The sequence below is a fragment of the Streptomyces curacoi genome (assembly GCF_001513975.1).
Taxonomy (GTDB): domain Bacteria; phylum Actinomycetota; class Actinomycetes; order Streptomycetales; family Streptomycetaceae; genus Streptomyces; species Streptomyces curacoi.
In genome coordinates, this window is the sequence record NZ_KQ947991.1 from 188,526 (window position 1) to 244,798 (window position 56,273).

At 71.5% G+C, this 56,273-nt stretch carries 53 protein-coding genes and 2 pseudogenes (2 of these 55 cut by a window edge); 17 read left to right on the top strand and 38 right to left on the bottom strand.

All coding sequences use genetic code 11. From position 1 onward, the window contains the following. From AQI70_RS26750 to AQI70_RS26760, 3 genes are all read right to left on the bottom strand, one after another. Positions 1-328, bottom strand: partial view of a phosphotransferase family protein gene (locus AQI70_RS26750; protein ID WP_062154450.1) — the beginning only. It extends 623 nt beyond the left edge of the window; 328 of the gene's 951 nt are visible here — the first part of the coding sequence; it begins with the start codon at positions 326-328; its stop codon lies off the left edge, out of view. Positions 329-869: 541 nt separating this feature from the next. Then, the gene (locus AQI70_RS26755) at positions 870-1,067 is read right to left on the bottom strand and encodes a hypothetical protein (protein WP_062154452.1); all 198 of its coding nucleotides are present in this window, start codon (positions 1,065-1,067) and stop codon (positions 870-872) included. Positions 1,068-1,265: 198 nt separating this feature from the next. Continuing rightward, the gene (locus AQI70_RS26760) at positions 1,266-1,553 is read right to left on the bottom strand and encodes a hypothetical protein (protein ID WP_062154453.1); all 288 of its coding nucleotides are present in this window, start codon (positions 1,551-1,553) and stop codon (positions 1,266-1,268) included. 196 nt (positions 1,554-1,749) lie between these two features. Between AQI70_RS26760 and AQI70_RS26765 the strand changes: the two genes are divergently transcribed. Then, on the top strand, positions 1,750-3,180 hold the full coding sequence (locus AQI70_RS26765; RefSeq protein WP_079051497.1) for a serine/threonine-protein kinase: 1,431 nt from the start codon (positions 1,750-1,752) through the stop codon (positions 3,178-3,180). A gap of 19 nt (positions 3,181-3,199) precedes the next feature. Here AQI70_RS26765 and AQI70_RS26770 read toward each other — a convergent pair whose 3' ends face one another. The 10 genes from AQI70_RS26770 to AQI70_RS26815 all read right to left on the bottom strand — a co-directional run bounded on the left by AQI70_RS26770 (position 3,200) and on the right by AQI70_RS26815 (position 16,364). After that, complete coding sequence (locus tag AQI70_RS26770) at positions 3,200-3,592, bottom strand: NUDIX domain-containing protein (RefSeq protein WP_062154455.1); 393 nt, start codon at positions 3,590-3,592, stop codon at positions 3,200-3,202. Between the two features lie 4 nt (positions 3,593-3,596). Then, a complete protein-coding gene (locus tag AQI70_RS26775; protein ID WP_062154457.1) occupies positions 3,597-4,415 on the bottom strand; it encodes a TrmH family RNA methyltransferase in 819 nt (272 codons plus the stop codon). A 64-nt stretch (positions 4,416-4,479) separates the two neighbouring features. Next, positions 4,480-5,721 carry a uroporphyrinogen-III C-methyltransferase gene (gene cobA, locus AQI70_RS26780; protein ID WP_062154459.1) on the bottom strand — a complete coding sequence of 414 codons (1,242 nt, stop codon included), beginning with the start codon at positions 5,719-5,721 and terminating at the stop codon, positions 4,480-4,482. A 196-nt stretch (positions 5,722-5,917) separates the two neighbouring features. Continuing rightward, positions 5,918-10,186 (bottom strand): nicotinate-nucleotide--dimethylbenzimidazole phosphoribosyltransferase, encoded by a 4,269-nt coding sequence (gene cobT / locus AQI70_RS26785; protein WP_062154461.1) that lies wholly within the window; start codon positions 10,184-10,186, stop codon positions 5,918-5,920. 368 nt (positions 10,187-10,554) lie between these two features. After that, positions 10,555-11,775, bottom strand: a complete 1,221-nt coding sequence (cbiE, locus tag AQI70_RS26790; RefSeq protein ID WP_062154463.1) for a precorrin-6y C5,15-methyltransferase (decarboxylating) subunit CbiE — start codon at positions 11,773-11,775, stop codon at positions 10,555-10,557. 114 nt (positions 11,776-11,889) lie between these two features. Continuing rightward, positions 11,890-12,522 carry a GNAT family N-acetyltransferase gene (locus AQI70_RS26795; protein WP_062154465.1) on the bottom strand — a complete coding sequence of 211 codons (633 nt, stop codon included), beginning with the start codon at positions 12,520-12,522 and terminating at the stop codon, positions 11,890-11,892. A gap of 192 nt (positions 12,523-12,714) precedes the next feature. Further along, a complete protein-coding gene (locus AQI70_RS26800) occupies positions 12,715-13,548 on the bottom strand; it encodes a MetQ/NlpA family ABC transporter substrate-binding protein (RefSeq protein WP_062154467.1) in 834 nt (277 codons plus the stop codon). Between the two features lie 71 nt (positions 13,549-13,619). Further along, positions 13,620-14,330, bottom strand: coding sequence for a methionine ABC transporter permease (locus tag AQI70_RS26805; protein ID WP_062154939.1), 711 nt, complete (start codon positions 14,328-14,330; stop codon positions 13,620-13,622). 20 nt (positions 14,331-14,350) lie between these two features. After that, positions 14,351-15,388: a methionine ABC transporter ATP-binding protein gene (locus tag AQI70_RS26810; protein ID WP_062154469.1), complete on the bottom strand. Its 1,038-nt coding sequence runs from the start codon at positions 15,386-15,388 to the stop codon at positions 14,351-14,353. Between the two features lie 328 nt (positions 15,389-15,716). Then, positions 15,717-16,364, bottom strand: a complete 648-nt coding sequence (locus AQI70_RS26815; protein ID WP_062154471.1) for an HAD family hydrolase — start codon at positions 16,362-16,364, stop codon at positions 15,717-15,719. A gap of 113 nt (positions 16,365-16,477) precedes the next feature. Here AQI70_RS26815 and AQI70_RS26820 point away from each other — a divergent pair, with 113 nt between their 5' ends. Both AQI70_RS26820 and AQI70_RS26825 read left to right on the top strand, forming a co-directional pair. After that, the gene (locus AQI70_RS26820) at positions 16,478-16,837 is read left to right on the top strand and encodes a hypothetical protein (RefSeq protein ID WP_062154473.1); all 360 of its coding nucleotides are present in this window, start codon (positions 16,478-16,480) and stop codon (positions 16,835-16,837) included. A 1-nt stretch (position 16,838) separates the two neighbouring features. Beyond that, on the top strand, positions 16,839-17,255 hold the full coding sequence (locus AQI70_RS26825) for a hypothetical protein (protein WP_107117090.1): 417 nt from the start codon (positions 16,839-16,841) through the stop codon (positions 17,253-17,255). On the opposite strand, the gene AQI70_RS26830 is transcribed toward AQI70_RS26825, so the two are convergent. The 3 genes from AQI70_RS26830 to AQI70_RS26840 form a co-directional block, all read right to left on the bottom strand. Beyond that, a complete protein-coding gene (locus tag AQI70_RS26830) occupies positions 17,245-17,742 on the bottom strand; it encodes a GNAT family N-acetyltransferase (protein WP_062154477.1) in 498 nt (165 codons plus the stop codon). The two genes, AQI70_RS26825 and AQI70_RS26830, sit on opposite strands and share 11 nt — an antisense overlap. 45 nt (positions 17,743-17,787) lie before the next feature. Further along, on the bottom strand, positions 17,788-18,297 hold the full coding sequence (locus tag AQI70_RS26835; protein WP_004002615.1) for a sigma-70 family RNA polymerase sigma factor: 510 nt from the start codon (positions 18,295-18,297) through the stop codon (positions 17,788-17,790). Between the two features lie 74 nt (positions 18,298-18,371). Next, entirely contained in the window at positions 18,372-19,535 is a 1,164-nt protein-coding gene (locus AQI70_RS26840; RefSeq protein ID WP_062154479.1) for a glycerophosphodiester phosphodiesterase, read from the bottom strand. A 368-nt stretch (positions 19,536-19,903) separates the two neighbouring features. On the opposite strand from AQI70_RS26840, the gene AQI70_RS26845 reads away from it, so the two are divergent. After that, the gene (locus AQI70_RS26845) at positions 19,904-20,578 is read left to right on the top strand and encodes a lysophospholipid acyltransferase family protein (RefSeq protein WP_037890327.1); all 675 of its coding nucleotides are present in this window, start codon (positions 19,904-19,906) and stop codon (positions 20,576-20,578) included. 94 nt (positions 20,579-20,672) lie between these two features. Here the strand turns inward: AQI70_RS26845 and AQI70_RS26850 are convergent, their stop codons facing one another. From AQI70_RS26850 to AQI70_RS26875, 6 genes are all read right to left on the bottom strand, one after another. After that, positions 20,673-22,196 carry an MFS transporter gene (locus tag AQI70_RS26850; RefSeq protein WP_062154481.1) on the bottom strand — a complete coding sequence of 508 codons (1,524 nt, stop codon included), beginning with the start codon at positions 22,194-22,196 and terminating at the stop codon, positions 20,673-20,675. Then, complete coding sequence (locus AQI70_RS26855; RefSeq protein WP_062154483.1) at positions 22,193-22,759, bottom strand: TetR/AcrR family transcriptional regulator; 567 nt, start codon at positions 22,757-22,759, stop codon at positions 22,193-22,195. Before AQI70_RS26855 ends, AQI70_RS26850 begins: the two co-directional genes overlap by 4 nt. 91 nt (positions 22,760-22,850) lie before the next feature. Continuing rightward, a complete protein-coding gene (locus AQI70_RS26860; protein ID WP_062154485.1) occupies positions 22,851-23,822 on the bottom strand; it encodes an aldo/keto reductase in 972 nt (323 codons plus the stop codon). A gap of 87 nt (positions 23,823-23,909) precedes the next feature. Further along, entirely contained in the window at positions 23,910-24,737 is an 828-nt protein-coding gene (locus AQI70_RS26865) for an alpha/beta fold hydrolase (RefSeq protein WP_244181858.1), read from the bottom strand. 190 nt (positions 24,738-24,927) lie between these two features. Then, positions 24,928-26,358, bottom strand: coding sequence for an argininosuccinate lyase (gene argH / locus AQI70_RS26870; protein ID WP_062154489.1), 1,431 nt, complete (start codon positions 26,356-26,358; stop codon positions 24,928-24,930). A gap of 107 nt (positions 26,359-26,465) precedes the next feature. Then, positions 26,466-27,659 carry an argininosuccinate synthase gene (locus AQI70_RS26875; RefSeq protein ID WP_062154491.1) on the bottom strand — a complete coding sequence of 398 codons (1,194 nt, stop codon included), beginning with the start codon at positions 27,657-27,659 and terminating at the stop codon, positions 26,466-26,468. A gap of 208 nt (positions 27,660-27,867) precedes the next feature. Between AQI70_RS26875 and AQI70_RS26880 the strand changes: the two genes are divergently transcribed. The 6 genes from AQI70_RS26880 (at position 27,868) to AQI70_RS26905 (ending at position 33,267) form a co-directional block, all read left to right on the top strand. Further along, on the top strand, positions 27,868-28,731 hold the full coding sequence (locus tag AQI70_RS26880; protein WP_062154493.1) for a hypothetical protein: 864 nt from the start codon (positions 27,868-27,870) through the stop codon (positions 28,729-28,731). Between the two features lie 134 nt (positions 28,732-28,865). Then, entirely contained in the window at positions 28,866-29,453 is a 588-nt protein-coding gene (locus tag AQI70_RS26885) for a pyridoxamine 5'-phosphate oxidase family protein (protein WP_062154941.1), read from the top strand. 3 nt (positions 29,454-29,456) lie between these two features. Then, complete coding sequence (locus AQI70_RS26890; RefSeq protein ID WP_062154495.1) at positions 29,457-30,158, top strand: L,D-transpeptidase family protein; 702 nt, start codon at positions 29,457-29,459, stop codon at positions 30,156-30,158. 110 nt (positions 30,159-30,268) lie between these two features. Continuing rightward, positions 30,269-31,651: a ferredoxin reductase family protein gene (locus tag AQI70_RS26895; RefSeq protein WP_062154497.1), complete on the top strand. Its 1,383-nt coding sequence runs from the start codon at positions 30,269-30,271 to the stop codon at positions 31,649-31,651. A 49-nt stretch (positions 31,652-31,700) separates the two neighbouring features. Beyond that, on the top strand, positions 31,701-32,471 hold the full coding sequence (locus AQI70_RS26900) for an FMN-binding protein (protein WP_062154499.1): 771 nt from the start codon (positions 31,701-31,703) through the stop codon (positions 32,469-32,471). Next, positions 32,464-33,267, top strand: coding sequence for an FAD:protein FMN transferase (locus AQI70_RS26905; RefSeq protein WP_244181859.1), 804 nt, complete (start codon positions 32,464-32,466; stop codon positions 33,265-33,267). The genes AQI70_RS26900 and AQI70_RS26905 overlap by 8 nt, the downstream gene beginning before the upstream one ends. 108 nt (positions 33,268-33,375) lie before the next feature. On the opposite strand, the gene AQI70_RS26910 is transcribed toward AQI70_RS26905, so the two are convergent. The 6 genes and pseudogenes from AQI70_RS26910 to AQI70_RS40380 form a co-directional block, all read right to left on the bottom strand. Further along, positions 33,376-33,930, bottom strand: coding sequence for an arginine repressor (locus AQI70_RS26910; protein WP_062154500.1), 555 nt, complete (start codon positions 33,928-33,930; stop codon positions 33,376-33,378). 19 nt (positions 33,931-33,949) lie between these two features. Further along, positions 33,950-35,146: an acetylornithine transaminase gene (locus tag AQI70_RS26915; RefSeq protein WP_062154503.1), complete on the bottom strand. Its 1,197-nt coding sequence runs from the start codon at positions 35,144-35,146 to the stop codon at positions 33,950-33,952. Continuing rightward, the gene (gene argB, locus AQI70_RS26920) at positions 35,143-36,051 is read right to left on the bottom strand and encodes an acetylglutamate kinase (protein WP_062154505.1); all 909 of its coding nucleotides are present in this window, start codon (positions 36,049-36,051) and stop codon (positions 35,143-35,145) included. Before argB ends, AQI70_RS26915 begins: the two co-directional genes overlap by 4 nt. Continuing rightward, positions 36,048-37,199, bottom strand: a complete 1,152-nt coding sequence (gene argJ, locus AQI70_RS26925; protein WP_062154507.1) for a bifunctional glutamate N-acetyltransferase/amino-acid acetyltransferase ArgJ — start codon at positions 37,197-37,199, stop codon at positions 36,048-36,050. Before argJ ends, argB begins: the two co-directional genes overlap by 4 nt. Next, positions 37,196-38,224, bottom strand: coding sequence for an N-acetyl-gamma-glutamyl-phosphate reductase (gene argC, locus AQI70_RS26930; protein ID WP_062154509.1), 1,029 nt, complete (start codon positions 38,222-38,224; stop codon positions 37,196-37,198). The genes argJ and argC overlap by 4 nt, the downstream gene beginning before the upstream one ends. 77 nt (positions 38,225-38,301) lie before the next feature. After that, positions 38,302-38,514: pseudogene (locus AQI70_RS40380) on the bottom strand (aminoglycoside phosphotransferase); the annotation flags it as partial. On the opposite strand from AQI70_RS40380, the pseudogene AQI70_RS26935 reads away from it, so the two are divergent. After that, positions 38,453-39,063 (top strand): annotated as a pseudogene (locus tag AQI70_RS26935) (phosphotransferase); the annotation flags it as partial. The pseudogenes AQI70_RS40380 and AQI70_RS26935 overlap by 62 nt on opposite strands. A gap of 139 nt (positions 39,064-39,202) precedes the next feature. Next, positions 39,203-39,886, top strand: coding sequence for a DUF6215 domain-containing protein (locus AQI70_RS26940; protein ID WP_062154511.1), 684 nt, complete (start codon positions 39,203-39,205; stop codon positions 39,884-39,886). Positions 39,887-39,958: 72 nt separating this feature from the next. Here the strand turns inward: AQI70_RS26940 and AQI70_RS26945 are convergent, their stop codons facing one another. Beyond that, complete coding sequence (locus AQI70_RS26945) at positions 39,959-42,442, bottom strand: alpha-L-arabinofuranosidase C-terminal domain-containing protein (protein ID WP_062154512.1); 2,484 nt, start codon at positions 42,440-42,442, stop codon at positions 39,959-39,961. A gap of 136 nt (positions 42,443-42,578) precedes the next feature. Between AQI70_RS26945 and AQI70_RS26950 the strand changes: the two genes are divergently transcribed. Beyond that, positions 42,579-43,049: a DUF6314 family protein gene (locus tag AQI70_RS26950; protein ID WP_062154514.1), complete on the top strand. Its 471-nt coding sequence runs from the start codon at positions 42,579-42,581 to the stop codon at positions 43,047-43,049. Here the strand turns inward: AQI70_RS26950 and AQI70_RS26955 are convergent. The 3 genes from AQI70_RS26955 to AQI70_RS26965 all read right to left on the bottom strand — a co-directional run bounded on the left by AQI70_RS26955 (position 43,031) and on the right by AQI70_RS26965 (position 45,773). Continuing rightward, positions 43,031-43,624, bottom strand: coding sequence for a histidine phosphatase family protein (locus tag AQI70_RS26955; RefSeq protein ID WP_062154516.1), 594 nt, complete (start codon positions 43,622-43,624; stop codon positions 43,031-43,033). The two genes, AQI70_RS26950 and AQI70_RS26955, sit on opposite strands and share 19 nt — an antisense overlap. A 162-nt stretch (positions 43,625-43,786) precedes the next feature. Continuing rightward, on the bottom strand, positions 43,787-44,221 hold the full coding sequence (locus AQI70_RS26960; RefSeq protein ID WP_062154519.1) for a GNAT family N-acetyltransferase: 435 nt from the start codon (positions 44,219-44,221) through the stop codon (positions 43,787-43,789). 118 nt (positions 44,222-44,339) lie between these two features. Further along, complete coding sequence (locus AQI70_RS26965) at positions 44,340-45,773, bottom strand: aminotransferase-like domain-containing protein (protein ID WP_062154521.1); 1,434 nt, start codon at positions 45,771-45,773, stop codon at positions 44,340-44,342. On the opposite strand from AQI70_RS26965, the gene AQI70_RS26970 reads away from it, so the two are divergent. Together AQI70_RS26970 and AQI70_RS26975 are read left to right on the top strand one after the other, a co-directional pair. Beyond that, positions 45,772-46,695 carry a DMT family transporter gene (locus AQI70_RS26970; RefSeq protein WP_062154523.1) on the top strand — a complete coding sequence of 308 codons (924 nt, stop codon included), beginning with the start codon at positions 45,772-45,774 and terminating at the stop codon, positions 46,693-46,695. The genes AQI70_RS26965 and AQI70_RS26970 overlap by 2 nt on opposite strands. Positions 46,696-46,789: 94 nt before the next feature. Continuing rightward, the gene (locus AQI70_RS26975) at positions 46,790-46,987 is read left to right on the top strand and encodes a DUF1918 domain-containing protein (RefSeq protein WP_037890307.1); all 198 of its coding nucleotides are present in this window, start codon (positions 46,790-46,792) and stop codon (positions 46,985-46,987) included. A gap of 25 nt (positions 46,988-47,012) precedes the next feature. On the opposite strand, the gene AQI70_RS26980 is transcribed toward AQI70_RS26975, so the two are convergent. Continuing rightward, entirely contained in the window at positions 47,013-48,254 is a 1,242-nt protein-coding gene (locus tag AQI70_RS26980; protein WP_062154945.1) for a glycoside hydrolase family 10-like protein, read from the bottom strand. Between the two features lie 218 nt (positions 48,255-48,472). Between AQI70_RS26980 and AQI70_RS26985 the strand changes: the two genes are divergently transcribed. Continuing rightward, entirely contained in the window at positions 48,473-49,345 is an 873-nt protein-coding gene (locus tag AQI70_RS26985) for a 3-hydroxybutyryl-CoA dehydrogenase (protein WP_079051498.1), read from the top strand. A 193-nt stretch (positions 49,346-49,538) separates the two neighbouring features. Continuing rightward, positions 49,539-49,796 carry a hypothetical protein gene (locus tag AQI70_RS26990; RefSeq protein WP_062154525.1) on the top strand — a complete coding sequence of 86 codons (258 nt, stop codon included), beginning with the start codon at positions 49,539-49,541 and terminating at the stop codon, positions 49,794-49,796. Positions 49,797-49,831: 35 nt separating this feature from the next. On the opposite strand, the gene AQI70_RS26995 is transcribed toward AQI70_RS26990, so the two are convergent. The 5 genes from AQI70_RS26995 to pheS form a co-directional block, all read right to left on the bottom strand. Beyond that, positions 49,832-50,377, bottom strand: coding sequence for an NUDIX hydrolase (locus tag AQI70_RS26995; protein WP_037890305.1), 546 nt, complete (start codon positions 50,375-50,377; stop codon positions 49,832-49,834). Positions 50,378-50,452: 75 nt separating this feature from the next. Continuing rightward, complete coding sequence (locus AQI70_RS27000; RefSeq protein ID WP_062154533.1) at positions 50,453-51,793, bottom strand: NsdA family TPR-like regulatory protein; 1,341 nt, start codon at positions 51,791-51,793, stop codon at positions 50,453-50,455. 285 nt (positions 51,794-52,078) lie between these two features. After that, positions 52,079-53,176, bottom strand: a complete 1,098-nt coding sequence (locus AQI70_RS27005; protein WP_062154535.1) for a PP2C family protein-serine/threonine phosphatase — start codon at positions 53,174-53,176, stop codon at positions 52,079-52,081. Between the two features lie 151 nt (positions 53,177-53,327). Then, positions 53,328-55,841 (bottom strand): phenylalanine--tRNA ligase subunit beta, encoded by a 2,514-nt coding sequence (gene pheT, locus AQI70_RS27010; RefSeq protein ID WP_062154537.1) that lies wholly within the window; start codon positions 55,839-55,841, stop codon positions 53,328-53,330. Continuing rightward, on the bottom strand, positions 55,841-56,273 hold the final stretch of the coding sequence (pheS, locus tag AQI70_RS27015; protein ID WP_062154539.1) for a phenylalanine--tRNA ligase subunit alpha. It continues 689 nt past the right edge of the window; only the last 433 of its 1,122 coding nucleotides appear in the window; the start codon falls outside the window, past its right edge — the gene reads right to left on this strand; the stop codon is at positions 55,841-55,843. The genes pheT and pheS overlap by 1 nt, the downstream gene beginning before the upstream one ends.

The window sequence follows — 56,273 nt, forward strand, 5'->3', positions numbered from 1 at the left end:
AGGGCGCCGCGTCAGGATCCGTGGGGTCCACAGGTGTGCCGTGCGGCCAGAAACTCACCAGTCGGCCGTGCAGATCGACGGGCGTGGGGCTGAGCGGGGGCAGCAGGAGGCCGGGGAGGCGAGCGGCGGCGGTGAGGCGGGGGGACAGATCGGCAGGGGTGAGGTCCGGGGCGTGCGCCTTGGCCACGGTGTCCGCGTGCCGGACGACGGTGGCGTCGGGCCGGTCGGCGAGGGTGACTGTCGCTCCGCAGGGACAGCCGGAGGTACGTGCGTGTGCCGCGGCCCGGGCTCGTGCGGTGAGGGCGGGCAGGAGTGGGTTCGGCGTCACGGGGGTCCCTTGTGTGCGGATGGGCTGGGGCCGAGGGTACGGCGTGATTCCGGTGGCGGTTCGCTGGATGGGTGCGCGGCGTCGGGGGCGCGCAGCCCGGGGCCATTGGGGTGGGGGCGAGGGGTCGCGTACGGCGCGAAGGGGACGTGTCGGGGGGTGCCCGCCCGCAGCGGCTGGCGCGTCAACGCCGGGCGTCCCACTGAGCGACCGAGTCGCGCCAGCCCGAGGACGGATACCCCCGGCGCGGCCCCGACCCACGACGAACCGTAGGCGCAAGGCGCGCCCCCACAATCCGCGCGGGCCGCCGCAGGCACCGCGCGCGCCCGCCACTCAGCCGCACCGGACCACCGCAGCCACCCGTCGAAACCCACGCACCCGCCCCCGGCATGCACACCGGCTCCACCACCAGGAGGGAAAAGCAATGCCGGCGCAGCTCCCCAGCTGCGCCGGCATTTGTGCCGTCCGCCGCACCCCCGTCCCCACGGGGTTTCATGGGTGGATGTCCCCGCCCGGACCGCTCTTCCGGGCCTGGGGTCGCCGCTCAGCGCCCCAGCATCACGCCCACGGACGACGCCTGTGTGGCCACTGTCTCCCAGCCGTCGAAGACGAGGAGGAGCAGGGCCGCCAGGGGAAGGGCCATGAGCGTCGCCACCAGGGGGTGGCGGCGGCCCTGACGGCGGGGGCGCAGCGCCGTGCGCTCCTGCATGCGGAGCAGTGTCCGCGGTGCCGTCTGGGCCATGGTCCCTCTCCTGACCTGTGTCAGTTGTCGTTGGCAGCGGCGGGTGTCTGACCTCGGGGGACGAGTGCTGCACCCGCCGCTTGACTTCAAATCTAGGCGCGGGGCCACCCCCGCACGTCATGCCCTCGTACCGATTGCCGGGCCTCCCGGAGGATGAGCCATGACCTGCGGAGTACTCCCCTGGGTGGAGACGAGGACCTAGGTCTCGGGGTCTTCCCCGAGGGGACGCCCGACCTGTCCCGGTTTGTCCGTACTCTTCTCCGAGCTGTCCTCCCTGGGGACCGGCTGCTCGACCAGCGCCAGGACCCGGTTCGCCATGAAGCGGGCCGTACGCACCACGGAACCGCTTCGGGTGACTTCGCTCACTTCCACGACACCGCGGCGCACCGCCGTCTCCACCCGGCGGCCCGCCCTGCTCGCCACCACCTCGTATGTACGTGTCGTGTCCCCTGCGTCCACGACTATCTCCACGCGATCACCCTTCACGGGCTCAATCCCCCTTCTGTGATGGGCGGTTGGTTGAGAGACCAGGCCGAAGTCGCCCTGCTCACCAGCCCCCTGACCACCCTTCAAGTCTCCCACCCACCACTGACAATCCATCGCCCCGAGAGGGCGCGGCCTCTGCGCACGGCGGCCCGTGGAAACGTAAGCTGTGGCTCGTCACACGGACCGGGCAGCGGGGATGAACATGGCGATGATGCGCCTGAGGCGCGAGGACCCGCGCGTTGTCGGCTCGTTCAGGCTTCACAGACGGCTCGGCGCGGGCGGGATGGGCGTCGTCTACCTGGGCTCCGACAAGAAGGGGCAGCGGGTCGCGCTCAAGGTGATCCGGCCCGACCTGGCGGAGGACCAGGAGTTCCGCTCGCGGTTCGCGCGCGAGGTCTCGGCGGCCCGGCGGATCCGCGGGGGCTGTACGGCACGGCTCGTCGCCGCCGATCTGGAGGCGGACCGCCCCTGGTTCGCCACACAGTACGTACCCGGCCCCTCCCTGCACGACAAGGTCGCCGACGAGGGCCCGCTCGGCGCGGCGGAGGTCGCCGCCGTGGGCGCCGCCCTGTCCGAGGGACTGGTCGCCGTGCACGAGGCCGGGGTCGTGCACCGGGATCTGAAGCCCTCCAACATCCTGCTGTCCCCCAAGGGCCCGCGGATCATCGACTTCGGTATCGCCTGGGCGACGGGAGCCTCGACGCTCACCCACGTCGGCACGGCGGTCGGCTCCCCCGGCTTCCTCGCCCCGGAGCAGGTACGCGGCGCCGCGGTCACCCCGGCCACGGACGTCTTCTCGCTCGGCGCCACGCTCGCGTACGCCTCGATGGGTGACTCGCCCTTCGGGCATGGCAGTTCAGAAGTGATGCTGTACCGCGTCGTACACGAGGAGCCGCAGCTGTACGGCGTACCGGACGCGCTCGCCCCGCTGGTGCGGGCGTGTCTGGCGAAGGACCCGGAGGAGCGGCCGAGCACGCTCCAGCTGTCGCTGCGCCTCAAGGAGATCGCGGCCCGGGAGGCGCAGGGGCTGTCGGACGTACGCCCGCCCGCGCCGCGCAGCGGTGAGGCGGACCGGCCGACCGGGCGGCTCGCCGACAGCTACCCGGCGGAGCAGCAGCGCGCCCAGCGGCGCCCACAGGGCGCTTCCCCGCCGCGCGGCACCGCCATGCCGCGCGGCAACGGCGCCTCCCGCGGGCCCGGCACCGCACGGGACGGGGCCCCGTCGAGGGGCGGCAGCTCCTCGCACAGCGGTATCGGGCCGCCCAGGTCCGGGGGCCGTCAGACGCCCGCCGCCCGCAACACCTCACGGTCGGGCAGCGGCAACCGGCCCGCGCCGCGCAGTGGCACCGGCCGTCCGGCGCCGCGGAACACGGGGACGGGGCGGCGGCCCGCCAATCCGCAGCTGCTGCGGCAGCGGCTGTTCGTGTTCGTCGTGGTGACGCTGCTCGTGGCGCTCGGCATCGCGGCGGCGCAGGGCTGCCAGGGGCCGGACCGTGGGCTCGGCGACGACGGGGACGTCGTACGGCAGGAGCACCTGGAGCCGGGCTACGAGCCGCTGGACGGGGACCTGATGTCCGAGCGGTACGAGTCGACGTTCGAGTTCAACGGCTCCGAGTACTCCGAATAGGAGACGCCCCGAGCACGCGTCACAGGCCGGGCAGGATGCGTTCGAAGAACTCGCGGTCGCCCTCGAAGACCGGGTCGAGCAAGAGGAACTCCTCCGGTGTGACCCAGCGGGCCTCGCCGACCTCGCCCGGCTCTGGGACCACGTCGCCCGACTCGGCCCGGGCCGTCCACCAGTGGAGGCGGAAGCGGCCGTCGTCCGTCTCCGACTCCCAGACCTTCGCCAGGGGTACGACGGTGAGGCCGACCTCCTCGCGCACCTCCCGGACGACCGCCTCCCGCTGGGTCTCCCCCGGCTCGATCTTGCCGCTGAGGGGCTGCCAGTAGCCGGGGCGCGGGACGGCCGGGCCACGGCGGATGGCGAGGAAGCGGTCGGCGCGGAGCAGGACCGCGACGATCGCCTGGCGCTGGACCATCGCCTCAGAGTCCTGGACGGCCCGTGGCCACCGCGTAGAAGGCGACCGCTGCCGCCGCGCCGACGTTGAGGGAGTCGACGCCGTGGGCCATCGGGATGCGCACCCATTCGTCGGCGGCGACCAGGGCCTGGGTGGACAGGCCGTCGCCCTCGGCGCCGAGCATCAGCGCGACCCGGTCCATCCGGTGCGGGGCCGCCTCGTCGAGGGTTTTGGCCTTCTCGTCGGGGGTGAGGGCGAGCAAAGCGAACCCCGCTTCGCGCACCGACTCCAGGCCCTTGGGCCAGGTGTCCAGGCGGGCGTAGGGGACGGAGAAGACCGCGCCCATGGAGACCTTGACGCTGCGGCGGTACAGGGGGTCGGCGCAGTCCGGGGAGAGCAGGACCGCGTCCATGCCGAGGGCGGCCGCCGAGCGGAAGATGGCGCCGATGTTGGTGTGGTCGTTGACCGACTCCATGATCACGACCCGGCGGGCGGTCTGGAGGAGTTCGGTGGCCGTCGGGAGCGGCTTGCGCTGCATGGAGGCGAGCGCGCCACGGTGCACGTGATAGCCGGTGACCTGCTCGGCGAGCTCCGGGCTGACCGCGTACACCGGGGCCGGGAGCTCGTCGATGACGTCGCGCATGACGTCGACCCACTTGGCGGAGAGCAGCATCGAGCGCATCTCGTAGCCGGCTTCCTTGGCCCGTCTGATGACCTTCTCGCCCTCGGCGATGAACAGGCCCTCGGCCGGCTCGCGCTTGCGGCGCAGTTCGACGTCGGTCAGGCCCGTGTAGTCGCGCAGGCGCGGGTCGTCGGGGTCCTCGACGGTGATGAGATCGGCCACAGGGTGATACTGCCTTGTCCTGGGTGCGGTGCCAACGGCTTGGAACGGGTTGGGTTACCCCGGGTTACTCGCCCGGTGCGGAGGCCGTGGGGCCGACCTTCACGACCTCGCCGATGACGATGACCGCCGGGGGCTTCACGTCCTCGGTCCGTACGGTCTCCGCGACCGTCGCCAGGGTCGCGTCGACGCGGCGCTGGGCGGCCGTCGTGCCCTCCTGGACCAGGGCGACCGGGGTGTCCGCGGACTTGCCGTGCGCCACGAGCGTCTCGGCGATCTTGCCGATCTTGTCGACGCCCATGAGGATCACCAGGGTCCCGGTCAGCTTCGCCAGCGACGGCCAGTCGACCAGCGAGCGCTCGTCGTCGGGGGCCACATGGCCGCTGACCACCGTGAACTCGTGGGCCACGCCCCGGTGGGTGACCGGGATGCCGGCCGCGCCCGGCACCGAGATCGAGCTGGAGATACCGGGGACGACCGTGCAGGGGATGCCTGCCTCGGCGAGGGCCTGGAGCTCCTCCATGCCGCGGCCGAAGACATACGGGTCCCCGCCCTTGAGGCGTACGACCGACTTGCCCTGCTTGGCGTGCTCGATCAGGGCGTTGTTGATGGCCTCCTGGGCCATGAAACGGCCGTACGGGATCTTCGCCGCGTCGATCACCTCGACGTGCGGCGGGAGTTCCGCGAGCAGGTCGCGCGGGCCGAGGCGGTCGGCGATGACGACATCGGCCTCGGCAAGGAGGCGACGGCCGCGGACCGTGATCAGGTCCGGGTCGCCGGGGCCGCCGCCGACGAGGGCGACGCCGGGAGTGCGGGTGCGGTGGTGGGGGGCGACGAGGGTGCCGTCGCGCAGGCCCTCGACGACCGCGTCGCGGATGGCGGCGGTGTGGCGGGGGTCCCGGCCGCTCGCGCTGGTGGTGAGGACCGCGACCGTGACGCCCTCGCTGTGGCCGGTGGCCGGGGTCCAGGCGGTGGCGGCGTCGGCGTCGTCGGAGCGCACGCACCAGACGCGGTTTCGCTCCGCTTCGGCGGAGGCTCGGGTGTTGGCTTCCTTGTCGCCGGTGGCGATGAGGGCGTACCAGGCGTCGGCCAGGTCGCCCTCCTCGTAGGGGCGCTTCTGCCAGGTGAGCTCCCCCGCGTCCGCCATCGCCTCGACCGAGGGGGTCGCCTCGGGGGACACGAGGAGGATGTCCGCGCCTGCTGCGATCAGTGCCGGGAGGCGGCGCTGGGCGACCTGGCCGCCGCCGAGGACGACCACTTTGCGGCCGGTGAGGCGGAGGCCTACGGGGTAGGCGGGGTTTTCGGCCATGAGGGTGCGGCTCCTCTGTACGGCGGTGCAGTGGCCCTGACGTGCGGATTTTACGGGGCGGGCGGGGAGGGCGGCTCAGGTGTCCGGTGGCTGAGCGTCGTTGCCGGGTGCACGGCTGTGGGTGGTTGTGCCCACCCTCCCCACTCTCGGGACGTCGGCAGGGCATCCGGTGCTGTCGTACCGAATGCCCCTGCGCCTACTTCTCGGTCACTCCCGCCGAATCGAACGTCGCCACCTCGTGCATCGCCCGCGCCGTGCTCTGCACCAGCGGCAGGGCCAGCAGCGCGCCCGTGCCCTCGCCCAGCCTCAGGTCCAGGTCGACCAGGGGGCGCAGGCCCAGCTTGTTGAGGGCGGCCACGTGGCCGGGCTCGGCGCTGCGGTGGCCCGCGATGCAGGCCGCCAGGACCTCGGGGGCGATCGCGCGGGCGACCAGGGCCGCCGCGCCGGCGCTGACGCCGTCCAGGATCACCGGTGTGCGCAGGGACGCGCCGCCCAGCAGGAGGCCGACCAGCGCGGCGTGTTCGAAGCCGCCGATCGCCGCGAGGACACCGACGGGGTCGGCCGGGTCCGGCTGGTGGAGTTCGATGGCGCGGCGGACGACCTCGGTCTTGCGGGCGAGGGTCTCGTCGTTGATTCCGGTGCCACGGCCCGTCACCTCGGCCGGGTCGGTGCCCGTGAAGACGGAGATCAGGGCCGCCGACGCGGTGGTGTTGGCGATGCCCATCTCGCCGGTCAGCAGGGCCTTGTTGCCGGCGGCCACCAGGTCACGGGCCGTCTCGATGCCCACCTCGATGGCCTGCTTGGCCTCCTCGCGGGTCATCGCCGGGCCGGTCGTCATGTCCGAGGTGCCCGCGCGGACCTTGCGGGGCAGCAGACCGGGCGTGGCGGGCAGGTCGGCGGCCACGCCGACGTCCACCACGCACACCTCCGCGCCCACCTGGCCGGCGAAGGCGTTGCAGACCGCGCCGCCGCCGAGGAAGTTGGCGACCATCTGGGCCGTCACCTCCTGCGGCCAGGGGGTGACGCCCTGGGCATGCACGCCGTGGTCGCCGGCGAAGATCGCGACGGCCGCGGGCTCCGGGATCGGCGGCGGGCATTGCCGGGACAGACCGGACAGCTGCGCGGAGATGATCTCCAGCATGCCGAGCGCGCCGGCCGGCTTGGTCATGCGCTTCTGCCGTTCCCAGGCCTCACCGAGCGCCTTGGCGTCCAGCGGGCGGATCTGGGCGACGGTCTCGGCGAGCAGGTCGTGCGGCTCCTCGCCGGGCAGCGCGCGGCGGCCGTACGTCTCCTCGTGCACGACCCACGACAGCGGGCGGCGCTTGGACCAGCCGGCCTGCATCAGCTCGGGCTCGTCCGGGAACTCGTCGACGTACCCGACGCACAGGTAGGCGATGACCTCCAGGTGCTCGGGCAGGCCGAGGGCGCGGACCATCTCGCGCTCGTCGAAGAAGCTGACCCAGCCGACGCCGAGGCCCTCGGCGCGGGCGGCGAGCCAGAGGTTCTCCACCGCGAGCGCGGCGGAGTACGGCGCCATCTGGGGCTGCGTGTGGCGGCCGAGGGTGTGCCGGCCGCCGCGGGTCGGGTCGGCGGTGACGACGATGTTCACCGGGGTGTCGAGGATGGCCTCGATCTTCAGTTCCTTGAACTGCTTCGCCCGGCCCTTGGGGAGGGACTTGGCGTACGCCTCGCGCTGACGCATGGCCAGCTCGTGCATGGTGCGCCGGGTGTCGGCCGAGCGGATGACGACGAAGTCCCAGGGCTGCGAGTGGCCCACGGAGGGCGCGGTGTGGGCGGCCTCCAGAACGCGGAGCAGCACCTCGTGCGGGATGGGGTCGCTGCGGAAGCCGTTGCGGATGTCCCGACGCTCACGCATGACCTTGAGGACGGCCTCGCGCTCGGCGTCGTCGTAGGCGGGCGCGGCGGGGCCCGTGGACTGTCGTGCTTCTTCCACCGGGGCCGTGCTCTCTTCTGCGGGAACTTCTTGGTCTTCTTGGTCTTCCTGGTCGGCGGCCCGGGTGTCCAGGTCCTCCGCGTGCTGTACGGCTTCGGGGTCGCCGTCACGAGGTGCTGGGACCGTGGCGACGGCAGCCGGTGCCTCCGCTGCGGGGAGGACCGTCGGCTGCGGCGGGGTCGGGGCGAGATGCGGGGCGGCCGGCACCGAGCCCTCGACCGGGACGAACTGACCCAGGGGCTGGCCGGGCGCGGCCTCCTGGGGGATGCGGGACGGGATGACGGCCGGGGCCTCGCCCTGGCCGGACTCCGCGGCCTCGACCGGCGGCTGCGCCACGTCTTCGGTGACCTGCGCGGACTGGGCTGCGGGCTGGAGTTGCGGGCCGGCGGGCTCGGCGACGAACGGCTCGGGCGCCTCGGGCATCCCGGTCGGCGCGACATCCGCCGGGGGGACATCCGCCGGGGCCGGCTGGGCGTCGGCGGAGTCCGGGGCGACGGCGTCGGGGGCGGGGGCGTCGGGGGCGGGGGCTGCGGCGAGCGGCTGAGGAGCCTCGGCCTGCTCGGCGGGCACCTCCGGGGTCTGCTCGGCGTCCGGGGTGTCCGCAAGAGGAGCGGCTCCCTCGGGGGCGGTCGCGGCCACGGCCTGCGCCTCGGCGTCGGCGTCCGTCGGGGCGCCGTCCGGCGTGGGGTGCGGCGCGGGCGCGCCGTTCGGGTCCGTGACGGCTTCGGGGGCCTGCACCGGCTGCGGGTCCTGCGCGGGCTGCGCGGCCGGGGCGGGCGGCTCGCTCTGCTGCTGGGCGGCCTGCTCCGCCTCCGCGGGCTGGGGGGCCTGTGCCGTGTCGGGTTCGGTCGGAACCGGGACGGCTTCCGGAGCCGGCTGGACGGCCGGGGCGACGCCCTCGGGTGCAGCCGGGGCGGCCTCGGCAGCGGGGACGGCCTCGGGGGCCGGGGCAACCTCGGCGGCAGGAGCCGCTTCGGGAGCGGGCTCCTCGGAGACCTGAGCGGGGCCCGTGGGGGCGGCGGCGTCGGCCACGTCGGTGACCTCGGCGGCCGGAGCACCAGGGGCCTGCACCGCATCGGGGGCGGGCGTCTCGGAGGCCTGTACGGCCTCAGGCGCGGGCGTCTCGGAAGCCTCCACGGCGTCAGCCGCGGGCGTCTCGGAGGCGTCCGCAACCGCAGGGGCCTCGGCAGCCTCCGGCGCGGCGACCTCGGGCACCTCCGGGGCGACCTCAGGCGCAGCTTCGGCGGAAACCGCAGGGGCCTCGACCACCGGCTCCCCGGCGACCGGCGCGCCCTCAGCGGCCACCGCGCCCTCCGAAGCCTGCTCGGCACCAGTGGCCTGCCCGGCATCCGGGCCGGCCTCGCCCACCGGGACATCGCCGCCGTCAGCATCGACCGGAGCCGCCGCTTCCGCACCGGCCTCGGCCTCGGGCCCGGCCACAGCCGCCGGGTCGGCGCCGGGCCCCGCCGCAGGCACGGCCTCCACGGGCTCGCCCGCGGTCGGCTCGCCCGCGGCCACCGGCATCTGACCGGCGTCCTGGCCAGGCACCGTCTCGGCACCCGGAACCTGCGCGGCGTCCGGCGCCTCCCCGCCACTCGCGGCAGGCACCGCGTCCGCAGCCTGACCGGCCTCGGGGCCCGGCACCACGGCGTCGACCGGCGCGGCGTCACCCGCCGACGGCATCTGACCGTCGTACGCGCCCTCGTGCGGCACGTCCACTCCTGCCGCGGCACCCTGCGGAGCGTCCGGAGCGACGGCCTGCGCTGCCTCCGGCGCACCCTGGGGCACGGCCGCAGCCGCCTGCGCTGCCTCCGGCGCGCCCTGCGGAGCAGCCCCCGAGGCCACGGCCTCCGTAGCCACGCGGGCCACCACGGCCTGCGCCGCGCCCACGGGCTCGCCGCCGGGCTGCCCGGTCGGGACAACCGTTTCGGCAGCCGGGGCCTCGGCGCTCACCGGCGCGGGGGCCGGCGCCTGAGCCGGTACGGCCTGGGCGGGGGCGGCAGCGGCCCAGGGAGTCGCGGGCTGGGGGGCCGGCGCCTCGCGGTGCTGCGGAACGTCCAGGTACTCGGGGCCGGCCGGAACCGGGCCGGGCTGGCGCACGGGTGCCCCTACGGCGCCGCGGTCGGCCAGGGAGCGGACCGGGCTGGCGGAGGCGTCGGGGATGGGTGGGCCGAGGTGCAGCGGGCGCCGCGGCGTGATCGGCGGGATCGGCGTCGAAGGCGCCGTCGGAGCCGGCGTGCGGACGGCACTGAGGTCGACCGAGCCGCTGTCGCGGCCGGAGATCTCGTGCGGGCCCGGCTCGTGCACGGCCTCGACGACCGGCTCCGGCGCGGGCGGGGCGACCTCGTTGCCCCAGGCGCCGTGGGAGCCGGGCAGCAGCAGGTCTTCGTCCTCGGCGGTGGTCTCGGAGAGGTAGGCGTACGCACCCTGCGCCGCGTGGGCGCCCGGCTGCTCCACCATGCCTGCGCTCTCCGGCAGCCCCTCGCCCGGGACCTGGCCGGTGTCGGTCATGCCTACCCCTCGCCCATCGGTTAGTGCTTCTACGACCAGCTCACCGGGAACGGCGCACCGACCGCCCCCGCAGTGAAGAACGAGCGTGCGTGCCCAGCGGCACGAACGACCCGCCCAAAAAAGGCGACAAAGCCATTGAGTGGCATTGTCCTGGCCGTTCGACCGTCGCGACAGGTTGATCCGCGACAGGCCGCTGTGGACTGCGCCACGTTGCGCGTCCTCCGGTTCTGCCGTACCACACCCACCCCAAACGGGGCGTGTTTTTCCGGACATTGACCGACGAAGTGCCGGGCGACCGAGTGCGGTACAACGATCGGCCAGCCTACCGCGCGCGGTACGACAACAGGATCACGGGGACGGGTGCGCGGTCACGCCGTGCGGTCGGGCAGTACCCCGCTGAGCAGGAACGCGACACTGCGCTCCTTCTCCGTCCAGGCCCGCGTGTCGAGTTCGACGGACTGCAGGAGCGCGCACTCCACGTCGTAACCGTGCTCGGTGAGGTCCCGTCCGACGAGTTCGGCGGCGTCGCGGGTCGCGGCGTGCGTGACGATGCGCTGGGGGCGCCGGTCGGCGACGGCGGAGACGACGGCCGCTCCCCCGCCGCCGACGCGCACGACGTCCGGTTCGGGGAGGTTCTCCAGGACGTGCGGGGCGGTGCCGTGCACGATCTGCAGCTGGACGCCGAAGGCGCGCGCGTTGGCCCCGGTGCGCTCGCAGGCCCGTGGGTCGCGGTCGACGGCGATGACGGCGGCGCCGGCCCGGGCGGCCTCGGTGGCGAAGGCGCCGCTGCCGCAGCCGATGTCCCACACCAGGTCGCCGACGCGCGGGCCGAGCCGGGCGAGTTGTGCGGCGCGCAGCGGTTCCAGTTCGCCTTCGCCCATGAGACCGCCGTAGGACTCGGCGGGCAGGGTCCAGCCGCGCGGCGCGGCGGACGGGTCGCGGCCGGCGATCCAGCCGCCGCCGTCCGTGACGACCCCTGTTCCGGGGTGTCCGCCGATGACGATGACGACGTTCGGGTCGCGCCAGGTGTGGTCGGGTGCCCGCTCGGAGGTGACGACGGTGACCTGCTCGCGTTCCGTGCCCAGTTCCTCGCAGATGACGAAGGTGCGGTGGACGCCTTCGAGGAGCAGGCCGAGTTCGGCGGGCCCGGCACCGGGTGAGGTGAGGACGGCGACCTTCGTGTGAGCGCGGCACACATTCACCGCGCGTCGCAGGGTGCGCGGATGTGCGACGACCACTTGGGCGTCGTCCCAGGGCATGCCGGCCCGCGCGAAGGCCGTGGCGACCGAGGAGACGGCGGGGACGACCTCGACCTCCAGGCCGAACTCGGGCGCGCGCAGGGTCCGTACGACTCCGAAGAAGCCCGGGTCGCCGTCGGCGAGCACCACCGCGGTGCCCCGGTGGGCGGCGATCCGGCGGGCGGCGAGGGCGACGCTGCCGAGGCGGATGCGCTCGGCGGTGGGCGGCACCTCGGGGAGCGCCAGGTGGTGGGCGGCACCGGCCACCAGCGTGGCGGCGCCGAGGGCGGAGCGCGCCGCCACGGTCAGCGGCGAGCCGTCCCAGCCGATCACCGTGACGCGGTCGGCCATCGTCGTCAGTCTCCAGGGGTTGTGCAGGTCGTCATGGGGCGGCCCCGAGGGGCAGGCTCCGTGAGGGTATCCGGTCACCGCGGCGGCGCGGCTGCTGCCCGGGGTCGTTTCCCGTCAGTTCCAGTCGTCGAACGAGGTGAAGCCGCCGTCCGGCTGGTCGCCGACGCCTTCGAGGTCCTCGGGCAAGAGGCTCCAGACGATGAGGTCGGTGCGGACGTCGGTCCACTCGCCCCCGTCGGTTCTGGTGCGCGCTATCCAGGCGCCCCGCAGCACGCCCTCGCTGATACAGCCGATCTTCTGCGCCACCTGCTGGGAGGCGGTGTTGTCGGCGGCGGTGCGCAGCTCCAGCCGTTCGAACTTCTGGTCGTGGAAGAGCCACTGCGCGGTGGCGAGGGCCGCCTCGCAGGCGTAGCCCTCGCCGCGCGCCCAGGGCGCGATGACGTAGGAGATCTCGCTGGAGCGGACACGCCAGTTCGTGTTCTGCAGGTGCACGATGCCGACGAGGCGCTGGGTGAGGAACTCGGTGACGGCGAAGACGATGCCGCGCCCCTCGGTCCGTTCGGTGGGGGCGAGTTCGGTGATCCAGGCGCGGGCGTCGGCCTCGGTGTAGGGCTGCGGCACGGAGGTCCAGGCGGTGACGAGCTCGTCGTTCATCATCTCGGCGAACGCCTCGATGTCCGGTTCTTCGAAGGGACGCAGCACCAACCGCTCCGTGCTGATGGAGATGTTGGGGAAGGTGCTAGTCATGCGCCGCTCCGTAACCTTCGGAAACCTTCAGGGCCTGCTGAACTGCCCAGCATGCAGCATGAAAGCACTGAACTGCACCACGGGGCCCTCCCCCACTGCCCTAAAGGCGTGGGGGTGCCCCCACCTGGTGAAGGAGTGGACCCCGTGCGTGGCGATACGCGGTAAACGCACCGTCACACGGAGGTTGACCTCTCAGAACGCCGCGACGACGGCACCGTCGTACTTGTCCTCGATGAACTTCTTCACCTCGGGCGAGGTGAGCAGCTTCGCGAGCTTGCGCACACGCGGGTCGTCCTCGTTGCCCTTCTTCACGGCGAGGAAGTTGCCGTACGGATTGTCCTTGGGCGACTCGGCGGCGATGGCGTTCTTCGCCGGGCTGAGGTCGGCCTCCAGCGCGTAGTTGCCGTTGATGACGGCGGCGTCGACGTCGCCGAGGGAGCGCGGCAGCTGGGCCGCCTCAAGCTCCTTGAACTGGAGGTTCTTGGGGTTGGCGGCGATGTCCTTGGGGGTCGCGTCGTAGCCGACGCCCGCCTTGAGCTTGATGACGCCGCCCGCCTCCAGCAGCTTCAGGGCGCGGGCCTCGTTGGTGGTGTCGTTCGGCAGGGCGACCGTGGCGCCCTTCTTGAGGTCCGAGAGCTTCTTGACGCCCTGGGAGTACACGCCGAGCGGCTCCAGGTGCACCGTGGCGTTCGGCACGGCGACGATGTCGGTGCCGTTCTTCTTGTTGAAGTCGTCCAGGTACGGCTGGTGCTGGAAGTAGTTGGCGTCGACCTCACCCTGCTGGACGGCCGTGTTCGGCGTCACGTAGTCGGTGAACTCCTTGACCTCGAGTTCGAGGCCCGCCTTCTTCGCCAGCTTGTCCTTGACGTAGGCGAGGATCTCGCCCTGCGGGGTGGGCGTGGCGGCGACCTTCAGCGGGGCGCTCGCGTCGGAGCCGGAGTCCTGGTCCGAGCCGCAGGCGGTGAGCCCGAGGGTGAGGGCTCCGGCGGCGAGGACGGCAGTGGTGATCTTGGCGGTGTTACGCACGAAAAGTGCCTTTCCTTATGGGTGGTGCGACCCCGACATGGGTGTGCGGGGAGATCGGGGGAGCGAGAGACCTAGACGGTCTTGCTCGTGGCGGTGGACGCCTTCAGCAGGCGCAGCTTCGGCGCCGCGCCCGTGTGGCCGCCGCGGCGGTGCAGGGAGCGGGCCGCGTAGTCGCCGGCGAACTGGATGAGGGAGATGACGACGGCGAGGATCGCGACGGTGAGCCACATCAGCTCGGTCTCGAAGCGCTGGTAGCCGTAGCGGATGGCGATGTCGCCGAGGCCGCCCGCGCCGACGGTGCCGGCCATGGCCGAGTAGCCGATGAGGGCGACGACCGTGGTCGTGGTGCTGGCGACGAGGGACGGCAGGGACTCGGGGACGAGCACCTTCCGTACGACCGTCCAGGTGTTGCCGCCCATCGACTGCACGGCCTCGACCAGCCCGCCGTCCACTTCGCGGACAGCCGTCTCAACCAGGCGCGCGAAGAAGGGGATCGCGCCGATGGCGAGCGGCACGATGGCGGCCTCACGGCCGATCGTCGTCCCGGTGACCCAGCGGGTGAAGCCCATCAGCGCGACCATCAGGATGATGAACGGCATCGAGCGGGCCACGTTCACGATCTGCCCGATGACCTTGTTGGCGAGGACGTTCTGGAGCAGGCCGCCCTTGTCGGTGAGGACGAGGAGGATGCCGAGCGGAAGGCCGCCGACGACGGCGATGAGGGTGGACCAGCCGACCATGTAGAGGGTGTCCCAACACGCCTGCTCCAGCAGGGGCTGCATCGCAGACCAGTCAGTCCAGGTCACAGCTGGGCACCTTCCTTCAGCAGAACGGGCTCCTGGCCCAGTACGTCGATGTGCAGGCCCTGTTCGCGCAGGAAGCCGATCGGCACGACGTTGTCCTCGTAGCGGCCGGGCAGTTCGATGCGCATCCGGCCGACCTGGAGGCCGCCGACGGTGTCGATGGCGGCGCCGAGGATCGAGATGTCGATGTTGTAGGTGCGCGAGAGCCGGGAGATGACCGGCTGGGTGGCGGCCTCGCCCTGGAAGGTGACGTCGACGACGGTGCGGTCGTCGGCGGAGGTCTCACCGCTCACCGGGAAGAGCGCGGAGGCCAGTTCGGAGCCGGGGGTGGCGAGCAGCTCGCTCACGGTCCCGGACTCGACGATGCGGCCCTGCTCCATGAGCGCGGCCGAGTCGCAGATCGACTTCACGACGTCCATCTCGTGGGTGATGAGCAGGACGGTCAGGCCCAGCTGCCGGTTGAGGTCGCGCAGCAGCTGGAGGATGGAGCGGGTGGTCTCCGGGTCGAGGGCGCTGGTGGCCTCGTCGGAGAGCAGCACCTTCGGGTCACCGGCGAGGGCGCGGGCGATGCCGACGCGCTGCTTCTGGCCGCCGGAGAGCTGGGCGGGGTAGGCCTTGGCCTTGTCCGCCAGCCCCACCAGGTCGAGCAGTTCGAGCGCCTTGCGGGAGCGCTCCTTGCCCGACGTGCCGAGGATCTCCAGCGGAAGCTCGACGTTGTCCTGGACCGTCCGGGAGGACAGCAGGTTGAAGTGCTGGAACACCATGCCGATACGGCTGCGCGCCCGGCGCAGTTCGCGGCCCGCGCGCGGCCCGCGCCCGGCGAGGGCGGTGAGGTCCTGTCCGGCGACGGTCACCGTCCCGGAGGTGGGGCGCTCCAGCAGGTTGATGCAGCGGATGAGCGAGGACTTGCCGGCGCCGGACTGGCCGATGACGCCGTACACCTCGCCTTCGCGGACGTGCAGGTCGACGCCGTCGAGGGCGGTGACCTCGCGGCCGCGCGAGCGGTAGACCTTGGTCAGGCCCGATGTGGTGATCACTGGGTTTCCGTCACTGTCGAGTGCGTGGGCGTGGGTGTGCCCTGGTACGGGAGAAGGGGGTGCGCGGGGCAACAGGGTCACGTACGGCAAGGGGCGTACGGACATGCCACGGCGGCTCGCTTCGGGGCGCGAGGCTCAGGAGGTGGTGCGGGGGCCCTCTAGAAGGCGCACATTCGACACATACAACGAGCACCGGGCGTCATGGTCGCCTCGGTCGCAGCAGTGCGGCAGCTCGTCGTGGTCATGCGATCAGTAAACCAGACGTACGGTCCTTACCGGCCGCCGCTGTCCGCATTCTGGACAGCGGTGGACAGCCGGCGGACGGCTTTCAGCCGTGGACGGAGATCTCCACGCCCCCGTCGATGACCAGCGCGGACAGGGCCGACAGGTCCCGCACGACGAGATCGGCGTCGAGTTCGTGGGCCTGGTGCGTTGTGGTCAACGCCACGGTGGTCATCCCGGCGGCGCGACCGGCCGCCAGACCGGCGGGGGCGTCCTCGAAGACCACGCAGTGGGCCGGGTCGACGCCCAGTTCGCGGGCGGCGCGGAGGTAGGGCTCGGGGTCGGGCTTGCCGCGGGTGATGTCGTCGGCGGTGACCATCGTCTTGGGCAGGATGCCGACGGCGTCGAGCCGGGCCTCGGCCAGCCGGCGGGTGGCGGAGGTGACGACGGCCCAGCGGTCGGCGGGCAGCGAGTCGAGGAACGCCTTCGTGCCGGGCAGCAGGTGCACTCCCCCGTTCGGTACGTCCTCCACCTCCAGCGTCTCGATCCGTGCGAGAGCCTCCGGTACGGCGTCGGCGGGCAGCAGGTCGGCGACTATCTCGACGGCCGGGCGCCCGTGCAGCTCGACCCGGCCGAACGCCTCCGTGACGCCGTACTCCTCGGCCCAGCGCGTCCAGCAGCGGTCCACGGAGGCGAGGGAGGAGACGAGGGTGCCGTCGTTGTCGAACAGGAGAGCGCGTGCATGGATCGTCATGGTCTAGACCCTACGGGGCCGCAGATGTTTGCCGGACTCGTCGCCGACGAACCGGCCGGCTGACCACCGGGGTCGGCCGCATCAGGTCTTTTGGCCCGTAATAGGCTCGCCGCATGCTTGATGCCCTGACGCTGGCGACCGGTGTCGCCGCGCTGTTGCTCGCCGCCTGGTGCGGCTGGGCGGCCTACCGTGACCAGCCGACGAAGGACTGGCACTTCATCGGGATGGCCGTGGTGACGGTGCTGGCCCTGGTGCAGCTGGTGGTCGGGATCGTGCAGCTGGCGCGGGGCGAGAAGCCGGAGCAGGGCACGACGATCTTCGTGGCCTATCTGCTGGGCGCGTTCGCGTGCGTTCCGGCCGCGGGGTTCATGTCGCTGGCCGAGCGCAGCAAGTGGGGTTCGGTGACGGTCGCCGCGGGCGGTGTGGTGCTGGCCGTGCTTCAGGTACGGCTCTATGACATCTGGGGAGGCTGAGGTGGCCGTGACGCAGGAGAAGCCGACGCGGCTGATCAGCGGGCCGGGGATGCTGCTCGTCTGGCTCTACGGCGTGATGGTCGTCGGGGCCGTGTCGCGCTCGGCGTACCAGATCGCGACGGAGTTCGACCGGGCGCCGCTCGCCTATTCACTGTCGGCGGTGGCGGGGCTGGTGTACGGGTTCATCACGTACACCCTCGTCAGGGGCGGCGAAAAGGCCCGCAGGGCGGCGCTGGTGTGCTGCGCCGCCGAACTCGCGGGCGTTCTGATCGTCGGCACCTGGACCTTGGTGGAGCCTTCGGCGTTCCCCGACGCGACGGTCTGGTCCGACTACGGCATGGGGTATCTCTTCATCCCCGTACTGCTGCCCCTGTCGGCCATGTACTGGCTCCGCAAGGCCCGAGGCGTCAGGCAGTAGCGGCGTACGCCTCCGCCTGCTTCTCCAGGACGATCATCGGTACCCCGTCCGCGCCCTTCGACGTGCCGACCGCCTCGTAGCCCACCTTGCGGTAAAGGCGCAGGTTGCCCTCGCTGCGGTGGCCCGCCTCAAGGCGGAACTTCTTGGCGCCGCGCTGCTCCGTGAGGGCGGCTTCCGCCGCGCGCAGCAGCCGCGCGCCGATGCCGTGCCCCTGGAGACGGGGGTGGACGCAGAGCTTGCCGATGGCGGCGGCGCCGTCCGCGGTGATGCTGCCCCGGACCGAGCCGACGACCTCCTCGCCGAGCCGTGCCACGAAGACGCAGTCCGCGGCGACCTCCGCGCGGACCGAGTCCAGGGTTTGGACGAGCGGGCCGATGCGGTAGTTGCCGTACAGCGCCGCCTCGCTCTGGAAGCACAGGTACTGCAGCCTGAAGATCTGCTCCGCGTCCTGCTCGGTCGCCGCCGAGATGGTCACGCTCATGCCCATGTGCGCACGCCTCCCGCTCACCTGATCACCTGTCGTCCCTCACTCCTATCCCCGCGCTCCACGGGCCGCAACCTCCGGTGTGAGCAATCGGCGCAGACATCCCAGGCATCTGGAACGTTCCGGGCCGAGACTGCCCTGTGAGATACCCAACTCCCCCGCGATTTCCCGGTATGTCGGGTCGGCCGGCGAGAGGAGGGCCTCCACGAGGCGCGGGCAGCGCCCCGGCAGGCGGCGTACCGCCTCGCGCAGGGCGCGGTGGCGGGCGGCGGCGAGGACGAGGCGCTCGGGGTCGTGGAGATCGGTGTCGGCGGCGGGTTCGTTCTCGTACGGCCGTTCCCGGCGCGTCGTACGACGGCTGCGGCGCGCCTCGGCGCGGACGGCCCGGCGCAGCCAGCCTTGCGGGTCCACGGGTGGGCCGTCCGAGTCGAGGCGTTCCAGGAGGCGGAGCCAGACCGCCTGTTCCAGGTCGCCCGGCTCCGCGCCGCAGGCGTGCGCCTCGGCGGAGGCCTCGGCGGTGAGCAGGGGGCGCAGGGCGGCAACGAGGTCGTCCGTCATATGCGGCACGACGCGGCCGCCCGGGCGCGGGGTTGCCCGGGCGGCCGACAGTCACCCCAAGCGGGGCCGGGGGTTCAGCCGTTGACGAAGTCCTCGCGGGCCAGCACACCGGTGTCGGGCTGGTCGGTGAAGACGCCGTCGATGCCGGTCGCGAAGTAGGCCTTGTAGGCGCCGAACACGTCGCCGTAGGCGTCGGCGCCGGTGCCCTTGCGGAAGTTCGCGGGGAGGAAGGGGTTCTCGTTGCGCAGGGTCCAGGGGTGCAGGACCAGGCCGACCTTGTGCGCGTCGGCCACCAGCGTGGTGGGCGTGGTGAGGTTGCCCTTCGCGTCCTTCGGGATGATCAGGTCCAGGGTGGGGCCGATGCCCTGGGCGTAGGAGGCGATCTCCCGCAGGCCGGATGGCTTGACCAGGTCGGCGACCGTGCGCGGGTCGCCCGTCTCGACGAAGTCCCAGGGGCGGTCGTTCGCGGCGGAGAGCAGGACGACCAGCGGGTTGTCGACCAGCTTGTTCAGGCGCTGGATGCTGGTCGGCTCGAAGGACTGGAGGATGACCGGCGAGTTCCGCCGGTCCTTGCCGTGCTTGTGCAGCACCTTGGCGACGCGCTCCTCCAGACCGAGGCCCAGCTTGCGGAAGTAGGTGGGGTGCTTGAGCTCGGGGTAGATCCAGACCTGCTTGCCGCGCCTGCGGGTCTGCTCGTCCTGCCACTTCAGGACCTCTTCGAAGGTCGGGATCTCCCAGCGGCCGTTGTAGAGGGTGTTGTGCGGGCGGTTGGCCGGGATGCGCTCGATCGCGCGCAGGGTCTTCAGCTCGGCGAGGGTGAAGTCCTCGGTGAACCAGCCGGTGGTGGAGACGCCGTCCAGGAGCTTGGTCTTCTTGCGGCCGGCGAACTCCGGGTGGTCGGCGACATCGGTCGTGCCGCCGATCTCCGGCTCGTGCCGGCAGACGAGGTGGCCGTCCTTGGTGGGCACCAGGTCGCCCGCCTCGACGATGTCGGCGCCCATGTCGAGGGCCAGCTGGTAGGCGGCGAGGGTGTGCTCGGGCCGGTAGCCGCTGGCGCCGCGGTGGCCGATGATCGTCGGCTTGGGCAGGCTCCTCAGGCCGCCGCCACCGTGCCGGGCCTCGCCCGCCCTGGCCGTACCGGACAGCCCGAGGACCGCTCCGCCCGCGCCGAGCACGGCCGCGCCGAGAAGCATCCGCCGTCCGGTCACGCCCGTCTGCTCGTTCTCCTGGGTTCCCATGAGCACCCTCTCTGCCCGTTCGATCGTCAGTGCGGCCCGATCGTAGGTGCGTGTACATGACGCGCGGGAGACCTGTGGCAGAACTCGCGGGTGACGCTGGATGTCGTATGGGGCCGGAGTGATGACGGCCCGTCGGATTCGGTCCGGCGGTACGGGGAAGCCGCTCTGTACGGCCTCGGGGCGATGTCCGTCACATCATGGCGGGCTCGTTGCACACCGGCCACGGCACGCCACCGCAGGTAAACCTGCGTCAACAGTGCGTAAGACATCGGTGAAGTCGGCCCACCCGATGTGCGGGACCCCGGGAACCGCGAGTATCGTCCTCACCTGCACAGACATATACGACTCCCGTGACACCGGAGGGCCCGTTGTCCCGCTTCGCGCTCATCAAGGCAGTGCTCGGACCGATCATGCGCCTGATGTTCCGCCCACAGGTGGAAGGCGCCGAGCACATCCCGGGCGACGGTCCGGTCATCCTGGCCGGCAACCATCTGACGTTCATCGACTCGATGATCCTTCCGCTGGTCTGCGACCGTCAGGTCTTCTTCATCGGCAAGGACGAGTACGTCACCGGCAAGGGCCTCAAGGGCCGCCTCATGGCGTGGTTCTTCACCGGTGTCGGCATGATCCCGGTCGACCGGGACGGCGGCCGGGGCGGCGTGGCGGCCCTGATGACCGGTCGCCGGGTGCTGGAGGAGGGCAAGGTCTTCGGCATCTACCCCGAGGGCACGCGGTCGCCCGACGGGCGGCTGTACCGGGGGCGCACCGGTATCGCGCGGCTGACGCTGATGACCGGTGCGCCGGTGGTTCCGTTCGCCATGATCGGCACGGACAAGATCCAGCCGGGCGGGGCGGGGATGCCCCGGCCCCGGAAGGTGACCGTGCGGTTCGGTGAGGCGATGGAGTTCTCCCGGTACGAGGGGATGGACCGGGATCGGTACGTGCTGCGGGCTGTTACCGACTCCGTGATGGCTGAGGTCATGCGGCTGTCGGGGCAGGAGTACGTGGACATGTACGCGAGCAAGGCCAAAGAGGCTGCCTAGCGCCGTTGGGGGTCTCAGGTACGGCGACTGCGGGTGGTTTGTGGTTGCTCGCGCCCGCGCGGCGGAGCCGCAGATCGATACAGCCCCGCGCCCCTTAAGCGGCACTGTCCAACCGTTGGCCACGGAGTAGGAACCACGCTGCGACTGCCGCAGTGAGCAGGACCGCCGCACCTGCCCCGGAAGCCAGTGCGAGGCCGTCCACGAAGGACTGGCGGGCCGCTTCCAGCAGGGCCTCGGACGTGTCGGCAGGCAACCCCGCCGCCGCCTCCACCGCGCCGCCCAGTGACTCATGGGCCTCGGCCGGAGTACCCGCCGGGCCCGTGAAGTCCCGGTAGACACCCGTCACGATCGAACCCAGTACGGCGATTCCGAGGGCCGCGCCCAGTTCGTACGCCGTCTCGGACACGGCGGACGCCGCGCCCGCCTGCTCCTTCGGTACGGAGCCGAGGATCACGTCGGACGTCACCGTGAAGGAGAAGCCCGCGCCGACGCCGACCACCAGCAGGGCGGCCCCGAGCAGCGGGTAACCCGTCGAGCGGTCGATCACCGTGAGCGCGGCCAGGGCGAGGCCGATCGCCGCGAGGCCGCCGGAGACGACGGCCCGTACCGAGAAGCGGCGGGCCGCGCGCCCGGCGATCAGGCCGGCGACCACCGCGCCGACCGCGGCGGGCAGTTCGGCCAGGCCCGCCTCGAACGGGCCCCTGCCCTGTACGAGTTGCAGGAACTGGGAGAGGAAGAACACCAGGCCGGACAGGCCGAGGATGGTCAGCAGGTCGGCCAGCACCGCGCCGCTGAAGCCGCGGTTACGGAACAGCCGCATGTCCAGCAGCGGGGAGGGCAGCGTGAGTTGGCGGCGTACGAAGCCGTACAGCGCGGCGGCGCCCAGCAGGCCCGCGGCGAGGGTGGTCCAGGTGAAGCCGTGTGCGGCGGCCTCCTTGACGGCGTACACGAGGCCGATCATGCCGACGAGCGACAGGGTGACGCTGACCAGGTCCCAGGGGCCGGGACTCGGGTTGCGCGATTCGGGCAGCAGCTTGCTGCCGAGGAGGACGAGGACCGCCATCAACGGCAGGTTGATCAGGAAGACCGAGCCCCACCAGAAGTGTTCGAGCAGGAAGCCACCGGCGATGGGGCCGACGGCCGTACCGGCGGAGGCGGTCGCGCCCCAGATGCCGACAGCGAGGCTGCGTTCGCGCGGGTCGTGGAAGAGGTTGCGGATCAGGGCGAGGGTCGCCGGCATCAGGGTGGCGCCCGCGACCCCGAGCAGGGCCCGGGCCAGGATCATCAGTTCAGGCGTCGTCGCGTAGGCGTTGAGGACCGATATCGCGCCGAACGCCGTGGCGCCGACGAGCAGGATCCGCTTGCGGCCGATGCGGTCGCCGAGGCTGCCCATCGACACCAGCAGACCGGCGATCACGAACGAGTAGACGTCGCCGATCCACAGCAGCTGGGTGCCGGAGGGCTTCAGGTCCTCGCTGATGTACGGGGTCGCGAGGCCGAGGACGGTCGCGTCGACGGCCACCAGCAGCACGGCGAGCACGAGGACGGACAGCGCGAGCCAGCGGCCCGGGCGCTTCACCGCCTCGGTCGTGGTCGCCGGCTGCAGGGTGCTGGTCATGGTTCCTCTCTCCGTGGTGCGTGATGTCGTAGTGCGCCGCCGAGCAACAGCTCGACGATCATGTGCTGGAAGTCCTTGGGGGCGCCCTTGCCGCTCTGCACCAGCCAGGCGCCGGAGGCCAGCAGGCCGTAGAGCGCCTCGGTGAGCCAGGCCGGTGTGAGGTCGATGCGGAACTCGCCGCTCGACTGGCCACGCCGGAACAGGGCGGCGATCCGGTCGTCGATCCGGGTCCAGCCCGCGTTCTGCTCCTCGCCCTCGAACAGCTGGTTCTCGGTGTAGAGGAAGGCGAGCAGCCCGGCTGCGGGCTCGATCTCGCGGACGAGACGGCGTACGGCGTCGGTCGCGGTGCCGTCGTCCAGCCCGGCCGCGTCCAGTGCGGCCTCGCACTCCGCGATGCCGAGCGCCTCCAGCGCCCGGACGAGGGCGTCGCGTCCGGCGAAGTGGCGGTGCAGCGTGGCCCTGCTGATCCCGGCGGCCTTGGCGACCTCGTCCATGGTCGCGGTGGATTTCCGGGTCAGCAGGGCGGCGGCGCTGCGGAGTACGTGGTCACGGTCGACAGCCATGAGACAAGAGTAGCGCATCTGAGACATCAATGTCTCATCCTGGGCGTGCGTGACTCACACCTGCTTGATCGAGCCGATCAAGAGAGGTACGTCAGTGCCAGGGCAGCTGCCCGCGCCGCTCCCAGTACGCGCCCGGCTCCTCCACCAACGCGGCGAGCCGCTCCAGCTGGTCCTCGTCGAGGTCGACGACGGCGGCGTGCAGATTGGACGCGAGCTGTACGGTCGTCGCGGCGCCGGAGAGGACCACCCCGGCCCAGGGCCGGCGCAGGATCAGCGCGAGGGCGACGGCGTCGCACCCCAGAGACGTTTCCGCCGCCACGGCCTTCAGCGCGTCCGGCGCGTACGGGTCCGCGAGCCGGCCGTTGGCCATGCCCTCCTTGACGATCACCGTGAGCCCGGCGTCCTGGGCTTCGGCGAGGGCGGGACCGGCCGACGTCTCCAGGGCGTTGTACGTCGACTGGACGGTACGGAAGAGGGGCTCGCCGTCGACCGTCACGGCGAGGGCGGCACGGATCGCGTCGGCCTGGGCGGGGCCGCTGGTGGAGAAGCCGATGGTGAGGCCCTGGGCCGCGGCCTCGGCCAGCCGGGCGTGGAGGTCCTTGTCGGTGAGGGCGGGGCTGTCCGGGGTCACGGAGTGGATCTGGTAGAGGTCGAGCCGGTCGCCGAGCAGGGCGTCGGTCTCGGCGCGCTGACGCTCGTACGTCTGGAGACTGTGGTCCTTGACCTCGTGCTTCTCGGCGTCGGTGGTCCAGCCGGCGGTGTAGGTGTAGCCCCATTTGCTGCCGACGACGATGTCGTCGATGTCGGGGCGGGCGTTCAGCCAGTCGGCGAGGAACTCCTCCGAGCGGCCGTAGGAGCGGGCGGCGTCGAAGTAGCGGACGCCCTGGGCGTAGGCGGCGTCGAGTAGTTCGTGGGTGCGGGCGCGCAGGGCTTCGACGGTGCGCTCGGCCGGGAGGTCGTTCTCCCGGCCGAGGTTGATGTACCCCGGGCGGCCCACCGCGGCCAGGCCGAGCCCCAGGTGGGCGGTGGGCGTGGTCGCGGCGGCCAGACGGCTGAACGGCATGGCGGGCTCCGTGCACGGTCGGCGGACGGGTAACCCGCACCAATCTACCGACGCCCGGCCGCCTGGGCCCGGGCGGGCGCGACCGGCTCAGCCCACACTCAGGCAGCGCGGCACGAAGGCCGGGTCGGCGGGCCCGCCGCGCCCGAGGGCGTTGAGCACCCACTGCCGCACCAGCGGGGACTTGGGCGCCTGGTCGTGCTCGGTGAGGTCGAGCGGGCAGCGGTCCTGCAGCGTCACATTGGTGACGTAGGAGGCGGGCCCGTCCAGGAAGGAGCTGGTGTACGGCAGCACGACCTCGTCGTACTCGGTGGCGATCGCCGTGTAGTCGGGGCCGACCGGGGCCTCCGGGGCGGAGTTGAGCTGCTGGAGGAAGTCCGAGCCGGCGGTCTGGTCGACGCAGGAGGGGCAGAGGGTGGCGCCGGCCACGAGGGCGAGCGGGTGGGTGGTGCCGTGGTTGGAGGGCACGATGCCGACGAGGTCGTCGACCTTGGTCGCGCCGCCCAGGAACTTGACGTAGTAGCGGGGCATCATGCCGCCCTGGCTGTGGCCGACGATGTCGGCCTTCCTGGCGCCGGTCGCGCCGAGTACGGCGTTCACGAAGTCGCGCAGTTCGGCGGCGGAGTCCGCGACCGGCGCGGTCGCCAGGTCGCCGTAGTCGAAGGAGAAGACGCAGTAACCGGCGTCCGCGAGGGCGGGCGAGAGGGTCAGCCAGTTCTCGTACGAGGTCTTGAAGGTGCCGTTCACCAGGACCACGGGCTGAGGGTGGGCCGAATCCGGCTTGCAGGACCAGTCGTTGGCGCCGGGCGGCGGAGTACCGGCGGCACTCGCGGGGGCCGGGAGACCGAGGGCGCACAGGGCGGCCGTCGCGGCGACGGCGAGGAGGCGGGCGGTTCGTCTTGTGCGTCTCGCGCGCATGATGTCCCTTTCATGCTCGACCATGATCGACCGGTGTTCGGCAATGTCGACCGGGAATCGGAATGGTTACTTCCGAGTAAGAAGAAGTCAAGGATCCGGCCAGTGGCCGAATCCTTACCGTTACCGGAGACCCGGGACAGCACGAAGGGCCCGGACGCGAGGTCCGGGCCCTTCTGACGACTGGGGAACGCTAGGCGCGCGTGGCCGTGGCCCACTCGTGCTGCGCCGCCACGTCCGCCTTCACCTCGGCCAGCTGTACGGCGACCGCGCTCGGCGCCGTACCCCCGCGGCCGTTGCGGGAGGCCAGGGCACCCGGCACGTTCAGCACCGAGCGCACCTCCGGCGTGAGGTGGGCGGAGATCTTCGCGAACTGCTCGTCCGTCAGGTCGTCGAGCTCCTTGCCCTCGGCCTCGGCGACCTTGACGCACTCGCCGGCGACCTCGTGCGCGCCCCGGAACGGAACGCCCTGCTTGACCAGCCACTCGGCGATGTCGGTGGCGAGCGAGAAGCCGGCCGGGGCCAGCTCCTCCATGCGCGCGCGGTTGACGGTGAGGGTGGCCATCATGCCGGTGAAGGCGGGGAGCAGGACCTCCAGTTGGTCGCAGGAGTCGAAGACCGGCTCCTTGTCCTCCTGGAGGTCGCGGTTGTACGCCAGCGGGAGGGCCTTGAGGGTCGCCATCAGGCCGGTCAGGTTGCCGATCAGGCGGCCCGACTTGCCGCGCGCCAGCTCCGCGATGTCCGGGTTCTTCTTCTGCGGCATGATCGATGAGCCGGTGGAGAACGCGTCGTGCAGGGTCACGAAGGAGAACTCCTTCGTGTTCCAGATGATGACCTCCTCGGCGATCCGGGAGAGGTTCACGCCGATCATCGCGGTGATGAAGGCGAACTCGGCGACGAAGTCACGGGAGGCCGTGCCGTCGATGGAGTTGGCGGCGGACCCGTGCTCGAAGCCGAGGTCCTTCGCCACCGCCTCCGGGTCCAGGCCGAGGGAGGAGCCCGCCAGGGCGCCCGAGCCGTACGGCGACACGGCCGTCCGCTCGTCCCACTGGCGCAGCCGCTCGGCGTCCCGGGAGAGGGACTGGACGTGGGCCAGGACGTGGTGGGCGAAGAGGACCGGCTGGGCGTGCTGGAGGTGGGTGCGGCCGGGCATCGCCACGTCCGGGTGGGCCTCGGCCAGGCCGATCAGCGCGTCCTGGAGGTCGGCGATCAGGCCGCCGATGATCCGGGCGTGGTCCCGCAGGTACATCCGGAAGAGGGTCGCGACCTGGTCGTTGCGGGAGCGGCCGGCGCGCAGCTTGCCGCCGAGGTCGGGCCCGAGGCGCTCCAGCAGGCCGCGCTCCAGGGCGGTGTGGACGTCCTCGTCGGCGATCGTGCCGACGAAGGAGCCGTCCGCCACGTCCGCTTCGAGCTGGTCGAGCCCGGCGATCATCCGCGTCAGCTCGTCCTGCGTGAGCAGTCCCGCCTTGTGCAGCACGCGCGCGTGGGCACGCGAACCGGCGATGTCGTACGGCGCCAGCCGCCAGTCGAAGTGGACGGATGCGGACAGCTTGGCCAGGGCCTCGGCGGGACCGTCGGCGAAACGGCCGCCCCAGAGCCGTACGTCACCGCTGTTGCTGCTCACTTGCTGTGCTCCTCGGGAGGTCTGGGTGTGGCACCGCCTCCCCGTGGCGTGAACGGGGAGGCGGTCGTCAGGTTAGTGCGTTGCGGGCCCGTCGACCGGTACGGGCGCTACGCGAGGTCCCGCTTGGCGGCGATCTTCGACGACAGGCTGTAGATGTCGATGAAGCCCTTGGCGGCGGACTGGTCGAAGGTGTCGCCCGTGTCGTAGGTCGCGAGGTCGAAGTCGTACAGCGACTGCGCGGACCGCCGGCCGGTGACGACCGCGCGGCCGCCGTGCAGGGTCATGCGGATGTCGCCGGAGACGTGCCGGCCGGCCTCGTCGACGAAGCCGTCCAGGGCGCGCTTGAGCGGGGAGAACCACTGGCCGTCGTAGACGAGTTCGCCCCAGCGCTGCTCGACCTGGCGCTTGTAGCGGGCGAGTTCACGCTCGACGGTGACGTTCTCCAGCTCCTGGTGGGCGGTGATCAGGGCGATCGCGCCGGGAGCCTCGTACACCTCGCGGGACTTGATGCCGACGAGCCGGTCCTCGACCATGTCGATCCGGCCGACGCCCTGGGCGCCGGCGCGCTCGTTGAGCCGCTGGATGGCCTGCAGGGCGGTGACGGGCTCGCCGTCGACGGCGACCGGGACGCCCTCCTCGAAGGTGATGATCACCTCGTCGGGCTCGCGCGGCGTGGCCGGGTTCTGGGTGTACTCGTAGAGGTCCTCGACCGGCGCGTTCCAGATGTCCTCCAGGAAGCCGGTCTCGACGGCGCGGCCGAAGACGTTCTGGTCGATGGAGTACGGGGACTTCTTGGTGGTCGCGACGGGGAGGTTCCTGTCCTCGCAGAACGCGATCGCCTTGTCCCTCGTCATCGCGTAGTCGCGGACCGGGGCGATGCACTTCAGGTCGGGGGCGAGGGCGACGATGCCGGCCTCGAAGCGGACCTGGTCGTTGCCCTTGCCGGTGCAGCCGTGGGCGACGGTGGTGGCGCCGTGTTTGCGGGCGGCGGCGACGAGGTGCTTGACGATCACCGGCCGGGAGAGCGCGGAGACCAGCGGGTAGCGGTCCATGTAGAGGGCGTTGGCCTTGATCGCCGGGAGGCAGTACTCCTCGGCGAACTCGTCCCTGGCGTCGGCCACTTCGGCCTCCACCGCGCCGCACGCGAGGGCGCGCTTGCGGATGCCGTCCAGGTCCTCGCCGCCCTGACCGACGTCCACCGCGACCGCGATGACCTCGGCGCCCGTCTCCTCGGCGATCCAGCCGATGGCGACGGAGGTGTCCAGACCGCCCGAGTAGGCGAGTACGACGCGCTCGGTCACGGGTCTCTCCTCAGCACTGCATTGCCCTGTCATGCATGAGTATGCAGAGTTATGCATGATTCGTCAATCTCGGCCGAAGGAGTCACGGAACCGGCGTCGGGAAATTTGCGGCTCCTTTGAACGCGGGAAATCGCTTTCGCGTACCTCTCGCCGAACGCAGGCGCCGCGTTTGGCAAACAACGACCACTGACCCGAGTGAGGCATCCGCATGTCCAGGGCTCTTCCGAAGTACAACAAGCGTCGCGTCACGTTCATCGGCGGCGCGGCCGCGGTGGCGCTGTCCGGCACGGTGATCGCCGGCTTCGCCCTCGCGGGGGAGACGTCCAAGAGCAACGCGCCCAGCGCCCGCACACTGGCGAGCCCCGGCACGATCACCTGCCCGGACGTCAGGTCGAAGCTGCCCGCGGTCCCGGCCTCCGCCAAGGCCGAGGTCGACCGCAACCTCGCGCTGCTCAACACCCAGATCCGGGAGGCCAACCAGCGCCTGGTCAACACCGTCGGCCAGGGCGGACCCAACTTCGTCCAGAACGCCATCCTCGGCCCGCTGAAGGACAAGCGCGTGGCGACCGTCAACCGCATCGCCACCGCGATCGGACGTACGGCGGCCAAGCCGCAGGGCCTGGACGCGCTGGCGCCGTGCACGCTCAACGCCGCCGGGACCAACGCGGGCGGCGGCGCAAAGGCCACGCCCAGCGCGCCCGCCCAGCAGCAGGCCGGCGGAAACACCGGCAACACCGGCAACACCGGCAACACCGGCAACGGCGGCAACGCAGGCGGGGCCGGCAGGATCAGCTGCCCCGAGGTGCGCTCGAAGCTGCCCGCGGTCCCGGCCTCCGCCAGGGCCGAGGTCGACCGCAACCTCGCGCAGCTCGACACCCAGATCCGGGAGGCCAACCAGCGCCTGGTCAACACCGTCGGCCAGGGCGGACCCAACTTCGTCCAGAACGCCATCCTCGGCCCGCTGAAGGACAAGCGGGTCGCCGCCCTCAACCGCATCGAGACCGCGATCGGCCGTGCGGCGGCGAAGCCCGAGGGGCTGGAGGCGTTCGCCACCTGCACGCTCAGCAGGTGATGTGACGGCAGGCCATGGCCGCCCCGTTGGCACGCCGGCCGGGGCGGCCATGGTGATCGCGAAAGGAGCCGGCAACTCCTTGGACGGACGAATTCCTTAGACAAGCGAACGATCCGCGTTCATACTCGGTGGACGTGGGAAAAACTTACGAACGCATAGACGGCAGACTCCGCAGGTTCATCGAGGACCAGCCCCTCTTCTTCACCGCGACGGCTCCCCTGGCCGCCGACGGGACGGTCAACCTCTCCCCCAAGGGCCTCAAGGGTTCCTTCGCGGTCCTCGACGAACTCACCGTCGCCTACCTCGACTTCGCCGGTTCCACCGCCGAGACGGTCGCGCATCTGCGCGAGAACGGCCGGATCACCCTCATGTGGTGCGCCTTCCAGGGCCCGCCCAACATCGTCCGGGTCCACGGCCGCGGTGAGGCCGTCTTCCGCGACGACCCGCGGTTCAAGGAGCTGCTCGGCCACTTCCCCGACATCGACCCGTCCCTGCACGGCCTGCGCGCGATCATCGTGGTGCGGGCCGAACTCGTTCGTGACTCCTGCGGGTACGCGGTGCCCTTCATGACGTACGACGAGGACCGCGACCTGCACGGCAGGCGGTTCGCGCGCGAGGACGACGACTCGCTCAGCGCGTACTTCGCCAAGAAGGAGCACATCGCGACCAGCCTGGATGGCCTACCCGGGCTGCCGTTGCCGCTGCCTCCGTCTAGCGTCTGAGGCATGCGCCCCGGTGTCGTCGCCCTCGCCTCCGCCGCCCTGCTGGTACTCGGCGCCGCGCCGGGCGGCGGGCCGCCGCCCGAGCTGCCCGCGCGCATGGCCGACACCGGCGGCGGCACTCAGTTGATCACCGCCGTGGCGCCGGCGACCGGCTCGACGTCGGGGACGGTCACCTGGTGGGACCGGGCGGGCGCGAAGTGGGTGAAGGCGGGGTCGGCGCCGGCCCGCTTCGGGGCGAAGGGGCTGGTCGAGGGGGCCCGGCGCAAGCAGGGCACGAACACGACGCCGACGGGGCTGTACGGGCTGCCGTACGCCTTCGGCATCGAAGCGGCGCCGCGCGGTACGGCGTACGCCTACCGCCGTGTCCACCGGGACTCCTGGTGGTGCCAGGACAACGACTCCCGTGCCTACAACCGCTGGGCCGAGCCGCTGGCGCGCGACTGCCGGGCCGCCGAGTCCGAGCACCTGATCTCCTACGGGGCGCTGTACGCGTACGCGCTCGTCATCGGCTTCAACTACGAGCGCCCGGTGAAGGGGCGCGGCGCCGGGATCTTCCTCCATGTGAAGGGGCATGGGGCGACGGCCGGTTGTGTGTCGGTGCCCGAGGAGGCGATGAAGAGGATCCTCAGGTGGGCCGATCCCCGGCGCGAGCCGCACATCGCGATCGGGACGGCGAGCGGACCCACGGCGATCACCCGGTACTGAGCAACGGGCACTGAGCAAGCGGCACTGAACACACGGACCTCCCCGCACGTATCTCTGGGCCAAGGGACCACGCCCAACACGCCCCCCTTGCTCCCGTTCCCGGAGGAACCGTGACCACCACGCTCGCCGGCGGCCGTGCCGCCCGCCGCCAGACGATGCGCCGCATCCGCCCGCGCCGCTCCCCGGCCGTACCGCTGGTGATCGCCCTATGGGCGGGCGCGGCGGCGGTGCTGTGGTTGTGGTGGGACAACACACCGTCCCTGGCGGACACCGCCGCCAAGATCCTCGCCGCGGGCCGGATCACCGGACTGCTCGCCGGGTACCTCATGGCGCTCGTGGTGCTCCAGATGGCCCGTGTACCCGCCCTGGAGCGGCGCGTGGGGTCCGACCGGGTGGCGCGCTGGCACGCGATGAGCGGCCGGTACACGGTCTGCCTGGTCATCGCGCATGTCTTCCTCACGATGTGGGGCTACGCGCTCCAGGCCGGCAAGACGCTCGGCGACGTCGTCCAGCAGACGGTCGACTCGGTCAACACGCTGCCCGACATGGGCAAGGCGGCCATCGGCACCGGCCTGCTGTTCCTGATCGCGTTCCTCTCGATCGGGGGCGTCCGCCGCCGCCTCCCGTACGACACCTGGTACCACGTGCACCTGCTGACGTACGCGGCGGTGTACCTGACGTTCTGGCACCAGATCACCACCGGCAACGAGTTCGCCGTCGAGCCGGCCGCGAAGACCTTCTGGTACGGGCTGTACGGGATCGTGACCGCGCTGGTGGTCTGGTACCGGATCCTCACCCCGATCCGCCTCAACCTGCGGCACCGGATGTACGTCGAGGCGGTCATCGAGGAGACGCCGGGCATCGTGTCGGTGCTGATCGGCGGGCGCAAGCTGCACCGCATGGGGGCGGAGGCCGGGCACTTCTTCCGCTGGCGGTTCAAGGCGCCGGGCATGCGGTTCAGCTCCCACCCCTACTCGCTGTCGGCGGCACCCCGCCCCGACATGCTGCGGATCACGGTCAAGGCGATCGGCGACCACACCTCGCGGCTGCGCGAACTGAAGCCCGGCACGAAGGTGTGGGCCGAAGGCCCCTACGGCGCGATGACCGCCCAGCGCCGCAGCCGCGGCAAGGTGCTGCTGGTCGCGGGCGGGGTCGGCATCACGCCGATGCGGGCCCTGTTCGAGACACTGCCGGGCGCGGCCGGCGACATCACCCTGCTCTACCGGGCCAACAGCACCCAGGACCTGGCGCTGTGGGACGAGCTCGCGGCCATCGCCGACGAGCGCGGCGCCCGGCTGATGTACGCGGTCAACAGCCCGGACGGCGAGCGGCCGGACATCTCGGCGGAGCGGCTGCGCCAGAAACTGCCGGACATCGACAAGCACGACGTGTTCATGTGCGGGCCGGCCGGCTTCGCGCAGTCCGTGTACGAGGCACTGCGCGGCGCGGGTGTGCCCGCCCGCCGCATCCATCACGAGTCGTTCGAGATGTGAGCGACGGGACTTCACACTTCGGACGTCAACTTCAGGAGCTGTAGGAGCGATGAGGAAGAGTCACCCCATCCGGCGTGTCGTGCTGGCCGGCGCCGCCACCGTGTCCGGGATCGTGCTGCTGCTGTCGCTGAAGCCGGCGACCGACCCGGCGTCCGCACAGGCCGCCGGCGGCGCGGCGCCCCCCGTGGCAGCGCAGTCACCGCAGGGCGGCGCCCAGGCGGCCGGGTCCGGCACGGTCACCGGTGACGCGGCGCGCACCCAGTACGGGGCCGTGCAGGTGCGGCTGACCGTGAGCAACGGCAGGATCACCCAGGCGGAGGCCGTCCAGGCCCCCAAGGGCGGCCAGAGCGACCAGATCACCGCGAACGCCGTGCCCAAGCTCAACCAGGCCGCGGTCGCCGCGCAGAGCGCCGACATCGACGCCGTGTCCGGGGCCACCTACACCAGCGCCGGCTACAAGGAATCCCTCCAGTCGGCGATCGACAAGGCGAAAGCGAGCGCAGGCTCCTCCCAGAACTCCGACTCGCAAGGCTCGGGCGCCACCCAGACCCGCACCGTCACCGGCAGCGTCGCCCAGACCCAGTACGGCCCCGTCCAGGTCCGGATCACCGTCAACGGAGACAAGATCACCAAGGCCGAGGCAGTCCAAACCCCGAGCGGCGGCCAAAGCACCAACATCACCGCCAACGCCGTACCCAAACTCAACCAGGCCGCGGTCGCCGCGCAGAGCGCCGACATCGACGCGGTGTCCGGGGCCACCTACACCAGCGCCGGCTACAAGGAATCCCTCCAGTCGGCCCTGGACCAGGCCGGTGGCTGACACGGTGGCCGAGTCGGCAGAAGCTCCCGCCGCGGTGCGTCATGCGGAGGAGGTCATGGGGACGGTCTTCTCCTTCGACGTCCGCGGCGGGGACCCCGCGGCCGTGCAGTCGGCGCTGGAGGAGGCGGTCGCCGGGTTGCACCGGGTCGACGAGGTGTTCAGCACCTACCGCGACGACAGTCAGGTCTCCCGGCTGGCGCGCGGCGAGCTGACCGTCGACGAGTGCGATCCGGAGGTCGCCGAGGTGCTCGGCCTGGGCGCCGAGGCGGAGCGGACCAGCGACGGCTGGTTCAGCACGTCGTACGGCGGCCGCCTGGACCCGACGGGCATCGTCAAGGGCTGGTCGGTGGAACGCGCGGCCCGCCGCCTGGCGACGGTCCCCGGCGTGACCGGCGTGAGCGTCAACGGCGGCGGTGACGTGCAGTTGCTGGGCGTGCCGGGGGCGGAGCGGCCGTGGCGGGTGGGGGTGTCCGACCCGCTGCGCCCGGGCGGGCTGGCGGCCGTCATCTCCGCCGCCGGACTGGACGAGCTGGCGGTGGCCACCTCCGGAACGGCCGAGCGGGGCGCCCATATCGTCGATCCCCGCACGGGCCGCTCCGCGGTGACGGACCTGGTGGCGGTGACCGTGGTGACGCCTTCGGTGACCTGGGCGGACTGCTGGGCGACGGCGGCGTTCGCGATGGGGTCGCGGCAGGGGTTGCGCTGGCTGGAGTCACTGCCGGGGGTGGAGGCACTGCTGATCACGGCGGGCGACGAGGTGCGGTGCACCGGGGGGTTGGCGGCGCGGCTCGGCTGAGGTGGCGGGAACGCTCGCTACGTCAGCTGCAACGCCCTCAGGGGCGCGGGGAACTGCGCGACCAGCCACAGCTCACCCGCAGTCGGCGAACAACCGCCACCACCCCACTCAGTGGCCGTTCTGAGCCAACCGCAGCAGATGATCGGCCAAGGCCTGACCCCCCGTCGGGTTCCGGCTGATCAGCAGCAACGTGTCGTCACCGGCGATCGTGCCGAGGATGTCGTGCAGCTCGGCCTGATCAATGGCCGAAGCCAAGAACTGCGCGGCCCCCGGAGGAGTCCGCAGGACCACGAGGTTGGCCGAAGCCTCCGCGGAGATGAGCAGCTCCTGCGACAACCGCCGCATCCGCTCTTCCTTCGCCGACTCCCCCAGCGGCGCACGAGGAGTCCGGAAACCCCCCTCACTCGGCACCGCGTAGATCAGGTCACCGTCGGTGTTCCGGATCTTCACCGCGTTGAGCTCGTCCAGATCCCGGGAGAGCGTCGCCTGAGTGACGCTCAGCCCGTCATCCGCAAGAAGCTTGGCCAACTGGCTCTGACTCCGCACGGGCTGCCGGTTGAGAATGTCCACGATCCGGCGGTGACGTGCGGTGCGGGTCTGCGGGACGGCAGGCCCGGCGGCCCCGTTCGCCGCGTTCTGCCCGTGCTCCTGCGCCTGACTCATCGTCGTCTCATTCTCCGGATCATCCGTCCCCGTCGGCCTCGTCCAGGATGCCGGGAAGGGCCCGGAGAAGCGCCTCCACTTCGTCGTCACCGAGGTTCAGCGGCGGCATGAGCCGTACGACATCGGGGGCGGGCGCGTTCACCAGGAAACCGGCGTCCTGAGCTGCCTGCTGCACCTTCGCGGCGAGCGGCTCGGTGAGCACGATACCCAGGAGCAGGCCCGCACCCCGGACATAGTCGATCAGCGGGTGGCCGAGGGCCTCGATCCCGTCGCGCAACTTCTCGCTCTGCCGCTTGACGTTCTCCAGCAACCCCTCGTTCGCGATGGTGTCCAGCACGGCCAGCCCCGCGGCACACGCGACCGGGTTCCCGCCGAAGGTCGTCCCGTGGTGACCGGGCTGCAGCAGCTCCGCGGCCCGCCCGAAGGCGACCGTCGCGCCGAGCGGCAGCCCGCCGCCGAGCTGCTTGGCGAGGGTGACGACGTCCGGGAGCACGCCCTCGTGGGCCTGGTACTCGAACCAGTGCCCGGTGCGGCCGATGCCGGTCTGCACCTCGTCGAGGACGAGCAGCGCCCCCGTCGCGGCGGTGATCGCCCGCGCCGCCTTCAGATAGCCGGCGGGGGGCACCACCACACCGAGCTCTCCCTGGATCGGCTCGATGATCACCAGAGCCGTCTCCTCCGTCACCGCGGCGGCCAGCGCCTGCGCGTCGCCGTACGGCACATGGGTGACGTCACCGGGCAGCGGCAGGAAGGGCTCGCGCTTGCCGGGCTGGCCGGTCATGGCGAGGGCGCCCATCGTGCGGCCGTGGAAGCCGCCCTCGGTGGCCACCACATGCGTCCGTCCGGTCAGCCGGCCGATCTTGAACGCGGCCTCGTTGGCCTCCGCGCCGGAGTTGCAGAAGAAGACCCTGCCCTCCCGGCCGAAGAGCTGGAGCAGCCGTTCGGCGAGGGCGACGGTCGGCTCGGCCATGAAGAAGTTGGAGATGTGGCCGAGGGAGGCGATCTGCCGGCTGACGGCCTCGACGATCGCGGGGTGGGCGTGGCCGAGCGCGTTGGTCGCGATGCCGCCGACGAAGTCGAAGTACTGCCTGCCCTCGGCGTCCCAGACCTTGAGCCCCTCACCGCGCACGAGAGGGAGCCGCGGGGTGCCGTAGTTGTTCATGAGCGAGCCCTGCCACCGCTGGGCGAGCTCTGCGTTCGTCGGCTTCCCGGTCATTCGGCGTCCCCCTCTTGCGGGTCCGGCACGACCATCGTGCCGATTCCTTCGTCGGTGAAGATCTCCAGCAGGATGGAGTGCTGGACCCGGCCGTCGATGACGCGGGCGGTGGTGACCCCGCCGCGCACGGCGTGCAGGCAGCCCTCCATCTTCGGCACCATGCCGGAGCTCAACTCCGGCAGGAGCTTCTCCAGTTGGGATGCGGTGAGGCGGCTGATCACCTCGTCGCTGTTGGGCCAGTCCTCGTAGAGGCCCTCGACGTCCGTGAGGACCATGAGGGTTTCGGCGCCCAGCGCAGCAGCGAGTGCCGCAGCCGCCGTATCAGCATTGACGTTGTAGACATGTCCGTCGTCCTGGCTACGGGCGATCGACGAGACGACCGGGATCCGGCCGTCGGCCAGCAGCGCCTCGATCGCGCCCGTGTCGATGTCGGTGATCTCGCCGACCCGCCCGATGTCGACCAGTTCGCCGTCGATCTCGGGCTGGTGCTTGGTGGCGGTGATGGTGTGCGCGTCCTCGCCCGTCAGGCCGACGGCGAGCGGCCCGTGCTGGTTGAGCAGGTTGACGAGCTCGCGCTGCACCTGCCCGGCCAGCACCATCCGTACGACGTCCATGGCGTCCTCGGTGGTGACCCTGAGGCCCGCCTTGAACTCGCTGACGATGCCGTGCTTGTCGAGGGCGGCGCTGATCTGCGGGCCGCCGCCGTGCACGACGACGGGCTTGAGGCCGGCGTGGTGCAGGAAGACGACGTCCTGGGCGAAGGCGGCCTTCAGCTCCTCGTCGATCATGGCGTTGCCGCCGAACTTGATGACGACGGTCTTGCCGTTGTGCCGGACGAGCCAGGGCAGCGCCTCGATGAGGATCTTGGCCTTGGGGAGGGCGGTGTGCTTCCGCGTGGTGCTCATGACGAGTAGGCGCTGTTCTCGTGGACGTAGTCGGCGGTCAGGTCGTTGGTCCAGATGGTGGCGGTCTCGGAGCCGGCGGCGAGGTCGGCGACGATGTGCACCTCGCGGTAGCGCATGTCGACCTGCTCGCGGTCCTCGCCGACACCGCCGTTCTTGCACACCCAGACGCCGTTGATGGCGACGTTGAGCTGGTCCGGCTCGAAGACGGCCTTCGTGGTGCCGATCGCGGACAGGACGCGGCCCCAGTTGGGGTCCTCGCCGTGGATGGCGCACTTGAGGAGGTTGTTGCGGGCGATGGAGCGGCCCACCTCGACGGCGTCGTCCTCGGTCGCGGCGTTGATGACCTCGACCTTGATGTCCTTGCTGGCGCCCTCGGCGTCCCGGATCAGCTGCTGGCCGAGGTCGTCGCAGACCTGCCGTACGGCTTCGGCGAGCTCCTCGTACTCCGGGGTGACCTCGGCGGAACCGGAGGCGAGCAGCAGCACGGTGTCGTTGGTGGACATGCAGCCGTCGGAGTCGACGCGGTCGAAGGTGACCTTGGTGGCGGCGCGCAGGGCCTTGTCCAGGGTCTGGTCGTCGACGGCGGCGTCGGTGGTGAGCACGACCAGCATGGTGGCGAGGCCGGGGGCGAGCATGCCCGCGCCCTTGGCCATGCCGCCGACGGTCCAGCCGTCCTTGGTCACGACGGACGTCTTGTGGACGGTGTCGGTGGTCTTGATGGCGATGGCGGCCTTCTCGCCGCCGTGCTCGGAGAGCTGGGCGGCGGCCGTCTCGACGCCGGGAAGCAGCTTGTCCATCGGGAGCAGCACGCCGATGAGCCCCGTCGAGCAGACGGCGACCTCGATGGCGCCCCGGCCGAGCACCTCGGCGACCTTCTCGGCGGTGGCGTGGGTGTCCTGGAAGCCCTTGGGTCCCGTACAGGCGTTGGCGCCACCGGAGTTGAGGACGACGGCCGAGACCTGGCCGCTCTTCAGGACCTGCTCGGACCACAGGACGGGCGCGGCCTTCACCCGGTTGGAGGTGAAGACGCCCGCGGCGGCGCGGCGGGGCCCGTTGTTGACCACGAGGGCCAGGTCCGGGTTGCCGTTCTCCTTGATCCCGGCGGCGATGCCCGCCGCCGTGAATCCCTTTGCTGCCGTCACGCTCACGGCGCAACTCCGATCGTCGTCAGTCCGGTGGTCTCGTCGAGACCCAGGGCGATGTTCATGCTCTGGACGGCACCGCCCGCGGTGCCCTTGGTCAGGTTGTCGATGGCGCTGATCGCGATGATGCGGTTCGCGGCGGCGTCGTACGCGACCTGCACCTGAACGGCGTTCGAACCGTAGACGGACGCCGTGGCGGGCCACTGGCCCTCCGGGAGGAGGTGGACGAAGGGCTCGTCGGCGAACGCCTTCTCGTAGGCGGCGCGGACGGACTCGGCGGTGACGCCGGGCTTGGCGGAGGCGCTGCAGGTGGCGAGGATGCCGCGGGGCATCGGGGCGAGGGTCGGCGTGAAGGAGACGCGGACCCGCTCCCCCGCCGCCGCGCTGAGGTTCTGGATCACCTCGGGCGTGTGCCGGTGGCCGCCGCCGACGCCGTACGGCGACATGGAGCCCATGACCTCGCTGCCCAGCAGATGGGGCTTGGGCGCCTTGCCCGCGCCGGAGGTGCCGGAGGCGGCGACGATCACGGCCTCGGGCTCGGCGAGGCCGGCGGCGTACGCCGGGAACAGGGCGAGCGAGACGGCGGTCGGGTAGCAACCGGGTACCGCAACGCGCTTGGACCCCTCCAGCGCGGCGCGGGCACCCGGCAGTTCGGGAAGGCCGTACGGCCAGGTGCCGGCGTGCGGGGAGCCGTAGAACGTCTCCCAGTCGCCCGCGTCCTTCAGCCGGAAGTCGGCGCCCATGTCGATGATCAACACATCCGGGCCGAGCTGCTCGGCCACGGCGGCGGACTGCCCGTGCGGCAGCGCGAGGAAGACGACGTCGTGTCCGGCGAGGACGTCGGCCGTGGTCTCCTGGAGGATCCGGTCGGCCAGGGGCAGCAGGTGCGGCTGGAGCGCACCGAGGCGCTGCCCCGCGTTGGAGTTGCCGGTCAGGGCGCCGATCTCGACCTCGGGGTGCGCCAGGAGCAGACGCAGCAGTTCCCCGCCCGCGTATCCGCTCGCTCCGGCCACTGCCGCACGTACCGTCATGGAAGTCCTCCTCCTCAGAGAGCATGACTATACGTTTCCCTGCACTTTTATGCAATCGGTTATGCGGCGCCGCGGAAAGGCCGGCCCAGACGCTCCGGAACAGGGGTCTGCAAGGGAAGGAGCGGCGCTATGGCAGGCAGCAAGGTGCGCTCCTTGAGGAGCAGTTCGCCCGCGTCCTGAGTGGCCCAGGGCAGCCGGACCGCGAGGTCGTCGCCGAGCCGCCACAACTGGGTCGCCGGTGAACCCGCCGACCGCGCCCCTGCGACTCGCGGCGCCGAGGCGACCGACACCTTGGCGGCGTTTCTGGCAGCCCTGCACCGGCCCGCGCCTGACGACGCGCCCGCCGGCCGGCAGCGCCGAGGTGGCCCGCTGGCCGATGTCGACGAAGGCTTCGCGCATTCCCTCAAGGAGGCGACCGAGCGCGGGTTGATTCCCGATCCGGACGCCGTACGCGAGGTATGGGACGACGCGCTGGCCGCGCCCGACTGGGCAGGTCCGGCCCTGTGACTGCACACGGACTTGCACCCGGCGAATCTGCTGACAAGGGACGGCAACCTCTGCGGCGTGATCGACTTCGGCGACATGTGCGCGGGGGACCCGGCGTGTGACCTGGCCGCCGGCTGGATGCTGCTGCCCGACGGGGCCATCGACCGTTTCCGTCAGAGCTACCCGTCGGCCGACGCGGCGACCCTGCGGCGCGCTCGCGGCTGGGCGGTGATCAAGGCACTCGCCTGCCTGCTCATCGACGACAACGGGGTCCACGGCCGCCCGGGCGGAAAACCCACGTGGGGCCGCAGGCAGCCGCGGCCATGCGACGCCTCACCGCGACTCGACCGTAGGTCACCACCGCCCCGCTTCAGCGGCCCGGCCCCGGAAACCAACTTTGTCGCGGTCATGCCCAAGGGCTACTGTCCCCGGGCTACTGTCCCTGGGCTACTGTCCCCGGGCGCATACGGGGAGCACGGCAGGTGGGGGGACATGACCGAAGTGACGGGCACGCCCGAGAAGGGCACGAACCCGTGGGCGCAGGGCATCGCGGCCGTGGTGCTGGTGGCCGCGCTCGGTGGCGGTCTGTGGGCGTCCGGGGAGACATCCGGGACCAGCGGCCCGCCGCCCGCCACCTGCTCCGACGAGGAGCCCGCAAAGCGGACCGGACGGGTGACCGGAGCGCAGCTGTGCGAGGCACTGCACCGCCCCGACCTCGCCGAGCTGCTGGGCACGCCGACGGAGACCGCGAAGAGCGCCGGCGGCAGTGACGGCTCCGTCGGACTCGCCGGCGGCAAGGACATCCCGATGCCCTCAGCCGAGGTCGAGTTCGACACCTGCACCGTGACGCTCTCGGCCACCTACGACGGCCTCCCCGTCACCGGGTCCCATGAGCTGCTGGGGGACGGCAGGCAGCGCACGGTCCTGGGCCGTCCGGCGGTGCTGTACTCGGACCGCACCATCCGGATCGACTTCCGCCTCGACGGAGGCGACGCCGACAGCGGCCCCGGCGTCCCGCTCCGCGCCCTCACGGTGGCCCAGGACGCGAAGGACAGCGGCGGATCCTTCGACGTGACCCTGTGGCGCGCGGACGGCATGGTGCCGGACGACGCCGTATTGATCCGCGTCGCCGAGAAGGTGCTGCCGACGGTCCCTGGGTGGGCCGCCGGCAGGTGAGGCTCTCCGGCGGAGCGTCGCGCTCCGCCCCTGAGGGGCCGCCGCCCGCGGACGGCGGCCCACCGGATGCCGTTACCTCTGCTTGATCCTCAGGAACGTGACGGAGTTCGCCGGGAAGGTGTACGTGAACTTGTCGGCCACGCCCCGGAAAGTGGAGCTCACCGGCGACACCGGCGTGTCCGTCTCCGTGTTCACCGCGTCCTGGTCGGCGGCCAGCGTGGTCACGCGGGCGGTGGACGCGACCTTCGCGCCACCCAGGTCGACGGCCGTGCGGGCCTCGGTGGACTGGGCGTTGACGACCTTGACGATCAGGTCACCGGTCTGCGCGTCCTTGGTGACGACCTGGCGGAACGGCTCGGCCGGCTTGTCGTCCTTGAAGCTGCCCCACTCCTTGCCGTCGAGGTAGAGGGTCACCTGACGGCCGCGGACCTTGATGTCGATGTCGTAGGCGCGGCCCGTCTCGATCGACCCGGGCTTCGTCATCAGCGTGCCCTTGCCGCCGTCCACGGCCTGCTCGATCGCGGACTGGGTGTTGTTCCAGCCGCCCAGGTTCCACCAGTAGTAGTTGCCGGTGTCCTTGACGCCGAAGGCGACGAGGAAGCCCTCCTTGCCGGACTTCTTGGTGGCCTTCACGTGCAGGTCGTAGTCGTGCCAGGCCGGGTCGCCGGCGGTGACCATGGTGTTCTCGGCGGCGGCGTCCGTCTGGACGTACTGCCCGTCCTGGATGCTCCAGCTGCCGCCGCCGACGTGCTTCCACTTCGAGGCGTCACCGGAGAAGTCGTCGCCGAGCAGCGTCGAGCCGTCCGCCGAGGTGACCTTCACGTCGTCGTACGCCGCGCTGGTCGCCCAGGTCGACAGGCCGACGGCACCGGTGATCGGGCCGCTGACGTTCGGCGTGGTCGTGGCCTTCGACGGGACCACCTGGTCGCCGACGTTGTTCATGAACAGCTTCTGGACCTCGTAGTTGGCCGAGTTCCAGGAGGCCCGGTTGTTGAACCAGATCATGTCCGGCCGCCACTGGACGTAGTCCTCGTTGGCGAGCAGCGGGGCGTAGGAGGCGAGCTTGACGACGTCCGCGTTGCGCTCCAGGCCGGTCATGAACGCGGCCTCGGCCAGGCCGTTCTTCCAGGCGTTGCCCTGGGAGGCGTACTCACCGAGGAAGACCTTGGGGCCGTTCCTGTCGTAGGAGTCGTAGCGGTCGTTGTTCTGCAGGAACCAGTTCGGGCTGTTGTAGTAGTGCTCGTCGACCATGTCGACCTTGCCCTCGCGGTTGAGCTGCCACGCGGTGTCGAAGGTCGTGCCGGCGTCGTCCGGGCCCGAGTTGGAGATGACGGTGATGTCCGGGTACTTGGCCTTGATGGCGGCCCGGAACTGCTCGAAGCGGGCGAAGAACTCCTTCGGGAGGTTCTCCTCGTTGCCGACCCCGATGTGGGTCAGGTGGAAGGGCTTGGGGTGGCCCATCTCGGCACGGACCTTGCCCCACTTGGAGGTCGCCGGGCCGTTGGCGAACTCGATGAGGTCGAGGGTGTCCTGGATGTGCCGCTTGAGCAGGGCCTCGTCGTCGGTGGCCTTGTTCTGGCCGCAGCCGGTCACCAGGGCCGGGACGACGGGCAGCGGCATGGCGCCGATGTCCTCGGAGAAGCGGAAGTACTCGTAGTAGCCGAGGCCGTAGCTCTGGTTGTAGCCCCAGAAGTTCGCGTTGGTGGCGCGCTCCTCGACCGGGCCGATGGTGTCCTTCCACTGGTAGGAGCGCTTGCGCTGCCAGCCGCTGGCCTCGCTGTAGTCCTCCATGGAGCCGGTGTTGACCAGGCAGCCGCCGGGGAAGCGCACGAAGCCCGGCTTCAGGGCGGCGATCTTCTCGGCGAGGTCCTTGCGCAGACCGTTGGGCTGGTTCTTGTACGTCTCGCGTGGGAACAGCGACACCATGTCGAGGGCCGCGGCGCCCGAGGAGGCGACGGTCAGGCGGCCGCGGTTGCTGGTGCGGGTCGCGGTGAAGGTGGCCTTGTACTTGGCCCAGCCGCCCTTGACGGCCACCTGGCGGGCGGTCGCCAGGGTGCCCGCGGCGTCCTTGAGGCCGACGGTGAGGGTGGTCCCGGCCTCGGCGCGGGCCCACACCGAGAAGTCGTACCTCTTGCCCTCCTCGACCCGGATGCCGGTGTTGTAGCCGGTGTTCGTGACCGACGAACCGGCGCCCAGGGAGAGGTAGTTGCGGTTGCGCTCGTTGAGCCGGCCGGCGTCGTTGACGACCTGGGCCGTGCCGCCGACCGTCCAGGACGTCAGGGGCGTGTAGGAGCCGTTGTCGGCGGTGGAGTACTCGAAGGATCGGTTCTGCACGAGCTCGGCGTACAGGCCGCCGTCCGCGGCCCGGTTGATGTCCTCGAAGAAGACGCCGTACATCGTGTCGTCGATCTTCGCACCCTTGGCGGCCGGGTCGACGGTGATCGTGTAGTCGGTGACGTCCTCGGCGTGCGCGGGGGCCGGTACGAGGGCTGCTGCCGTCAGGAGGGCGGTGGTCGTGAGACCGACTCTCCATCGGGTGCGGGCGGTGCGTGGCATGGATACTCCGCGGCTCTCTGGTAGAGGTTGTTCGAAATATCAAACATTGATCAGCACTTCGAACGGCAAGATAGGGAGGGGGCGGATGCGCGTCAATGGGTCGCGCAGGAACGGATGTGACAAAGGAGCGGACGCCATGGGCGAGTTCCGGCCAGTGCCGGACGCACTGGACTACCTCGCCGGGAGCTGGCGGGTGGAGCGGTCGGTGCGGGATCTCGCGGGCGGGGAGGACGGGGAGTTCTCCGGTACGACGGTTTTCAGCCCGCTGGACGGCGGCGGACTCCTGCACCACGAGTCCGGCACGTTCGTCTGGCGGGGCGTCCCGCGGCCCGCCGAGCGCACCCTGCGCTTCCTGCCGGGCGATACGCCCGGCACCGCGGACGTGCGCTTCGCGGACGGGCGGCCCTTCCACGACCTGGACCTGACCTCAGGGCGGCACATCGCCGACCATCCCTGCTCGGCCGACCGCTACCGGGGCGAGTTCACCGTCCGGGACGCGGACCACTGGCGGACGGTGTGGCGGGTGCGCGGCCCGGCCAAGGACCTCGTCCTCACCACCGACTACGCGCGTGAGGACCGAACCACCGGCTACGCGCGTGAGGGCTGAGCCGGCGCCCCGTCGAAGCGCAGGTTCCAGCGGCCCGCCCGGCCGGTCAACGTGGTCGTGGCCAGCGGGCGCACGTCGATGTTCCAGTACGTGGCGGGCGGCGCCTTCAGCGCGTACACCAGGGCGGCGCGGATCACGGACGGTTCGGCCACGGCCACGACACGGCCACCGTCCTCCACGGGCCGTGTGTCGAGCCAGCCGCCGACCCGGGAGATGAACGCCAGCAGCGACTCACCGCCGTGCGGTGTGCCGCGCGGGTCGGACAGCCAGGCGTCCACCGCCTCCGGCTCCCGGGCCATCGCCTCGCCGAGCGTCAGCCCGCGCCAGCGGCCCATGTCGCAGTCACGCAGGGCGAGTTGCACCAGCGGGGCATAGCCGAGGGCGTCGCCGGTGGCGCGGCTGCGCGGGGTGGGTGAGCAGTAGCGCAGCTCGGCCGCCGCCAGCGGCACCAGGTCCCGGGCGACACGCTGCACCTCGTCCCAGCCGGCCTGGTCCAGCGGCCGGTCGTCCTCGAAGCGCTCCGCGAGCAGCGGGGAGCTGCGCGCGGCGGCGACGAACGTGACCCGAAGTGGCATGCGTGGATGGTGTGCCGCCGAAGTGCGCAGGTCAAGAGGCGTTGTACGAGAGTTACCGAGGGTGGACGAAACCTTACTGCCGGGTCAGGACCAGGCGGTACAAGTCGCCGGAAATCGAGCCGTTGGACATTCAAGTACCGTCACCGGCAGTCGAGTACGGCGCTAGAAGTAGAGCGCCATCCACTGGTCCGGCTTCTCCAGCGGCGCGAACCCGAGCTTCTCGTACACCCCGTGCGCGTCCTGCGTGGCGAGCAGCACGCGCTTGATCCCGTACGGCCGCAGATGTTCGCGTACGGCCCCGACGAGCGCCGTCCCGATCCCCTTGCCGCGCACCGACGGGTCGACGTACACGTCACACAGCCAGGCGAAGGTCGCCCGGTCGGTGATGACCCGGGCATACGCCACCTGCTCCCCCGAAGCCGTCTCGTACACCCCGAAGTTCAGCGAGCCCTCGATCGCCCGGTCCTGTGTCTCCCGCGGTCGCCCGATCGCCCAGTAGGCGTCGGTGGACAGCCACCTGTGCACACGCTCGCGGTCGATGCGGTCGGGGTCGGTGGAGGTCTCGTAGCCCTCGGCGAGGGGCGGGATGTCGATCATGCGGCGAGACTCGCAGGGCGAGGGGCGCGGCGTCGAGCGGTTTTCCCCGGTGGGCGGGGCGTTGTCAGTGGCGGGTGCGATGGTGCGGGCAGGACGGGGACGCCAGGGTCCCCCGCGGTTAGAGCACCTCGTCGCACGCCGCCCGCAGTCGCCGTACGCCCTCCGTGATCTCCCCGAGCCCCGCCACCGCCGCGAAGCTCAACCGCACATGGCCGGCCGGAGGTTCCGCGCTGAAGTACGGGCGGCCGGGGGTGAGCGCGACGCCCGCGCGCAGGGCGGCGGCGGTCAGCGCGGACTCGTCGGTGCCGTCGGGCAGGCGCAGCCACAGGTGGTAGCCGCCGCGCGGGATGTGCGGCAGGGCGAGTTCGGGGAGTTCCGTGGCCAGGGCGCCCGTCATCGCGTTGCGGCGGTTCTTCAACTCCGTGGCGACCGAGCGCAGATGGCGTGGCCAGGCGGGCGAGCCGACGAGTTCGAGAGCGGCCTCCTGAAGCGGCCGGGGCACGAAGAAGGTGTCGACGACCTGGATGGCACGCAGCCGCTCCAGCGCCGGGCCGCGGGCGGCGAGTGCGCTCACCCGGAAGCTGGGCGAGGTGGCCTTGGTCAGCGAGCAGACGTGGACGACGACACCGTCGGGGTCGTCGGAGGCCAGCGGGCGCGGGAGGGGGCCTGCGTCCTCGTGCACGAGCCGTCGTACGAAGTCGTCCTCGATCACGAACGCCCCGGCCTCGCGTGCGATGCGCAGCACTTCGCCCCGGCGCCCGGCGGAGAGCACCGCGCCCGTGGGGTTCTGGACCAGCGGCTGGCAGACGAAGAGCCGGGCGCCGGTCGCCCGGAACGCGTCGGCGAGCAGGGCGGGCCTCACTCCCTCCGGGTCAACCGGCACGGGCACCGGACGCAGTCCGGCCGCGCGGGCGATCGCCAGCATGCCGGGGTAGGTGGGCGATTCGACGAGGACGGGCGCGCCGGGCGGGGCGAGGGCGCGCAGCGCGATGGTCAGTGCGGACTGGCCGCCCGCGGTGATCAGGACCTCGGCGGCGGTGATGGCGCCGCCGATGCCCCGGGCGAACCACTCCCGCAGCTCCGGCAGTCCGTCCGTGGGCGGCCGGCCCCAGGCGCCGGGGCGACGGCCCGCGCGGGAGAGCGCCGCGGCCATCGCACGCTCGGGCTGGAGCGAGGGATGGAGGTATCCGCCGCTGAACTCGATGACGCCGGGCGGCGGGGCGGCGAGCGAGACCAGCACCCCGGAGGCGTCCACCGAGCGCGGTACGAGGTCGGCGGCACCGTCCGCGCTGAGCGCGACCTCCTGCCACGAGGTGTCCCCGACGGGAGCGGCGGCCGCGCGCGGCTGGGCCCGGAACGCGCCGGCTCCGGGCCGGGTGACCACCAGCCCCTCGGCGGCGAGCTGGGCGAGGGCCCGGGAGACCGTCACCGGGCTGACCCGGAATCGTTCGACGAGGGCACGGCTCGACGGGAGCTTTCCTCCAGGTGAGTAGCGGTCCAGCTCTCGCCGGAGCTGTTCCGCCAGTTCACCGACGCTGCTACGCTCTTGCATGGGAACACAGAGTAGCGCTACTGCACCGACCGGGATAGCGGTCACCACCTCGTCCACCGCCCCCTCCGGGACGCTCGGCACCGCCCAGGCCGCCCTCGGCGTCGCGGCCTTCTCCCTCACCTTCCCCGCCACCGCGTGGGGCCTGGAGAGCTTCGGCCCCTGGTCCCTGGTCGCCGTGCGCAGCGTGCTGGCCGCGCTGATCGCGGGCGGCTGTCTGCTCGCCCTGCGAGTGCCGCTCCCCGCCCGTCGGCACTGGGCGGGCCTGGCGGTCGTCGCCGCCGGAGTGGTCCTCGGCTTCCCGCTGCTCACCACACTGGCGCTCCAGACGTCCACCACCGCGCACGCGGCGGTCGTGGTCGGCCTGCTCCCGCTGACCACGGCCCTGTTCTCCGCGCTGCGCGTCGGCACCCGCCCCTCCCGCACCTTCTGGACGGCGGCGCTGGCCGGCGCGGCCGCGGTGGTCGCCTTCACCGTGCAGCAGAGCGGGGGTGCCCTCACCACGGCCGACCTGTATCTCTTCGCGGCGCTGCTGGTGTGCGCGGCCGGCTACACCGAGGGCGGCCGACTGGCCCGGGTGATGCCGGGCTGGCAGGTGATCGGCTGGGCGCTGGTGCTGTGTCTGCCGCTCACCGTCCCGGCCGCCGCGGTCGCCCTGTCGTACGAACCCGTCCACCTGACCTGGCACGGCGTGACCGGACTGCTGTGGGTCGCGGCGGGCTCGCAGTTCCTCGGCCTGGTCGTCTGGTACCGGGGCATGGCGGCCATCGGCATCCCGAAGGCCAGCCAGTTGCAGTTGGCCCAGCCCCTGCTCACACTGGTGTGGTCGGTGCTGCTGCTGGGCGAGCACCTGACGGTGGCCGCCCCGCTCACGGCCGCGGCTGTGCTCGTCTGCATCGCCGTGACCCAGCGGGCGCGTGGCTGAGCGGGCCCGGACGACCCACTTCCAACCACCGCTCCACGCCGTAGACTCAAGGCCACGGACCGCTGCTCCGGCACCTGGTGAGGAGGCTCAACAGATGCGTGCAACCGTGGGCGACCAGCTTGTCCAGCACGGCAGGGTGGTCGGGCAACACGACAAGGTCGGCGAGATCGTCGAAGTCCTGGGCCAGGAGGGCAACCCTCCGTACCGCGTCCGCTTCGAGGACGGGCACGAGGGCCTGTGCTCCCCCGGCCCCGACACCGAGATCCGCCACAAGGACACCACGACGAGGTAGCTCGTCGAGCAGATCGACGAGCGGGTCAGCGCGGGGGCTTCGCCGGCCGCGCGTAGTGGTCGGCGACGACCCGTGCCATGGCCCCGTTCCGGTCCGTCGCCACGTCCTTCGCGGCGAAGAAGACGTGCCCCCGTGCCTCCGGGTGCTCCTCGGCGAGGCTGAGATGCCGGGACAGCTCGGCCACCTCCTGCCAGGCCGCGGGCTGCGCCGGATCGCCCGCCTTGTACAGCGCCTCACCGAGGTACAGCTTCGTCCTGCTGCCCCGCGTGACCTCCGCCCACCAGGGCACGAGCTTGGCGTAGTCGGCGGCGGCGAAGCCGATGTTCCAGTACAGCTGCGGGCAGATGTAGTCGATCCAGCCCTCGCGGACCCACATGCGGGTGTCCGCGTACAGGTCGTCGTACGTCTGCACGCCGGCCCGGGTGTCGGAGCCGAGCGGGTCGGTGGCGACGTTGCGCCACACGCCGAACGGGCTGATCCCGAACTGTGTGCTGGGCCTGATGCGCCTGATGCCGTCCGCCATCTCCTGGACCAGCCGGTCGATGTTGTCCCGCCGCCAGTCGGCCCGGGTCGCGAAGTCGCCGCCGTAGCGGTCGTAGGCGTCGCTGTCGTCGAAGGTCTGGCCCGCCACCGGATACGGGTAGAAGTAGTCGTCGAAGTGGACCGCGTCGACCGGGTACTTCTCCACCGCGTCGAGCATCGCCTGCTGCACGAACGCGCGGACGTCGGGCAGCCCGGGGTTGTAGTAGAGCTTGCCGCCGTATGTCACCACCCAGTCCGGGTTCTCACGGGCGGGGTGGGAGTCGATCAGCTTGGTGAGGTCCGCGTGGTTGGCGATGCGGTACGGGTTGAACCAGGCGTGCAGTTCCAGGCCGCGGTCGTGGGCCTCCTCGACGGCGGTGCCCAGCGGGTCCCAGCCGGGGTCCTCCCCCTGGGTGCCGGTGAGGACCTGCGACCACGGCTCGTACGGCGAGGGCCACAGCGCGTCGGCCGTCGGCCGCACCTGCAGGATCACCGTGTTCAGGCGGCGCTCCACCGCCGTGTCCAGGTGGGCGATCAGTTCCGCGCACTGCTCGTCGGCGGTCAGCCGCTGCTTGGACGGCCAGTCCCGGTTCGCCACCGTCGCCACCCACATGCCGCGCATCTGGCGGGCCGCCCGTCGCCCGCCCTTGTCCGTTCCCTCCGCCGTGGCGGCACCGGCCGCCACCGCGCCGCCTCCCGCCACGAGTGCCGACAGGGCGGTCACCGCGAACGCCCGCCGTGACATCCGTGACTTCCGGTGCAGCATCTTCTTCGTACCTCCGTGTGCCGTGGTCAAGGGCCCACCCCGCGCCGGATCCGTGCCTGCCGGATCGCGCCCGGCGCCAGCCTTTCATGAGGCACCCGAACGATCGATCAAACTTGGCCGAAGGTAACGTGCAGGTTTGGAGCAGGCCCCGCACAACGGCGGACCTGCCGCAGTCGTGGATCAGCGAAGGGGACGATGTGACCGGCATCTCCGGAGATATTGCACGCGTCGGTGTGGTGGGCTGCGGCCAGATGGGAGCGGGCATCGCCGAGGTGTGCGCCCGCGCCGGACTGGACGTGAAGGTCGCCGAGACCACCGGCGAGGCCCTGGAGATCGGCCGCACCCGGCTGTTCAACTCCCTGGCGAAGGCCGCCGAACGCGGCAAGATCAGCGAGGAGGAGCTCGACGCCACGCAGGCGCGGCTGTCCTTCACCACCGACCTGGGCGAGTTCGCCGACCGCGACCTGGTGATCGAGGCCGTCGTCGAGAACGAGCAGGTCAAGACCGAGATCTTCCAGGTGCTCGACCAGGTCGTGACCCGCCCGGACGCGATCCTCGCCTCCAACACCTCCTCGATCCCGCTGGTGAAGCTGGCGGTCGCCACCTCGCGCCCCGACCAGGTAATCGGCATCCACTTCTTCAACCCGGCCCCGGTGCAGAAGCTGGTCGAGCTGATCCCGGCGCTCACCACCTCCGAGGGCACGCTCGCCCGCGCCCACGCCTTCGCCGAGAAGCTGCTGGGCAAGCACGCCATCCGCGCCCAGGACCGGTCCGGCTTCGTGGTCAACGCGCTGCTGATCCCCTACCTGCTCTCCGCGATCCGGATGTTCGAGACGGGCATCGCCAGCCGCGAGGACATCGACAACGGCATGGAGATGGGCTGCGCCCACCCGATGGGCCCGCTGAAGCTGGCCGACCTGATCGGCCTGGACACCGTCGCCTCGGTGGCCCAGAGCATGTACGAGGAGTACAAGGAGCCGCTGTACGCCGCTCCCCCGCTGCTGCAGCGCATGGTCGACGCGGGCCGGCTGGGCCGTAAGACCGGCTCGGGCTTCTACCCGTACGGCTGATTACGGTCGGTCAGATTCCGGCCAACCGCATGGGCCCGGCACCGCGAAGGTGCCGGGCCCATGTCATTCACACACCGTGTGCGGCGCGGGCTCGCATATGCCACTCACACACTCTCCCCATGCGTCCACCAGGCGAGTTCACTTTCCCTGCGCATGCAAGGGATGACAGACGACTACAGAAAGGAGCGGACTCGTGACCGCCGATCCCGAGCATCCCGTCGTTCACGGAGAACTCGCAGAGTTACGACGTCGTCTCGACGTCGCCTATGCCCGCGTGGAGGGCGGGCTGGCTCTGCTCACGCACCGCACCGAAGAGACCGCCAAGGAGATCGACGAGCTGAACACCCGGATCAACACACTGGAACACGCGCGCTGGCCGCTGCCCGCGGTCGCCGCCCTCACCGCCGTGGGTGCCCTCGTCATGGCGATCTGGCAGGCAGTGGGACGTTGATCAGGCAGGACGTCAGGCCGGGGCAGGACCTCAGTTCAGGGCAGGACGTCCTGACCGAGCCTGAGGTGGTGCAGCAGCAGTAACGCGGCCGCCATGTTGGCGGCCGGGACCTCCCCACGGGCGACCATGTCGGGGACGAGCTTGAGAGGCACCCATTCCCGGCGGTCGGACTCGAAGTCGTCCACGGGATGCCCGACGTACTCGCCCTCGTCGGACCAGTAGATGTGGTGCCGGGCGTCGGTGAGCCCGTTGGACGGTTCCACGCTCATGAGGTGGCGCAGGGGTCCCGGCCGCCAGCCGGTCTCCTCCTCCAGCTCCCTGGCGGCCGCGCGGACGATGTCCTCGCCGTCCTCGACGACGCCTGCCGCGAGTTCCCACCCCCAGCTGTCGGTGATGAAGCGGTGGCGCCACAGGAGGAGGACTTCATTGGCCTCGTTGACCACCGTGGCCACGGCAACGGGCCGCAGCCGTATCAGGAAGTGATCGAGGTGCCGGCCGTCCGGCAGCTCGACATCCGCGAGGTTGACGCTGAACCAGCGGTTTGAGTACACAGTTTGTTCGTTGTGTTTCGTCCACTGCACGGTTCTGCCACCTTCCGTCGAGTAAGTGGCAATATCGCAGCAGGGACTATGAGGTGTCGGTGTTCGAGTGCCGGTCTACAGCGGTACGCGCAGTGCTCCGTCGATGAGTTCGGCGGCCTCGGCCGTGCCCGCGCCGCCGCTGCGCACCAGGTGCTCGCGTACCGCCCGGAGTCTGTCGCGCAGGCGATGGGACTCCATTCCCCGGGCCTGCTCGGCCATCTGCACCGCGGTGGCCACCGCCTTGTCGGCGTTGCCCTGCCGCAGTTCGATGGTGCTGAGCATGGCCAGCCGGTGCACCCGGCCCCGGTCATGGGCGGGATTGTCGACGGCGGCCGCGGCGTGCTCCCCCGCTGCCGCCAGCTCCCCGAGGCTGAGCAGGGCCTCCGCCACCTGGACGTTGACGAGTCCGGGCTGGACATAGCCCGTTTCGTCGGGTTCGTATCCGCGCCGGATGCGTTCGGCGGCCTGTTCGGCACGCCGGATGCAGGACAGGGCGCTCGTGCCGTCGCCGAGGTGAGCGTACGCCTTCGCCTGCATCGCGTACAGATCCGAGGCGAGGGCCGGGGTGATGTGCTTGCCGGCGGCCCGCAGCGCGGCCTCCGCGAAGGCGACGGCCTGCCGGAACTCCCGCATGAACAGCGCCTGGTTGACGAGCAGCGCGATCACATACGCGCCGAGCCCCCGGTCTCCACTGGCCTTCGCGAGCCGCAGCGCCTGGTGGAAGTAGCGCTGGGCGAGCCCGTGCGCGTCGGAGTCGTACGCGCAGATGCCGGCGATCGCCACCAACCCGCCCGTGGCCCGGTGCAGTTGACGACCGGTGGCGTCCGTGTAGCTGCCGCGCAGCAACGGTGCCGCCTCGGCGTTGAGGAAGCCGACGATCCGGGTGCGGGTCGCTATGCCGCCCGCCTTCCGGTACATCTGCTCGTAGTGCGTGCGCGCGGCGCGCAGCATGTCGATGTCGGCCGGGGTGACCCGGTGCCGTCCCCCGCGTGAGACGTCCACGTCCTCGGGCGGGTTCTCCCACTCCCACACGGGCATGACGGCGGGCGTGCCGGTGACCGCGGGTGCGCCCAGGATGTGGGGCCGCTGCTGCTCGTCGGAGCGCCAGAGTGCGGTGGCCCGCTCCACGAAGCCGGACAGCGAGGTGGCGTGCGCGGCGGACGGATCGCCGGGCACGCCGAGGCCGATGTCGTCGAGCGTGACCGTACGGTGCAGACGGGCGGCGAGCACCTCGCAGATCAGGTCGGGGACCTGACCGCGCGGCCGCTGTCCCTTCAACCACCGTGCGACGGCGGTGTGTTCGTATCTCAACGCGAGCCCGCGTGCCCGCCCCGCCTGGTTCACGTGCGCGGCCAGCCCCGCGTGCGAGATCCCGGCCTCGTCCAGGATCGCGTCGAGCAGAGTGTTGGGCTGCATGTAGGCCCCCCGGGTGGCTCGGTGCCGTCAGAGTAGTGCGAACCGCTTCACACGGGGTGTGAACGGAGTGCCCGAATCCGCAGCGTGCGCGCGCTGTTGCGGAGAGTTGCCAGCCGGTTGACTGAAATGCCTCGCAAGAGGCCGGCCGGGCCGCCGGCTCCCCCTCGTACAATGCGGCGGCCCGCATCCGCGCCGTCCGCCCAGCTGCCTGCCCGACACTCCGTGGCTGGGCGGATGGCGACGCCCCGCCGCGCTGGCTACGGCGGGTGACTAGTCGCCGTAGCACTAAATGTGGTTGGTCGGCTGCGGGTTCGTCGTCGTTGGTCGCGCCCCGGCGGCGGAGCCGCCTATCTCACAGCCCCGCGCCCCTAGGGGGTCGCAGGCAAGCCTGGTTCGGTCGTTCCGTAGGACCAGTACCGCTATGTCGTCCCCCTGCCTGCCTCTTGTGTGGCGGAGGATGGCTGTGAAGAGGGTGCGCAGGATCGCCTGAGGAGTGATCGGTCCGTTTCGTACGGCTCCGATGAGCGCCGCCTGTAGGGGAAAGAACCGGCCTCTCGCGTCTCTCGCGTCCTCGACGCCATCCGTGTACAGGACCAAAGAGTCGCCGGGGAGCAGGGAGCCGCAGGGCGACGGGGTCAGTTCGGCCGGGAGCGGGAACGGCCCAAGCGGTGGGAGGGGATCGGCGCGGGCGAGGGGTTCGACGCGGGTGCCGCTCAGCAGGTACGGCCAGGGGTGACCGCAGTTGAGTGCGGTGATCTCGCCGTCCCTTCCGATCTCCAGCAGCAGGACGGTGACGAACTCCTCGGCGACCGGGGTGTCCGGTTCCAGACCCGAGGCGGGGTGCTCGGCGCGTGCCCGCTCGCGCAGGTGCCGGGCCAGGGCGCGGTCCAGCCTGCGCAGCACGCGGCCCAGGTCGGGTTCGTCGTGGACGGCCTCGCGGAAGCTGCCGAGGACCGCGGCCACCGTGCTGAGGGCGGCGATGCCATGGCCGCGTACGTCGCCCATCACCGCCCGTACGCCGTGCTCGGTGGCGATGACCTCGTACAGGTCGCCGCCGACACAGGCGCTGCGGTCCGCGGAGAGCTGGGCGGCGGCGACGTTCAGTCCGTCGATGCGTGGAGGCAGCGGCCGGATCAGCGCGCTCTGCGCGGCACCGGCGACCTCGCGCACCTGCCGCAGCTCCCGCAGCAGCGCCTGCCGGACGTGGACGATCAGCCCCGTCCCCACGGCGAAGAAGACGGCGCTGGTGACGACGCGCGCCCCGATGCTGTCCTGCTGGGCGAGCGGGCAGACCAACTTATACGTGATCGCCATCGCACCCCAGGCGGTGGGCAGCCCCATCGCCAGCACCTTGCGGGGAACCCGAGCCTTGATGCGGAACATGCCGATGGCCCCCCAATAGGCCCTGACAACGCAGACGGACCGGCCTCGAAAGGCCGGTCCGATTCTGTCGGCAGATCGTCCGGAAGTACCGGATCACCCGGAGAAGTCACCCTATTGAGTGAGGTGACCACCGGGCGCCCCGGCGGGGGCACTAGCCCCTCAGGACCGCCCCGGTCCGGTCACCCGCGAGGGCCACCGCGGCGTCCCTGGCGGCCGAGGCCTCATCGACGGTCAGCGTCCGGTCACCCGCGCGGAAGCGCAGCGCGTACGCGAGCGACTTCTTCCCGTCACCCAGCTGCTCGTCATTGACGTACACGTCGAACAGCCGGATGCCCTCAAGGAGTTCACCCGCCCCTTCACGCAGCGCGGCCTCGACCTCGGCGGCCGGCACCGGCTTGTCGACCACGAGGGCGACATCCTGCGTGGCCACCGGGAACGTGGAGATGCTCGGCGCCTGGGGCGTGCCGTCCCCGACCTGCTCCAGGGCGTCCAGGTCCAGCTCCATCGCACAGGTGCGCCCGGGCAGACCCAGCGCCTTCAGCACCCGCGGGTGCAGCTCACCGGCGTGACCGATGACCCGCTCGGCGCCGGCCACGGTGATCGCCAGCTCGGCGCACCGCCCGGGGTGCCACGGCCCGTACTGTCCGGCCCGCACGATCAGCTCGGCCCCGGCCTCCCGCGCGACGACACGCGCCGCCTCGATGGCGTCGGCCCAGTCGGCCGGACGGCCCTTGCCCCACCAGCCGGCCTGCTCACGCGCACCGGCGAGGACCACGGCGACATGCCGGGGCTGCTCGGGCAGCACGGCGTTCAGCGCGGCGATCTCCTCGTCGGTGGGACGCCGGTCGACGGGCAGGTGCCCGGCGACGCCGCGCTCCTCACCCGGCTGGAAGACCAGGCCCGTCTCGAACAGCGCCAGGTCGTGCGAACCCCGCCCGTCGTTGCGCCGCAGCGCGCCGAGCAGACCCGGCAGCAGCGACGTACGCAGCGCGGGCTCCTCGTCGTTGAGCGGGTTGACCAGCTTGACGACACGGCGGGCCGGGTCGTCGGCCGCCAGGCCGAGCTGGTCGAAGACCTGCTCGCTGACGAAGGGGTAGTTCGGCGCCTCGACGTACCCGGCCCCGGCCAGCGCGCGGCCGACCCGGCGGTGCAGCCGCTGGCGGTGGGTCAGGCCCCGGCCGGACGGCGGCTTGGGCAGCGTGGAGGGCAGGTTCTCGTAGCCCTCCAGGCGGATGACCTCTTCGGCCAGGTCGTTCGGCTCCAGCAGGTCGGGACGCCAGGACGGCACGGTGACGATGAGCTCGTCCTGCCCGTACACGTCGCAGCCGATCTCCTGCAGTCGCCGTACGACGGTCTCGCGGCCGTACTGGACGCCCGCGACCTTGTCCGGGTGGTCGGCCGGGGCGGTGATGGTGTGCGGCGCGGAAGGCGCGATGACCTCGGTGACACCCGCCTCCGCCGTACCACCCGCCAGCAGCACCAGCAGATCCACCGTCCGCTGGGCCGCAGCGGCGGCCGCCGCCGGGTCGACGCCGCGCTCGAAGCGGCGGGACGCCTCGGACGACAGCTTGTGGCGACGAGCCGTACGCGCGATCGACACCTGGTCGAAGTGGGCGGCCTCGATGACCACGTCGGTCGTCGCGTTCTCGACGTCGTCGTGGTCGGCGATCTCCGTGTTGGCGCCGCCCATGACGCCCGCGAGACCGATGGGGCCGCGGTCGTCGGTGATGACGAGGTCCTCGGCGTGCAGCTTGCGCTCGACGCCGTCGAGGGTGACGAGCTTCTCGCCCTCGGCCGCCCGGCGGACGCCGATGGTGCCCTGGACCAGCCGCCGGTCGTAGGCGTGCAGCGGCTGGCCGAGCTCCATCATCACGTAGTTGGTGATGTCGACCGCGAGCGAGATCGGGCGCATGCCGACCTTCTGCAGGCGGCGCTGGAGCCAGATCGGGGAGCGCGCCTCGGGGCTCAGGCCGGTCACCGTGCGGGCGGTGAAACGGTCGCAGCCCATCGGGTCGGAGACCTGCACCGGGTAGCCGAAGGCGTTCGGGCCGGGCACGTCGAGGAGCGCCGGGTCGCGCAGCGGCAGGCCGTAGGCGATGGCGGTCTCGCGGGCGACACCTCGGATGGACAGGCAGTCGCCGCGGTTGGCGGTGACGGCGATGTCCAGGACCTCGTCGACCAGCTCAAGGAGCTCGATGGCGTCCTTGCCGACCTCGGTCTCCGGCGGCAGCACGATGATGCCGTGCGTGCCGTCGTCGCCCATGCCCAGCTCGCTGGTGGAGCAGATCATGCCGTGCGAGACGCGGCCGTAGGTCTTGCGCGCGGCGATCGCGAAGCCGCCGGGCAGCACGGCGCCGGGGAGTACGACCACGACCTTGTCGCCGACCTGGAAGTTGCGGGCGCCGCAGATGAGCTCCTGGGGCTCGCCGGTGCCGTTGGCCATGCCGACGTCGACGGTGCAGAAGCGGATCGGCTTCTTGAACTCCGTCAGCTCCTCGATGGTCAGCACCTGGCCGACGACCAGCGGGCCCTTGAGGTCGGCGCCGAGCTGCTCGACGGTCTCGACCTCCAGACCTGCCGAAATGAGCTTGGCCTGGACGTCGCGGCCGGTCTCCGTCGCCGGCAGGTCGACGTACTCCCGCAGCCAAGAAAGCGGGACCCGCATCAGATCTCCATCCCGAACGGCCGGGTGAACCGGACGTCACCCTCGACCATGTCTCGCATGTCCTCGACGTTGTGGCGGAACATCAGCATCCGCTCGATGCCGAACCCGAAGGCGAAGCCGCTGTACTTCTCCGGGTCGACGCCGCAGGCGGTGAGCACCCGCGGGTTGACCATGCCGCAGCCGCCGAGCTCGATCCAGCCTTCGGAGGAGCAGGTACGGCAGGGCCGGTCGGGGTTGCCGACGGACTCGCCGCGGCAGACGTAGCACACCATGTCCATCTCGGCGGACGGCTCGGTGAACGGGAAGAAGTTCGGCCGCAGCCGGGTCTTCATGCCCTCGCCGAACAGCGACTGGACCATGTGGTCCAGGGTCCCCTTGAGGTCGGCCATGGTCAGACCCTCGTCGACGGCGAGCAGCTCGACCTGGTGGAAG

Coding starts and splice junctions, on each gene's coding strand:
- AQI70_RS26880 (WP_062154493.1), top strand. CDS start 27,868: ATGTCCAGGGCTCTTCCGAAGTACAACAAGCGTCGCGTCACGTTCATC.
- AQI70_RS26865 (WP_244181858.1), bottom strand. CDS start 24,737: ATGCGCGCGAGACGCACAAGACGAACCGCCCGCCTCCTCGCCGTCGCC.
- AQI70_RS26850 (WP_062154481.1), bottom strand. CDS start 22,196: ATGACCAGCACCCTGCAGCCGGCGACCACGACCGAGGCGGTGAAGCGC.
- AQI70_RS26860 (WP_062154485.1), bottom strand. CDS start 23,822: ATGCCGTTCAGCCGTCTGGCCGCCGCGACCACGCCCACCGCCCACCTG.
- AQI70_RS26815 (WP_062154471.1), bottom strand. CDS start 16,364: ATGACGATCCATGCACGCGCTCTCCTGTTCGACAACGACGGCACCCTC.
- cbiE (WP_062154463.1), bottom strand. CDS start 11,775: ATGGCCGACCGCGTCACGGTGATCGGCTGGGACGGCTCGCCGCTGACC.
- AQI70_RS26835 (WP_004002615.1), bottom strand. CDS start 18,297: ATGACGGACGACCTCGTTGCCGCCCTGCGCCCCCTGCTCACCGCCGAG.
- AQI70_RS27000 (WP_062154533.1), bottom strand. CDS start 51,793: ATGCAGCCCAACACTCTGCTCGACGCGATCCTGGACGAGGCCGGGATC.
- AQI70_RS26980 (WP_062154945.1), bottom strand. CDS start 48,254: ATGTCACGGCGGGCGTTCGCGGTGACCGCCCTGTCGGCACTCGTGGCG.
- AQI70_RS26915 (WP_062154503.1), bottom strand. CDS start 35,146: ATGACCGGGAAGCCGACGAACGCAGAGCTCGCCCAGCGGTGGCAGGGC.
- pheT (WP_062154537.1), bottom strand. CDS start 55,841: ATGCGGGTCCCGCTTTCTTGGCTGCGGGAGTACGTCGACCTGCCGGCG.
- AQI70_RS26950 (WP_062154514.1), top strand. CDS start 42,579: ATGGGCGAGTTCCGGCCAGTGCCGGACGCACTGGACTACCTCGCCGGG.
- argC (WP_062154509.1), bottom strand. CDS start 38,224: ATGACGGTACGTGCGGCAGTGGCCGGAGCGAGCGGATACGCGGGCGGG.
- AQI70_RS26855 (WP_062154483.1), bottom strand. CDS start 22,759: ATGGCTGTCGACCGTGACCACGTACTCCGCAGCGCCGCCGCCCTGCTG.
- cobT (WP_062154461.1), bottom strand. CDS start 10,186: ATGACCGACACCGGCCAGGTCCCGGGCGAGGGGCTGCCGGAGAGCGCA.
- AQI70_RS26910 (WP_062154500.1), bottom strand. CDS start 33,930: ATGAGTCAGGCGCAGGAGCACGGGCAGAACGCGGCGAACGGGGCCGCC.
- AQI70_RS26955 (WP_062154516.1), bottom strand. CDS start 43,624: ATGCCACTTCGGGTCACGTTCGTCGCCGCCGCGCGCAGCTCCCCGCTG.
- AQI70_RS26805 (WP_062154939.1), bottom strand. CDS start 14,330: ATGCAGCCCCTGCTGGAGCAGGCGTGTTGGGACACCCTCTACATGGTC.
- AQI70_RS26765 (WP_079051497.1), top strand. CDS start 1,750: ATGAACATGGCGATGATGCGCCTGAGGCGCGAGGACCCGCGCGTTGTC.
- AQI70_RS26890 (WP_062154495.1), top strand. CDS start 29,457: ATGCGCCCCGGTGTCGTCGCCCTCGCCTCCGCCGCCCTGCTGGTACTC.
- AQI70_RS26965 (WP_062154521.1), bottom strand. CDS start 45,773: ATGCAAGAGCGTAGCAGCGTCGGTGAACTGGCGGAACAGCTCCGGCGA.
- AQI70_RS26975 (WP_037890307.1), top strand. CDS start 46,790: ATGCGTGCAACCGTGGGCGACCAGCTTGTCCAGCACGGCAGGGTGGTC.
- AQI70_RS26945 (WP_062154512.1), bottom strand. CDS start 42,442: ATGCCACGCACCGCCCGCACCCGATGGAGAGTCGGTCTCACGACCACC.
- AQI70_RS26755 (WP_062154452.1), bottom strand. CDS start 1,067: ATGGCCCAGACGGCACCGCGGACACTGCTCCGCATGCAGGAGCGCACG.
- AQI70_RS26960 (WP_062154519.1), bottom strand. CDS start 44,221: ATGATCGACATCCCGCCCCTCGCCGAGGGCTACGAGACCTCCACCGAC.
- AQI70_RS26820 (WP_062154473.1), top strand. CDS start 16,478: ATGCTTGATGCCCTGACGCTGGCGACCGGTGTCGCCGCGCTGTTGCTC.
- AQI70_RS26900 (WP_062154499.1), top strand. CDS start 31,701: ATGAGGAAGAGTCACCCCATCCGGCGTGTCGTGCTGGCCGGCGCCGCC.
- AQI70_RS26830 (WP_062154477.1), bottom strand. CDS start 17,742: ATGGGCATGAGCGTGACCATCTCGGCGGCGACCGAGCAGGACGCGGAG.
- argB (WP_062154505.1), bottom strand. CDS start 36,051: ATGAGCACCACGCGGAAGCACACCGCCCTCCCCAAGGCCAAGATCCTC.
- AQI70_RS26770 (WP_062154455.1), bottom strand. CDS start 3,592: ATGGTCCAGCGCCAGGCGATCGTCGCGGTCCTGCTCCGCGCCGACCGC.
- AQI70_RS26840 (WP_062154479.1), bottom strand. CDS start 19,535: ATGGGAACCCAGGAGAACGAGCAGACGGGCGTGACCGGACGGCGGATG.
- AQI70_RS27005 (WP_062154535.1), bottom strand. CDS start 53,176: ATGTTCCGCATCAAGGCTCGGGTTCCCCGCAAGGTGCTGGCGATGGGG.
- AQI70_RS26795 (WP_062154465.1), bottom strand. CDS start 12,522: ATGACTAGCACCTTCCCCAACATCTCCATCAGCACGGAGCGGTTGGTG.
- cobA (WP_062154459.1), bottom strand. CDS start 5,721: ATGGCCGAAAACCCCGCCTACCCCGTAGGCCTCCGCCTCACCGGCCGC.
- AQI70_RS26970 (WP_062154523.1), top strand. CDS start 45,772: ATGGGAACACAGAGTAGCGCTACTGCACCGACCGGGATAGCGGTCACC.
- AQI70_RS26940 (WP_062154511.1), top strand. CDS start 39,203: ATGACCGAAGTGACGGGCACGCCCGAGAAGGGCACGAACCCGTGGGCG.